Here is a 53,490-nt window from a genome sequence, read left to right on the forward strand (position 1 = left end):
CCTCGGCGTCGGCATCGTCGGCGCCGGCCGGGTCGGGCCCGTGCTCGGTGCCGCGCTCGCCGCCGCCGGTCACGCGATCGTCGGCATCTCGGCCGTGTCCGAGCGCAGCCGCGACCGGGCCGAGGCGATCCTGCCGGGCGTGCCCGTGCTGACCGTGCCCGAGATCGTCGAGCGCAGCGAGCTCGTCCTGCTCGCCGTCCCCGACGACCAGCTGGCCGACCTCGTGCAGGGCCTGGCCGCGACGGGCACCTGGCAGCCCGGCCAGCTCGTCGTGCACACCTCGCCCCGGCACGGGCTCGAGGTGCTGCGACCCGCCCTCTCGTCGGGGGCGATCCCGCTGGCGATCCACCCGGCCCTCGCCTTCACCGGCACGACCATCGACCTCGTCCGGCTGCGCGACGCCTGGTGCGCCGTCACCGCGCCGACCCCCGTCCAGCCGATCGGCCAGGCGCTCGTCGTCGAGATGGGGGCCGAGCCCGTCATCGTGGCCGAGGCCGACCGGCCGCGTTACGCCGAGGCCATCGCGACGGCCACCGAGTTCTCGGCCGCGATCGTCGCGCAGTCGGTCGGACTGCTGACCGAGCTGGGCCTGCCCGAGCCGGGACGGCTGCTCGCGCCGCTGATGCGGTCGGCCATGGACGCCGCCCTCGGCGAGGCCGGGGGCGCGGCCGGCCCCGGTACCATCGACATGGCCTCGTTCGACGACGGCCCCACCGCGTTCGGTGACCCGCGCGCCTGACCAGGCCCGCGCCTCCCGCCCCCTCCACCACCCCAGGAGCACCTGACACATGACCGCCGCGCCCGACCCGACCACCACCCCCGACGACGAGGCGGCCACCGCCGCGCGCGAGGCGTCGGAGCAGAAGCAGGTGCGGCTCGACAAGCGCGCCCGCCTGCTCGAGGCCGGCGTCGAGGCGTACCCGGTCGGCGTGCCGATCACCGACACGATCGGTGCGGTCCGCACCCGGTACGCCGAGCTCGAGACCGACAGCCGCTCGGGTGACGTCGTCGGGCTGGCCGGTCGCGTCGTGCACGCCCGCAACACGGGCAAGCTCTGCTTCGCCGCGCTCCAGGCGGGCGACGGCAGCCGAATCCAGGCCATGGTCTCGCTCGCCGAGGTCGGCGAGCAGCGCCTCGCCGACTGGAAAGAGCTCGTCGACCTGGGCGACCACGTCTTCGTCAAGGGCGAGGTCATCTCGTCCCGTCGCGGCGAGCTGTCGATCATGGTCACCGAGTGGTCCATCGCGGCCAAGGCGATCCTGCCGCTGCCGAACCTGCACTCCGAGCTCAGCGAGGAGACGCGCGTGCGTCAGCGCTACCTCGACCTGATCGTGCGCGACCAGGCCCGTGCCACCGTCCGCGCCCGGGCCGCCGCGGTCTCGTCGCTGCGCCGCACCTTCGACTCGTACGAGTACCTCGAGGTCGAGACGCCCATGCTGCAGACCATGCACGGCGGCGCCGCGGCCCGACCGTTCCAGACGCACAGCAACGCCTTCGACACCGAGCTGTACCTGCGCATCGCGCCCGAGCTGTTCCTCAAGAGGGCCGTCGTCGGTGGCATCGACCGCGTCTTCGAGATCAACCGCAACTTCCGCAACGAGGGCGCCGACTCGACGCACTCGCCCGAGTTCGCGATGGTCGAGGCGTACCAGGCCTACGGCGACTACGACCAGATGGCCCGCCTGACCCAAGAGCTCGTGCAGAACGCCGCCATGGCCGTCTCCGGCTCGCACCTCGTCACCCTCGCCGACGGCACCGAGTACGACCTCGGCGGCGAGTGGGCCCGCGTGCCGATGTACGAGTCGCTCAGCGAGGCCGCCGGAGTCGAGATCACCCCGTCGACCACCGTCGCCGACCTGCAGGCGCTCGCCGCCACCGTCGACCTGGTCGTGCCGCACGAGACCCACGGCAAGCTCGTCGAAGAGCTCTGGGAGCACTTCGTCAAGCCGTCGCTCGACCGCCCGACCTTCGTGGTCGACTTCCCGGTCGACACGAGCCCGCTCGTCCGCCAGCACCGCTCGAAGCCCGGCGTCGTCGAGAAGTGGGACCTCTACGTCCGCGGCTTCGAGCTCGCCACCGCGTACTCCGAGCTGGTCGACCCCGTGATCCAGCGCGAGCGCTTCGTCGAGCAGGCCGCCCTCTCGGCCCGCGGCGACGCCGAGGCCATGCGCCTCGACGACGACTTCCTCACCGCGCTCGAGCACGGCATGCCGCCGAGCGGCGGCATGGGCATGGGCATCGACCGCCTCCTGATGGCGATCACGGGCCTCGGCATCCGCGAGACGATCCTCTTCCCGCTGGTCAAGTAGCGCCCGCATTCGCGCCCGCGTTCGCGTTCGCGCGGGGGTACGGGCGCTCGCGCGTCGGGTGCAGGAGGCGCGGTGCCGGTCGGGCACCGCGCCTCCGTCGTCTCGGCGTCGAGAGGTGCACGTGGTTTTCCCCGGGAGGGCGACGTACCCTGGTCGGGTGCCTGAGTCCCTTGCCGGAGCCATCGTCTTCTCCGTGACGCCCACCATCCTCGTGGGCCTCATCTTCTGGTTCATCGTCCGGGCACTGCTGCGCTCCGACCGCACCGAGCGGGCCGCCTACGCCAAGGTCGAGGCCGAAGAGCGCGCCCGGGCCGAGGCGGAGGAGCGCGCCGAGTCGCGTGAGCTGTCCGGCCGCGCCGGCGTTACCGGCACCTCGGGCCTGTCCGACCGGTCGGACCTGTCCGACCGCTCGGGCCGCCGCACGGTCTAGTCCGGCCTCTCCCGCCACCGGGTGGGTCGCCGAGGGGTGCGCCCGTGACGGGCGCGCCGGTGACGCGGGCGTCCTCAGGTCACGGCACCGCGCCTCCTGGGCTCGCGGTGCCGTTCGTCGTACCCCGACAGATCGGCCGCCGAGTTTCCGGTGAGCGACCTGGGAATGTGTACCCCCGGCGTGATAGCGACCGCCTATACCCGTTCCGGGCTGCTGTCAAACGTCGTTCGCCTTCGTACCCCGTCGGCGTCGAAACTCTGGACGTGCGCTCGGAGTAGTCCCGTCAGGGCCTGCACCAGCTTTTTTCCGCACGCCCCCGCACGCCAGACTCGAAGTACGCCGACGAGCTTCACGAACTAATCGACGCGACACCAGGTCAGTACTCGAGCAGGGAGAGAACGATGACGACCACTTCCGTCACCACGCGCAACACCACCACAGCCACCGACGACACCGAGGTCGAGGTCCTGTCGCAGGTCCGAGGGGCCTCCACCGACCAGGTCGGCGACTACCTCCGCCACATCGGCCGCATGCCGCTGCTCGACGCAGCGGAAGAGACCGAGATCGCCCGCCGCATCGAGGTCGGCCTGTTCGCCGGCGAGAAGCTCAAAGAGCTGCAGGCGGCCGACGCGGTCAAGAAGAACCGCACCAAGGCCCACGCCGAGATGCTCCGCGACCTCCGCTGGCTGCAGCACGACGGCGAGCGTGCGAAGGACCGCATGATCACCGCGAACCTCCGCCTCGTCGTCAGCATCGCCAAGCGCTACACGCAGCGTGGCCTGCCCTTCATGGACGTCATCCAGGAGGGCAACCTCGGCCTCGTCCGTGCCGTCGAGAAGTTCGACTACACGCAGGGCTACAAGTTCTCGACCTACGCCACGTGGTGGATCCGTCAGGCCATCGCCCGCGGCCTCGCCGACAAGGCGCGCGCCATCCGCATCCCGGTGCACACGGTCGAGCGCATCAACCGCATCTCGCGGGCCGAGCGTGACCTGACCGTCGACCTGGGCCGTGCGCCCACCGTCGACGAGGTGGCCGAAGAGGTCGCCATGGACGTCGCCGACCTCATCGAGCTGAAGTCCCGTTCGCACGAGCCGGTGTCGATCCACACCGTCGTCGGCGATGCAGAAGACAGCGAACTGGGCGACTTCATCGAGGACGAAGAGACCCCGTCGCCCACGCAGGCCACCGAGAGCTCGCTGCTCAACCGCGACATGCACGCCCTCGTGGCGACGTTGCCCGAAGACGAGGCGCGCGTGATCCGCATGCGCTTCGGCCTCGACGACGACCAGCCGATGACCCTCGACGAGATCTCCAAGCGCGTCCACTCGTCGCGCCAGGCCGTCTCGCGCGTCGAGAGCCGTGCCCGCCTCCGCATGTTCGCGAAGGCCGTGAGCCAGGACCTCCAGCTCTACCTGCAGTAGGTCGCAGGCCGCACACGTCAGGGCCGTCGCCCGGGTCACCCCGGGCGGCGGCCCTTCGTCGTGTCCGGGGGTCGCGTCGTGTCTCGTGCCGTGCCGTGGCGCCCGCACCGAGCCTCCTCGGAGCCGCGAGTGGGCAGAACATGCTCTTCGGGGTTCGCCGAGCAGCATCTTCTGCCCACTCGTAGCCGATCGGTCTCGTCAGCCGGAGGCCACGTCCGCCGAGTGGGCAGATCTTGCCCTTCGCGGGGTCGGGAGCAGCATCTTCTGCCCGTTCGGGCCGTGCGGCGTCTGGTCCCCAGAGGCGACGCGTTCGCACGGATCCCGAAGCGACGACATCAGGAGGCGCGGGCCGCGTCCCGGCGGTCAGTTTCGACGGGTGCCGCGCATCGTCGTCCCCCTTCCGCTTGCCGATCGCCCTTTCGCCGTCGACGAGGCCCACCGTGCCGGTCTCGGCATCGGGCGACTCCGAGGGCCGGATCTCGCGGCTCCGCACCGCGGTGTGCGGTACGTCGTCGACGGGCACCCCGATCCCGACGACGTCCCGCGCGACCTCGCGGTCAGGGCCCGCGACGTGCTGCCCGTCATGCTCGACGACTGGCGGTTCTCCCGCGTGACGGCTCTGGGCCTGTGGGGTCTCCCCGTGCCGTGGTGGGTCCGCGACGGCAGAGAACCACTCCACGTCACCTCGATCGAGGGGCGCGGCCCGCGACGGCCTGGTGTCGCCACGCATCGGGCAGGGGCGGCCGCCTCGCGGGCCGACCCGACGGACCGTCGTGCAGGACTCGGTCCGTCCGACCGGCCCCCGATGTCGCGGGTCGACGGTCTGCCGGTCGACGAGCCGGGGACGGCGTGGGTGGAGTGCGGGTCGCTGCTGTCGCTCACCGACCTCGTCCGGGCCGGAGATGCGTTGGCCGGCTGCTGGTCCCCCCACGTGGCGGCTCGGGGACGACCGGTCGCGCAACTCGAGCGTGCGCTCCACGACGCCCGGGGTCGGCGTGGCGTCGCCCGTGTCCGAGAGGCCTTCGAACTGGTCCGACCCGGGGTCGAGTCGCCGAAGGAGACCGAGCTCCGCCTGCTCCTGACCCGGGCCGGGCTCCCGGAGCCCGAAATCAACGTGCGCACGTACGACGACCGTGGGCGCTACCTCGGCAAGCCCGACCTCCGGTACGCGCGGTGCGGGGTGGCCGTCGAGTACGAGGGTGACGAGCACCGCCGCGACCCCGGGCGATTCCGACAGGACATCCTGCGCCGCGAGAGGTTCGCCGACGCCGGTTGGCGCACCGTCCGGTGCACGGACGACGATCTCCACGGGCGACGGACCGACGAACTCGTCGCCCGCGTGCGTCGCCTGCTGTCGTGACTCGGCCGAGTGGGCAGAAGTTGCGCTTCGTTTCCGTCCGAAGAGCATGTTCTGCCCACTCGACCGGCGGGGGATCGAGAGAAACGACCGTCGACAGGGGAGGCGCGGGGCGGTACCGTGGGCGGACCAGGGCCACGAGGTGGCCGGGCCACGAGACACTCCACGAGAGGGGTGATGAGCATGACTGCCGTCAACGCATGCCACGCGTACCCCACTCACCCCGAGACCCTTCGCCCGTAGCGACAGCCGCGCGACGCTCGTCGCGCCCGCCGGGCCGGTCTCACGCCTCCCCTGGAGCACCGCTTGTCCTTCTCCGACGATTTCGTCGTCCCCACCTTCTCCACCGTCGACCCCGACTCCGACGCCGACCAGCGCTGGTCCACCTGGCCGGCCGCCACCCCCACCGAACGCGGGCCCCGGCCCTGGCCCGCCTGGGTCGTGACCTCCGCGGCCGCGATCGACACCGAGCTCGGCGTCGTCAAGACCGGCAAGGAGGCCGACGTCCACCTGATCGACCGAGCCGTGCCGACGGACGTCGTGCTGCGCGCCGGTGACGGAGCCCGCGCCTCCTTGCTGGCCGCGAAGCGGTACCGCGGGCCCGAGCAGAGCGACTTCCACCGTTCGTCGGAGTACCGGGAGGGCCGACGGGTCCGCAACACCCGCGACGGCCGGGCGATGGCTCGCGGCTCGGCGCACGGCCGCCGCGTGCAGGCCGGGCTCTGGGCCGCGGCCGAGTTCGACGCGCTCTGCCGCATGCACTCCCTCGGCGTCGCCGTGCCGTACCCGGTGCAGATCAGCGGCACCGAGATCCTGATGGAGTTCGTCGGGCACGGCGCCGAGGCCGCCCCACGCCTCGCCCAGGTCAAGGACGACGGCGCCATGCTGTGGCCGCTGTTCGAGCAGGTGCACGAGATCGTGATCGGCTTCGCCCGGGCCGGCTTCGCACACGGGGACCTCTCGCCGTACAACCTGCTCGTGCACGACGGGCGCGTGGTCGCCATCGATGTGCCCCAGCTGGTCGACGTCGCGAGCAACCCGACCGGCGTCGAGCTGCTCGAACGCGACTGCCGCAACGTCTGCGCCTGGTTCGCCCGGCGCGGGTTCGTCCGCGACCCCGAGCAGGTCTTCGCCGAGGCGCTGGGCGAGGTGTACTAGGCCGGGGCCGGGCCGGGCCGGGCCGGGCTGGACGGCCGAGCCGGGGCCGGGTCCGGGCGGGGCAGCGTGGGCGTGTTCGTGGGACTCGGGCGCCCATGACCGCCCGCCGAGGCCGAACCCTCCCACGTTCGTGATGACTGCCCGGGCCGCACGACGGCGGCAGAGCGCAGGAGGCGCGGCGCGCGATCACCGCGCACCGCGCCTCCTGAAGGCGAGCGCGTCGGCGCCCGGGGCTGATCCCCCTGGGAGGCGGCCGCGTCAGTGCAGGGGGCTGATGCCGGTGACGGCGGTGTCGTCGTCGTGGGCGACGCCGGCGAGGCCGCCGGCGCGTTCGGCTCGCTCGCGGAAGCGGGCCCGGACGTCGGTGGGGACGAGCTCGAGCAGTTGGTCTTCTCGCAACGGCAGGTCGAGCAGGCTGAGCTTCAGGCGGCCCTTGCGACCGTGTCGGTCGGCGTCGAGTCGGATGACCTGGCCGGCGTCGCGCCGCAGCACGAGCCTGATGACGCAGCCCTCGCTGACGTCGGCGACCACGCGCCCGTCGACCTCGAGCGCGGCCGAGTGCGTGCCGTCGCCGATCTCGAAGCGCAACTTCTCTCGCGGGCCGAGGACGACCGAGCGGTCGATGCCCGACATCGGCGCCACCGGGGTGACCACGACGGCCGCGATCGCGGGGGACAGGATCGGCCCGCCCGCGGCGTAGTTGTAGGCGGTCGACCCGGCGGGGGTGGCCGCGACGATCGCGTCGGCCTTGTAGTAGCCGTAGGGCGTCTCGTCGAGGACGAGGTCGGCCGAGACGACGCCCTCGCCCGGACGGCGGGCCACCGAGACGTCGTTGAAGGCCAGGTAGGTGTTCTCGAAGCCTGATGCCGAGTGCGTGACCTCGAGGGCGTGGTGCGCCTCGAGCGAGAACTGCTTCTGGCCTACGCGGTCGAGCGCCTCGGGCAGTTCGTGCGGCTCGACCTCGACCAGGAAGCCCACGTTGCCGTAGTTGACGCCCAGCACGGGCACGGGACGTTCGGCGACGAGCCGCATGGCGCCGAGCATCGTGCCGTCGCCGCCGAGGGCCACCACGACGGTGACGCGCTCGCGGAAGGTGCGCTCGTCGACCAGCTCGACGCCGTCGCCGACCCGTGCCGCGTCGGAGGTCATGGCGACGAGGTGCGCCTGTGAGCGGGTCGTCCAGCCGCGGATGATCTCGACGCTGTCGAGCACCGACTTCGTGGGGTGCGGAACGAGGCCGACCGTGAACTTGCCCATGGACGCGAGGCTAGCCGCCACCCCTGTCAGCGCGCCCCGTCAGCCCGCCTGCGCACTGCTCTATGCCCCCAGCGAACAGGGGCAGATTAAGCCGCGGGGCCTGGTTACTCTCTCTGTAAACCGGTGCCGAACCCTGCGGGCGCCAGATGCACATTCGGTGGCGACAACCACCCCGCCACCTAGGGAGCAAAGAAGATGTTCGAGAGATTCACCGACCGTGCCCGTCGCGTCGTCGTCCTCGCCCAAGAAGAGGCGAAGATGCTGAACCACAACTACATCGGCACCGAGCACATCCTGCTCGGTCTGATCCACGAGGGCGAAGGCGTCGCCGCCAAGGCCCTCGAGTCGCTGGGCATCTCGCTCGACGCCGTACGCGAGCAGGTGCAAGACATCATCGGCCAGGGCCAGCAGCAGCCGACCGGCCACATCCCCTTCACGCCTCGTGCCAAGAAGGTCCTCGAGCTGAGCCTGCGCGAGGCGCTGCAGCTCGGCCACAACTACATCGGCACCGAGCACATCCTGCTCGGCCTCATCCGCGAGGGTGAAGGAGTCGCCGCCCAGGTGCTCGTGAAGCTCGGCGCCGACCTCAACCGGGTCCGCCAGCAGGTCATCCAGCTCCTCTCCGGCTACCAGGGAAAAGAGGCGGTGGCCGTGGGCGGCGAACAGACCCAGGGCGCGCAGGGCGGCAGCCAGGTGCTCGACCAGTTCGGTCGCAACCTGACGCAGGCCGCGCGCGACAACAAGCTCGACCCGGTCATCGGGCGCGAGAAAGAGATGGAGCGGGTCATGCAGATCCTCTCCCGTCGCTCGAAGAACAACCCCGTCCTGATCGGTGAGCCCGGCGTCGGCAAGACCGCCGTCGTCGAGGGCCTGGCCCAGGCGATCGTCAAGGGCGAGGTCCCCGAGACCCTGAAGGACAAGCAGCTCTACTCGCTCGACCTCGGCTCGCTCATCGCCGGCAGCCGTTACCGCGGTGACTTCGAGGAGCGCCTGAAGAAGGTCACCAAAGAGATCCGCACGCGCGGCGACATCATCGTCTTCATCGACGAGATCCACACCCTCGTGGGTGCGGGTGCCGCCGAGGGTGCCATCGACGCCGCGTCGATCCTCAAGCCGCTGCTCGCCCGTGGCGAGCTGCAGACGATCGGTGCGACCACGCTCGACGAGTACCGCAAGCACTTCGAGAAGGACGCCGCCCTCGAGCGCCGCTTCCAGCCCGTGCAGGTCAACGAGCCCTCGCTGCCCCACGCGATCAACATCCTCAAGGGGCTGCGCGACAAGTACGAGGCCTTCCACAAGGTGTCCATCACCGACGGCGCCATCGTCGCGGCGGCGAACCTCGCCGACCGTTACGTCAGCGACCGGTTCCTGCCCGACAAGGCCATCGACCTGATCGACGAGGCCGGCGCCCGCCTGCGTCTGTCGATCCTGTCCGCACCGCCCGAGCTGCGCGAGTTCGACGAGCGCATCGCCGGCGTCCGCGGCCAGAAAGAGGGCGCGATCGAGGACCAGGACTTCGAGAAGGCCGCCTCGTTGCGCGACGAAGAGAAGAAGCTGCTCGGTGAGCGCCTCCGCCTCGAGAAGACGTGGCGTTCGGGCGAGGCCGGAGCCGGCGGAACCGTCGACGAGGGCATCATCGCCGAGGTCCTGGCCCAGGCCACGGGCATCCCGGTCTTCAAGCTCACCGAAGAAGAGACCTCGCGTCTCGTCTTCATGGAGAAGGCCCTGCACCAGCGCGTCATCGGACAAGAGCAGGCCATCGCGGCCCTCTCGAAGACCATCCGCCGCACGCGTGCCGGCCTGAAGGACCCCAAGCGTCCCTCCGGGTCGTTCATCTTCGCCGGGCCCACGGGCGTCGGCAAGACCGAGCTGGCCAAGGCGCTCGCCGAGTTCCTGTTCGACGACGAGGGCGCGCTGATCTCGCTCGACATGTCCGAGTACGGCGAGAAGCACACCGTCTCGCGTCTGTTCGGTGCCCCTCCCGGGTTCGTCGGCTTCGAAGAGGGCGGGCAGCTGACCGAGAAGGTCCGCCGCAAGCCGTTCTCCGTGGTGCTGTTCGACGAGATCGAGAAGGCCCACCCCGACATCTTCAACTCGCTGTTGCAGGTGCTCGAAGAGGGTCGTCTCACCGACGGTCAGGGTCGCGTCGTCGACTTCAAGAACACGGTCATCATCATGACGACCAACCTCGGCACGAAGGACATCACCGGCGGCCCCGTCGGCTTCCAGATCGAGGGCGACACGGCGACCTCCTACGAGCGCATGCGTTCGAAGGTCACCGAAGAGCTCAAGAAGCACTTCAAGCCCGAGTTCCTGAACCGCGTCGACGAGACGATCGTGTTCCCGCAGCTCAACCAAGAAGAACTGCTGCAGATCGTCGACCTGTTCGTCAAGCGCCTGTCCGACCGTCTGCTCGACCGCGACATGACGGCCGTGCTCTCGCAGTCCGCGAAGGAGCGTCTCATCGAGATCGGGTTCGACCCGTCGCTCGGTGCCCGGCCGCTGCGTCGTGCCATCCAGCACGAGGTCGAGGACCGTCTGTCCGAGCGCATCCTGCAGGGTGAGCTCAACGCGGGCGACCACGTCCAGGTCGACTTCGTCGACGGAGAGTTCACCTTCGCCACCTCGCGTCAGCCGGGTCGCGAAGAGGTCCTCGTGGGCGACGCCCCCGAGCTCGAGAGCTAGGCGCGACACCAGCACGACGGCAACACCTGCACGACAGCAACACCGAAGGAGGCGCGGGTCGCCTTCGACGCCCGGGGCGGTCTTCCACTGTGGAGGCCGCCCTTCGGCGTACCCGGGGCCGGGTCGCGAACGCGTCGCTAGGCTGGGCGGCGGCCCGCGCCTCCTCGGGTCGTGGTGTTCGAGGGAGTCCCATGTCAGACGCGGCAGACGCGCCCACCGGTGCCGACGGACTCGGCAGTGCCGACCGGCTCGGCGGTGCCGACGCGCTCGGGGGTGCCGACCGGCACGGCATCACGGTGCGGAACGCGGTCGTCAGTGACGTGCCGCACATCCAACGGCTGTGCGAGCCGTTCGTGCAGAAGCGCATCCTGCTCGGCAAGGACCTCGTGACGCTGTACGGCGACGTCCAGGAATTCCAGATCGCGGTCGGGCCCGACGGGGTGCCGATCGGCTGCGGCGCGCTGCACGTCATGTGGGACGACCTGGCCGAGGTGCGCACGCTCGCCCTCGACGCCGCATGGATCCGCAAGGGGGTCGGCCACCGCCTCCTCGAGTCGCTCGAAGGGGCGGCCCGTCGGCTCGAGATCGGCCGACTGTTCTGCCTGACGTTCGAGGTGGACTTCTTCGAGAAGCACGGCTACCTCAACGTGGGCGACGAGGGTCTCGTGCCGCCGGACGTCTACGGCGAGCTCGTGCGCTCGACCGACGAGGGTGTGGCGGAGTTCCTCGACCTGGCCCGGGTCAAGCCGAACACGCTCGGCAACTCGCGGATGCTGAAGGCGCTGCCCGCGTTGTAGTCGTCCGCGCGCGAACTCGCGTTCGCTGCGGCCGGTCGAGTGGTCCCGAATCGTCCCTCGTCGCGCTGGGGAGGACGATTCGGGACCACTCGACCCGCGCCTCCTGGGCTCGGGGGCTTCTCGCTAGCCGAGGGCCTTGAGGAGGTCTTCCGGGTTGGCGGCCATGGTGTGCGGGCCGGCGATGTCGAAGAAGACCTGCTCGATGACGTCGAGGTGGGCCTCGAGGAAGGCGCGCAGCGAGAGCGCGTCGTAGAGCATGACCTGGCGGTTCGGGTCGTCGGGGACCATCGCGGCGTAGGTGTCGTCCGACGAGAAGAGCAGCAGGATGCGCTTGTCGGTGTTCTCGCGACCGAAGACGCGGACCTGGTCGCCTTCGTCGGGGAGGGCTCCGTCGTCGGGGCCGCCGGTCGAGGGTGCGGCGTCGGCGGTGTCGTTCGTGGCGCTCGCGTCGCTCGGCAGGACGAGCTTCGGGACGACGACCACGTCGTGACGCAGGGCGAAGGCGACGGCGGCGGCGTCCTGGGCGGCGAGGGCCAGCTCGAGCGACTCGGAGCGGAAGGTGCCGTTGCGGTCGTCCGGGTCGACGGGCTCGCGGGGGTCGGTGGGCTCGGAGGAGGGGGTGGCTGCGTTCACGGGTGGGTCACTGTCAGTTCAGGATCATCTGGGCGGTGTCGGCGGAGGTGATGTCGCCGACCGAGACGGCGAGGCGGTAGGTCGCGCCGCCGGCGGTGACGGGTTCGCGCGAGGTCGACTCGCAGGTGTCGGCGGACGAGCGCGTGCGGTCCCAGGCGATGGGGGGAGTGCTGAGCGTCTGGCCGGCGGTGAGCGTGACGACCTGGTTGGTGCCGTTGACCTGGCAGTCCTTCGAGGACCAGTACTGCTCTTCGCCGCTCGAGATGACGAGGGTCTGCTGGGCCGAGCCGAGGTCGATCGAGCAGTCGGAGCGGCCCGAGTTGGTGATCGACATCGAGATCTGCGGCAGCTCGGTGGCGGCGTAGCTCGTCTTGTCGGTGACCGGCTTCAGCTCGATGCTGCGGGTCGAGCAGGCCGGGGCGTCGGAGGCGCCCTCGGTCGAGGTGTCGGCCGGGTCGGCGGTGGCGTCGGCCGCGGGGGCGGTCTCGGTGGGGGCCGGTTCGCTGGGGGCGGTGTCGGCCGGGGGCGCGGAGGTCGTCGCGGCGGCACCGGGTTCTGCCGAGCCGGACCCGGGGCGGACGACGATCAACACGATGATGACCACGACCGCGATCAGACCGAGCGCGAGCACCGCGCGACGACGCCAGTAGACCGAGGGCGGTTGCGGCCCGACCGGGTTCTTGAACGTCGACATGGGCACAGGTTAAGGGCCGGTCAGGGGGTTGGCCGGGACCAGCGCGGCGTGTGGGCTGAGAATCCGCGTGGAGCGGGGTGCAGGTGCCTGGTGAGGCGGTCGACCCGGGTGTACCCCGGTGCGGGGGATGTCGGGTGAGGGCGGGTGCTGTTGGGTGGGGGCGGTGCTCGGGTGGTCGGGACGTGGAGGCCGAGTGGGCAGGAGATGCTGCTCAAGCGCGGGGGAGGAGCATCTTCTGCCCACTCGGGCCCTCGTCTCGTGCGGGCCGGGCCGGTGGGTGGGGCGCTGGTTCCGGAGGCGCGGGTCGAGTGGTCGCGGATCGTCCGTCGGGTGCGTCGGAAGGACGGTTCGGGACCACTCGACGGGCTGGTGCTCGTGTGCGGGCGTGCAGGTGCGCAGGCATCGCGGCCGTCGAGTGGGCAGAAGGTGCTCGTCAGGTTGGTGTGAGCAGCACCTTCTGCCCACTCGCACCCGGTGTCGGACGTGCGGACCGTACGTCCGCCGGCCGGGCCGGGCCCGGCCCGGCCCGGGGCCCGGGTCAGGAATTGCGGGACGCGTCAGGACACCCGAGTCGGCCTCGGGTCACGAGCCGCGGGTCGGGCCGAGAGACGTGGGTGTCTCGGGTAAGGAGGCGCGGGTCGGATGGGCTCAGAAGGCCCGGTCGAGCTCGCGGTCGCGTTCGGAGCCCGCGGCGCTGAACGCCCGGCGGAGCGCTTCGCGCAGGTTGCCCGATTCGGCGTCGACGAGCTGGGTGAAGCCGAGGCGTCGCGCTTCGGAGGCGCGTTGTTTGGGGGAGGACACGGGGCGGATCTCGCCGGCGAGGCTGATCTCGCCGACGGCGGCCATGGTCTGGGGGAAGGGTTTCTCGCGGCTGGCGCTGGCGAGGGCGAGAGCGATGGCGAGGTCGGCGCCGGGTTCGGTGATCTTGATGCCGCCGACGGTGCTGACGTAGACGTCGGCGTCGCCGAGGCGGATGCCGGCGCGGCGTTCGAGCACGGCGAGCAGCATGGCGACGCGCGACGAGTCGACGCCGTTGACGACGCGGCGGGGTTGCGGTGTCGAGCTGGCGACGATGAGCGCCTGGACTTCGACGGGCAGGGCGCGGCGGCCTTCCATGGCGACGGTGATGCAGGTGCCGCTGACGGGGGTGCCGTTGCGCGACATGAAGAGGCCACTGGGGTCGGCGACCTCGGCGATGCCGTCGCCGGTCATCTCGAAGCAGCCGACCTCGTCGGTGGGGCCGAAGCGGTTCTTGTGGGCGCGGATGAAGCGGAGCGCGGTCTGCCGGTCGCCTTCGAACTGGCAGACGACGTCGACGAGGTGTTCGAGCAGGCGGGGGCCGGCGATGGTGCCGTCCTTGGTGACGTGGCCGACGAGCAGGACGGGCAGGTTGCGGTCTTTGCTGACGCGGATGAGGGTGGAGGCGACCTCGCGCACCTGGGAGGTGCCACCCGCGATGCCGTCGATGGTCGAGGACGAGACGGTCTGCACCGAGTCGACGATGACGAGCTGGGGGTCGACCTGGTCGATCTGGCCGAGGATGACCGAGAGGTCGACCTCGGCGGCGAGAAAGAGGTTGTCGTGCATGGCGCCGGTGCGTTGGGCGCGGAGGCGGACCTGCGAGGCGCTCTCTTCGGCGGTGACGTAGAGGACGCGGGCGCCGGTGGCGGCGGCGCGGGAGGCGACCTCGAGCAGCAGGGTCGACTTGCCGACGCCGGGTTCGCCGCTGAGCAGGATGGCGGCGCCGGGGACGATGCCTCCGCCGAGGACGCGGTCGAACTCCGCGATGCCGCTGGGCCAGTAGGCGACGCCGTTGGCTTCGACCTGGGTGATGGGTCGTGCGACGCGGTCGCCTTCGACGCGGACCGAGGCGGTGCCGCGGGCGCTGACGAGGGCCGAGGTGACGTCGACGACGGTGCCCCACTTCTGGCACTCGCCGCAGCGCCCGGCCCACTTGAGCGACGTCCACCCGCACTCGGTGCAGCGGAACGGGGGAGTGGTGGTGCGAGCCATGCCGTCAGCCTAGGAGGCGCCCCCGACATCGGCGGAGGCGTCCGTCGGGGACGTGGTGGCGCCTCCTGCGGGGTCCGTCGTCGGGGTGTCGCTGCTGGTGCTGGCAGTCGGGGCGCTGGCTGCCGCGGCCGTGTGGGCCGCGACGGCTTCGGCCTCGCGGGCCTCGTGGGTGGTGGCGGCGTCGTCGGCGGCGATGCGGGCGAGGCGGGCGGCGATGGCGGGTTCGAAGGCGGAGGCCCAGACGCGGTAGCCGCGGTCGTTGGGGTGGAAGAGGTCTCCGGCCGAGTTGCGGTAGGTACGGAAGAAGCCCTGGCGGCGGGTGGTCTCGTAGAGCGGGGCGACGGTGAGGCCGAACTCGCCGGCGACGCGGCGGACGATGGCGTTGGCCTCGACGAGCTTCTTCTCGCGGTCGGGAATCCACATGGCGGGCAGGTCGCCGACGATCGCGTGTGAGGGCAGGGCGCCGTAGATGACGCGGAGGTTCTTCTCGAACGACTCGGGGTTGAACTGGATGATGTCGTTGGCGCCGATGGCCACGGTGACGACGTCGGGTTCGTACTTCTCGAACTTCGGCAGCTGGTCTTTGCGGCAGAGCCAGGTGGTCGAGCCGCTGACGCTGAGGTTGACGACGCGCAGCGAGGTGTGGCTCTGGCGGCGCATGTATGCCGAGAGGCGGCCGACGTAGCTGCGGGCCGGGCTCGAGGCTCCGATGCCCTGGGCAGCTGAGTCGCCCATCGCGACGTAGAGCAGTTTGCCCTTGCGGTCGAAACGGTCGCGCCACCAGGCGGAGTGGACGGGCAGCAAGGCGTTCAGGTCGGCGGCGGCCGCGTTGCGGCGCTGCATGAAGCGGCTGACGCCGGCGCCGGCGGCGGCCGTGGTGGCGAGGGTGACGCCGACGCCCGAGAGGAAGGCGGTGACGGTGTGGCGTGAGGGCATGGGCCGAGGCTACGCCGGGCTCCGATGCCCGTGCCGGGCGTCTGTGCACCCTGTGCACGACCCCGAGGAGGCGCGGTGCGGTGGACGAGCAATCCCCCGGTTTCGTCCCTGCCGCCGGATGTACTAAACTCCATCTCGGTACCGTGTCCGAGCGGCCGAAGGATCATGTCTCGAAAACATGTGTGGGGGTTAACTCCACCGTGGGTTCAAATCCCACCGGTACCGCCAAAGGGCTGATTACGGAACTGGCGAAATCCGTTTGCGTAACTAGCCTCTAAGAGAAAACCCCCGGATTTCCGGGGGCTTTTCTCGTCTCTGGGGCCTGATCTCACCACTTCGACCCCTGCGACCCTGGTCCCTTGAGCTGTGACCGTTCGCTCCCGAGCCCGACATGACGAAAGCCGCGCCTTTCGGGCGCGGCAGATTGTCCGGTCTTGCTAGGTGAAGTGTCAGAAGGGAGTGGGCTCGCTAAGTCCGAAGCTCGGGAGCGGGTTCCTCCGGGGGTAGGTCTTCTTCGAAGACGCCGTCGACCCGGTCGTACCAGCGTCTGTAGTTCGTGAGGTTGTTCCGGTCGTGGCTTCGCTGGATGGGCGGCGTCTTGGGCTGCGCTTTCCGGCGGGTGTTCATGAACTTGGCGATGCGTCGCAGGTTGGTAGTGACCATCATGATCGTGAAGATGTAGGACTGGGCGGCGAGACCGCGAACGCGTCGGCCGGCGGACTCGTCCATGCGCTCGGGTCCGGTCTTGAGGTAAGCGTTGTGGGATTCGGTTGATGCGATGGGGCATATGGAGGGGCCCTGGCGAACGGTCACGGTCATGGGCTCCTCGGGTCTGGCTGCCGTGATTGTTCCTGCGACTGCGGGGCGGACAAGGTGCGCTGGGCGCTGCTTGAGATGAAGACATGCGACACGTCTAGGGCATGTCTGACAATTGCCTCGTCCACGCGATGACCGCGTTGAGGACGACGGCGGCGCGGAAGACGAGCGCGAGCTTGTCCTAGCGAGTGCGTCATCGAACGCCGCTACGCCCACATCAAGCAGTGGCGAGGCCTGGCGTCTCTGTGAGCCGTTCTTGATCGGCTAATGAGCGCTTCCCTCGAGCGCTCGAGTCAGTGCATGCGCGATCGCGACGTCGGTGCTGAGGGGTGAACCAAATCGATTCATGGCGTTCGCAAAGCCAGGGGGTCGGCCCTAAAGAGGCTGTTCGCGTCGTCACCACGCCTTAAATGGACTCGGAAATGTTCTCCCTTGGAAGGGCCCCAGGGGCACAACGCTGCCCTGCCCGCCGCGATTGTTGGTAGTTTCGATGAGCAAAAGAGGGTGTGCTGCACATGGATGAAGATGAGCGGGTTGACGGCCAGCATCTGGTCGAGAATCTTGCTTTGTCGAGGTCGTCCCTCGTGGTGTGGGGTGCCCCCGAAGAGCGTCATGCGCGGGGCTGGGCACTCACAGAAGCCGACGTTGTTCTGGACTCGGGTCGCCCCTTCGGCAGCCTTCTCTACCGCGAAGTCCACGGTGGTCGAACGGAGCGCGTGGCTGTGCGGTGGAACAACGTCGAAGAGCAGCTGCACTGCTTCGTCGTCAACCGCAAAGCCCCCGAGGAAGACCGCCGGCGCCTCGAGCTCGACGCACGATCCCGAGCCGCAGCGTTCATGGCGATCCACGCCGAGCTGGGGGTGGCCGTTAGTGGCCACCGTGTCGCCTCGAGCGGCGTACGGGCCGCCGCGCATCTGCTCCCGGCCGCCGACATCTGACCGTTTTCCTCAGCGCAATGACGGCTACGGCTTCGTGGCGCAACTCGCTAAAGGTCGCTCCGCAGGTCCTGCTGACCACATCCGCCGCACAGGCAATCTCTTCTCAAGTCCTCCACGACTCGCTACAACCTCGGTGGGCAGACTGAACTGCCTCACTCGACGCCTGCGTTCTTACGCAACTCAGGCGTCGAGGACAACGGTGGCCGATTCAGAAACAGTTCCTCTGGATTGAGATCTCTCTCACGACAGGGCTCGTCGGCGTGAGATTCAGTGCCCGTAACTGAGATTGAGATGCCCTCCTCCAACCACGTCGACGACCGCAACATCCAGGAGGNCCGTCGAGAGTGTCATGTGGATAGCTGCCGCTGTTCTCGTAATTCTTGGACTCCTTCTCCCCCTTGCCACCCACTCTCCATGAGGGAGGCAGCGCCGGGGTGCGTGGCCCTCGAAGTTTCCTCAGTGCGTCGGCAGCCCCAGACGGGCTGGCTCAACTAGGCGCTCGGAACGAACTCAGGCTCGCAAGCAATAAACATCGCAGGTCTTGCGCCTTACCTGCAGGCCTCGCCGCCAAGTTCTAGGGTCACCCGTTGGCTGTACGTTGCGGCCATGACGAGCTCCCCGAAAGTAAACGACGTCGAACCGCAGGATCACCAAGAATTCAAGATGCCTGGGGCCAGGTCTCGCTTAGGCCGTGCTGTCGACGTCATGACGGATGTCCTACTTGCGGGGTTCGGGGTGGCTGCGCTCGTCTCCCTGGCTCTTCTGCCGGCGACCGATACGTCGACTGGGGCCCGAACAGCTCTCGGCATCTGGACTGGGCTGTTGGGTCTTGTCGTCATGCCAGGGGTGTGGATTCTTGCCTGCGTACCACCGCGAAAGAGACTCCGAGAGGCTAGTGCGCTGGTGGACCGGGCGGTGGTTTTCGGGCGGAGCCTGTGGAGTGCAGTGGTCTTCATTGGCTCCCTCGCCATCGCGACTGCTGTCGGGATCGAGGCCTCTGCAACAGCCGATGCGCAAGGCCCTAACGCGGCCCTAGACGCTTTGTTCGGTGGAGAAATGCAAGTGCTGGTGCTCCGAATTCTTGGCGTCGTCACCTTGCTCGCTGCAAGCCACATGATCGTCATGTGGCTGATCGACTTGGGAGCGGTCATGCGCACGGGAGAGGCCGATACCCTCATTCTCAGGCTCGAGCAACGTTGGACAGGACGAGTAAACCCGAATGAAGGTGCGGCTGTCCTTCGACGCGGCATTAGGGAGGTCGCCGAAGCGGGAACCAGGATTGGTCTGCCGGTCCTGGCTGCAACCATCATTGTGGCCTACTGGGTAGGGCTCACATAGGGCTCACATAGGGCCGCGAGGCTTCAGCGTCTGCATCAGGCGCTGAGTTGCGACGATGTCATTGGTGACTGGGATGCTCACGCCATGATGTTTGAAACTGACCGTTCGAACGTGCCCCGGGCCTACCTGCCACTAAGTGGTGACAACGAGGCCGACCTGTCGATCGCACTGAGATGGCTCATTGAGGCGGGGCTTGCCGCCGGGCAGCGAATTGGCGTACAGATTCCCTCCCGCGACGCCATCCGCGAGAACCCGGCACTTCAAGGCTTGGACCGCCGCGGACTCGCCTCCTTCGCTACGTGGCGGCACAGCAGCGCGAACAAGACCGTGACGGGACCGCAACTGTCGTTCTTCCCCAACCTCGAAATGCTTTTGACCCTTGAGGACCGCAGGACGGCGGCGCTCGTTGTCCTTAGCGTCCACGACTCGCACCGTGCATGGGTCAGCGCATACGACGTGCCCTCCTTGGGCGTCAGTTCTGTCGATGCGCTCCCGGCGCCGGACCCGGTTCTCAAGGCGGCTCTGGCGACTTTCACGAACTCCGTGAACTCGAGTACCGGTATCACTGACCCCCGAGACAAGTCTCGGGTAGTGGACGGGCTGCAGAAGCTTAAACGCGCCGGCTTCTCCTTCACCCGGGATCAGCTTGTGGCTGAGGCGCTTCGCCACAACTGGCGTGGGTCCGCAGCTTTCGCCCTCGGAAACGTCGGAGCCGAGGTCCTCGCGGGCAAGCAAAAACGCGTCCGCGAGACGTATCGCGACAACATCGTCGACCTGTGGCGAGACGACGCTCGCGACTGAGGTAAAACCCGTCTATACCGGTAGTCCACGCCTCCGGACGAGACCGTCCTACGTTGGAGAATGTGCCCATCAGTCTCGACAAGATGCGTCGAAGGTCTCCTTTCGCTGCTGACGCGCAGTCAGAACCCGGCGAGACTTGCCGAGCCGCGACAGTGGCCACCGCTAAAGCTTTAGTGGGGCTAGAAGTTCCAACCGTTTGGTCCTCGCGCTAAGCCGTTGAGGCATTGTCAGTGGCTAGCCCCACGATAGGTAGCGAGTGAAACTCACTCATTGGAGACGGCCACCTGCGTCGGTCCAAAGAAGAAGAGAAAGGGCGCAGCCATGGCTGATTCCGAAATCAAGAACGTGACGAAGGACAAAGACGGCGACATCACACATGTAGGGGTTAAGGGCCGTTGGGCTTGGCCTGTCTCCGACGCGGTGTCCTCTATCGAGTCGAGGACTAACACCTTCTACGTCCTGTGCCCTCAGCGCGCGGAAGTGTTCGTCGCCCAGGCAGGTGGGCGCAAGTTCCTCAAAACGACTGCCGACACTTCGCTGAAGAACAACCTCGACAACTTGCCGCCACTCTGACCCGCCGGGTTGCGGGCGGGAGGTCAGAGACCTTCTGCCCGCAGTCATGCTGCGCGGCTCTAGGGTCTTCCGGTTGCAGGAATTGGCGCGGGAGAGCGGCACGGTCGCCGTCCCGAATGGCGCGCAGGGTCAAGTAGCAGCTGTCGGAGGGAGGGGCCGCTTAGGTTTGCGTGGGGTGGAGAGCGGGGCGGTAGGCGGTTCGAGGACCGAGCCGGCCTTCGACAACCTCCTCCAGCAACCCCGAGGGGCGCGGCGAACGAGAGTGGGCCTTGTCGTCAATTGGGGCCAAGACAGAGGCCGATTGAGGAGCGAGGTCGCCTAAGTGCAAGGGCGGCCCGACCGCCCGGTGCCCCGAGCCCCGAGCCCCGCAGAGCTTCCGCTTTGAACGCCTTGACTCTTGTATGTTTCTCTCATGTCAACGGGGGAAGAAGTGCAAGAACAAGACAGCCGCGAACACGACGACGCGAGCGCCACGCAAGAACCTCAGAAGCCTTCCTGGTTACCAGCCGGCCTTCTCGTCGTGGGGATACTGCTGTTTGTGGTGACGGTTGTGGCCATTGCTTGCAAGGCCGCTGTGGCGGCGCTCGTGTTCGGCGCAAGCAGCGCCGTTGTGGGCATCGCCCTCACCTTCGTCATCGCCCACAACCAGAACAAGCAGAGCAACGAGCTCAGCAAAGTCGTTACTGACACCAGTGAGGTGGTCCAGAACGTCGAGAAGGTCCTCATTGAGCTCAGAGAGCAAGCGTCGGCGCGCGTGTACGTCGAACCTGAAGATGCGGGTGACGCTGCCGGCGCCCCTGACGCCGCTGACAGTGATGACGCCGGCATCGACGGAACCGAGGCGCCAACGGGGCCGTGGTGGGCTCCGGAAGCGCTGGAGCGTCTCCGTGCGGTCGGGGCGAGCTTGGATGAAACCGACCTTCTCTGGCGGAAGCGAACCTCGATTCCGCCGATGCGCGGCAATCAAGGCTGGTTCGTCGAATCGCCCAGCAAGCCCAAGGCTGGCCGCTGGTTCGTCCGGAAGGCGCACGGCATGGACGCGCGCAAGGCCATGCCTCGCGAGTATCTCGAAGCCCTAGAAGCCCAAGGTCCGCTCGACCCGCGGCAAATCCGGCTCGACTTCCAGCTCAAGAACCATGGCCTGGCCGCCTGGTATGCCCGGACATACGACGGCGATCTATGGAAGGTGTCCCGCTCCAATCGAAGCGCCGACGGCGAGATCCACGCGGAGAAAGTCAACGAACTCGACTCCTGACCTTCACAAGTACAGCACCGTTCGGCTACTTGCCGGGCGGTGCTGCCCCGTTAAACCCAAGCGCAAGCTCCCCGTCGTCGCGGCGGCACGGTCATCACATGGGGTCAGGGCCACGACCGCACCGGGACGAGTGGGTGCACAGCTGTGCTCGCCGACCCGGACAGCGTGACGTGGCAAGTCATCAGTGACGCCATGACGATGAGCAGCGACGAGGCTGCCCTCCGTGAGGCGATGGAGCTGCGAGCGGTCGACCGGGTCCGGGTGGCGTGGAGAGTGGTCCCAATCTCGGTCGGCAAGCCGAGGTGACGGCTAAGGGCCTTTGCGCCCTTACGCGTAGAACAGGCGGTGGATGGTGCCCCAGGCAGCAGTCCCTGCAAGGCCTACCGTGATGGCGACCAGCGCGATCCGCATGACGTAGTCCGAGTTGCGGCAGAGCTTGTAGAACACCGGATGCGCTTCGTTGAGGGCGTCGACGCGTTCCTGCTTGGTGGGGTGAGCGAAGCGGAGGTCCGCGTGATAGACGAAGAGGTCCGTGAAGATCGTCGCTTTGAGCAAGCTCGCAAGGAACCTGACCCCAGGGACCTGGTCTTCGTAGGTCGGCCGTGGGGGAGGGGCCTGGGCCGAGGCGTCCGGCTCGGAGGCTTCCATCTCCGAACCGGACTTTATGGCGGCGTTGAAATCGTCGTTGTTCTCACTCGGCGGGGGTGTCTCCGAGGGGTCGTCGCCGTTCTCGGGTTCGACGTCAGACGAGGCCAAGGTTTGACAGGCGGTTCGACATCGCGTCCAAAGAGACACGGAAGTAGCGGGCGAGCTCCGGAGCGGATTTGCCGACACGGTGAAGCCGGCGAACTTCATTCGTGGGCATGAGGAGTTCAGCTGCAAACTTGTTCGCGAAGATCTCTTCGTGGTTTGTGCCGCAGGCTGCCAGCTGGTCGCGGCGGTGCAAGAACGGCTCCTGGGCGCGCTGAGCGTCCTGCGTGACGGCGAAGTAGTGGCCGAGCTCGTGGGCGGTGGTGAACCTCTGGCGGACGGGTGCGTGCTCGCTGTTGATGACGAGATCAGTTTCGGCCCCGTGCTCTCGACGGCCAATCATGCCGGAGAGCGTGTTCGACAAGCGGGACTGGTAGACGTTGATGCCGAAGCTCCGCGCGATTTCGACCGGGTCGATCGGGTAGGAGTGGGGCTTGCCGTTGGTGTACAGGTCCAGCATCAGGTGTGCGGCTTCTTCGGGTGTGGGCATGTCGGCGTCTCCTCTCCGGGCAGGGTGCGGCTGCGGTGGTGTCCGGGTCCTGCTCTCAAGATAACAGCGCGGTGTCACGAAAGGTTCCACCCGTTCGGGTGGTCGTGAAACCTGCACCGGTGGTGACGTCGACCACCATGTCGAGGGCCGCCACCAGTGGTGGGCGTGGGTGATGGGGCCTTCTCGCGGGGAGTGTGAAGTGGTGACGTCTAGGCGCATGTGGGGTGCATGCGCGGCAACGGCGACCTAGCGGTCAGCGTCCTGTTTCTTCAACCTGACGATGAACCATTGTGGGTCCTGAGGCGCGAAGTAGTACTTGTCTGTTGTCGTCTTCCGGGTCAGGGCGCCGTAGTAAAGGAAGGAGCAGCCGGTGAGGTCCCCGGTGTCCGTAATCTTCTTCGCCGCCTTGACCGAGGCGAGCATGCCCTCGTTCAAGCGAATGCCGGGAGCTCCCCTCTTGCTCAAGTTCAGCCAGGCACCGCCTCGAACGGTGTCTTCGTGGACGTAGCTGACGTAGTCCCAGTACAGCCGCCTCGGGAGAGCCTTGGAGGCATCCACTGTGGAGGCAGGAACGCAGAATTTGCGAATCGTGGTGGAGGTGTTGTCGGGCATCACCAGGGTCGCTTTGCTCCGACGGAACTTCGGTTCCCGGACCAGGCGGCGAAGCAGTTTGTTCAGGGCGAGGCTTTTCCGGGTCGTTCTTTCGGTTTCTGGCCCTGTGTGTCGGCGACCGGATCGGTGGGAACGGCTTGACTCATCTTCGCCCTCAGTGACGTGTGTGATCGCCCTTGATCGGGATGGTTGAAGGACGAACACGGAGTCCGTGGCGACAATCGTGTCGGCTTCCTCGAGGGAGCCTGGTGCAGAGCCTTCTCCGTCGGTGCTCGCCATCTCGCAGTCGTCCCCGTGCGGGCGGGCGCCGAAGCATGCCGCGCGTCCGTTCCGGGCGGTCCGAATGAAGTACGCCGGAGCACCGCATCCTGTGCAGGTGAGGGATTCCCGGTGGTGTGACCGGAGGGCTGGGTCGAGCGCTTCGAACTGTTCCGCAGAGAACACCCGGCCGGCCGTGGTCGAGCGTGCTTCGTACATGGTTGTCAGGGTAGAAGCCGCCGGTGAGGAAGTGAAGACCGTGTCTGCGGGGCTAGTGAGCTGTCCGGTCAGTGCCGAGGCGGGCGTAGAAGCGATCCGGGTCAAGAGTAGCCACGTGTTCGGTCCATGGGGTCGCTAGTTGCTGCGACGCCACTAATTGGCTTGCTGCTCGGACGTAGAAACGCAGGTCTGCATTGAAACGGTGGGTGTCTCTGACTTCGCCTCCCATGTCCCAGACCCAGAGGGCAACTCTCATGAACGACCGGCGCGGGTCCTCGAGGCCGCCATCGGCGAAGAGTTCAGCGGATGTGACCGTCCGTTGCCACATGAAGTTCTCTTGCTCGTGGGGCCCGAGGACGTGTGAGTTCCCCGGAGCGCCTTTGACGGTGCTGCCGCCGTCGAGATCGGCGATCTCTACACGGGCCGGCTTGTCCGAGACATTTTCGAGGACGATCCGCACCCTCGTGCGGAACGTGATGATTGCGTCATCGCTACCGCCGGCATTGAAGGCCTTGTGGCTGATGGGTTCGAACTTCTGTATGGGAACGGCTTGCGCCATCAGGAGCTCCTCAACGGGCAAGGACGCTCTGGCGATGATAGTGGGTGCGCGCGTGTCCAAGCGGGACTCGGTCGCCTGACGGATGATCCGCTGCGCTTCGGCTTCAGCAGCGCCGGCTTGCTTACGTGCGAGCTTCAACTGGTCGTCCGCCGTTGTCGCCTGATCGCGTGTGGCGTTCGCAGCGTTCCAGGCGAAGAGGGCCGCACAGATGGCCGCCGTGAGTGTGAACACCCCGGTGCCTGCGACGATCCAGTTTGGAATCGTCTCAGCCCACACATCTGTCATCCCCTGACCCTACGGTCATTGAGGGGAAGGCTCACCGGTTGCTTGTGGGGTCGGACCGTCACTGCCCGAGGAGTAGCCAGAACTCGCAACAGCGTCTTGCAAACCGATTGGCGTCTTTTCTGGAACTAAAAAGATGCGCCTAGATAGCTTCTTCCGCGTTCGGCCCGACTGGACCACGGAGCGCGAATGCAGTTACATGACCGCGAAGGCTCAGCTTGGACCGCAGGCTGCATGGGTGACATCCGACAACCCGTGCCACTTTGGGGCGGCGACTTAGTCCAGAGTGCCGTCGCGCCGGGCAGAGTGGTGCGAGATCACCTGCTGGCGTCCGGAGACATAGGCGGGGCACCTACAGAAGCTTCGCAAGCCGCTCCGCAATCCGGCTCCCCTCTCGCCGCTCCGGCGGGCACACCGCCAACCACCGCTGCAGCACCTTAACTTCGTCGTCCCGGCGGCCGAGCTTGCGAAGGATGATGGCTGCCTGCTCCGTGTAGAACGGGGCAGCCTCCCGGCCCTCGCGAGCGTTCTCGGCGCCCTCAATTGCGGCAAAGCACAGCGTCAGCGCCTCCTCGAGTTTCCCCTCGCGTTTTAGCTGCTTGATCGGTTCGACCAGTTCGAGGAAGTGCACCCCGTTGACCATGCCGGCCTCGAACATCACGGCACGTGAGCCGCCGTCGGCGAGCCCTTGCCGCACCATGCTGCGTCTGCCTGCGTGCTCAGCCTGGGCCTTCGCCTGTGACGACATCGGTGGCCTTCGCGACTCTGACCACTCCCACTGTGGGGCGCGGCTTCCAAGCCATGCCCATGCCTCAGCGCGCAGCCCCTTCGGGAGCATCTCCGTGAAAATCTGAACCCGGACAGCTCGAGCGCCCACCTTCGAGATCTGCGCCACGTCGACGGCGTAGCCCGGGAGATAGCCGATTCGTTCACCCTCGACGATGACCGCTACGGCGTTGGGGTCAGCCTTGTTGTCCGGTTCGCGCTGGAGAGAGCCGGGGAGCTCGAGGTAGCCGCCGTCGGCGATGCCGTGACGGGTGGCGAGGGTGGTGATGGCTTCGCGGCCGAAGGTGGTGGTGCCGGAGAGGGAGACGAGGCCGTCGACGTCGTCCGAGTGCGTGGTGTCTTGACGCTGGTTGGCCGGTTGCCGGCCGAGAATGCGGTCGAGGATGCCCATGTGGTGAGCATGGCATGGGCCGCAGCGAGTGAGCAGCAGGCTGTGGATTGGTATGGGTCAAGCCTGCATTAAGGCAACCACCAGGTCACCCTTGTCCTTCCGGCGCAGGTTCGTCGACATCGGGGGTACCTAGAGAACCTTGGGTCTGACGACCTCAGCATGTGTTGAACCAGCGTTGAGCAAAAGGGTCGAACTCGGCAAGCTTGCATGCCCCGACCTGGGTCAAAGAGCCGCCGATCGGCCTCACTCAATCTGACGCAGCCGACTGACCGAGTTTCCCCGACTTGTCACCCGCGTGACGATGTCGTAGGCCACGACGGACCGGCCTACAAATCAGGCATGGTTTGTGGGTAGTCGGTTTGTGCTTCCCCCCGACGTTCCCGGTCAAGATTTTCCTGAATGTGAGCGACTCGTTCATGCCAGTCTCGACCATCGGAGACGCCCGCGGAGAGGATCAGGTTTCGTCGAGCTATGAGCTGGTTTGACGCCTCAATTAGAGGTGTCCCTTCGTCCCAACTTCTCTCAAGTAACCAGGAATGGAGCTTTTCGGTCGCCTCTCGGTAAGGGCGCAGAAGGGCAGACAAGTGGATGGTTTCACCCGACGATTCGATGAAGGCCCGAGAGTCTTTGTTCCAATCGAACTCAAGCAAAGCCGCCGAATCCAAGCGCACCTCTGCGGTCACCTGGTCGCCCAAAGTACCGCTGAATCGCCACGGGGCCACGACGTAGTGAAGGACATAATTTCGAAGTTTCCCGAGGAACGCGGCCTGCGGTAGGGCGAAGACATCCTTGGAAAGTCGTTCTGCAAACTCATCCTGAACGGCTTTTGGCTGGTTTCGAACCAGGGTGCGTGTGTGGTCGATGAGTGCACCGAGTGATGCCAGGTAAGCGATGAGAGCTTTGTCGAGTTCAAGCTGAAGGGCTGGCCGAGTGGACTCGCGCACGTTCTGCATCAGCTCGACGGCAATATCCTCCTGCGTCTCGAAAGCCGCGATGAGAATTTCCAAGTCGATCGCGAAGTGACGCCAGGCCGTAAAGACTCGGGCTAGTTGCTCCAGCCGGCGAACGAGCTTGGTGCCAGCGTGCTCATTCAATTCCGTCTCGGCGGCCGCGAGTCGTTCGGCACGGTCGCCATGACCGCGGGCGGCTTCTGCTGCGTCCTGCATGGGGGCAATTATGTGTGGTCGAAGGGCCTTGCCAAGACGCTTGTGAATGTAGGCGTAACAGTCACAGCGACTGTCTCGTGACTTTGTCGATCGAAAACTAGACAGGCACATTGGTGCGGACGGACGCAATCCCGCTGGAGGCTGAGTTTGCAGTCTGTGAATCCTCCCGTCGGCGGAATCGTCAAAGGCATCAAGTTCACTACCGTCGTTTGCGAGGCGTCCCGCTGGGGGACTGGGGCGCAGAGGGGGTGGCTGCATGGCCAGACTCGTGCGCTGCCTCGTTTCAAAGGAAGCATCAATGAAGTCATCGCGTATTGCTCGAGTGGCCGCCACCGTCTCCGTGACGTGTTTGCTGGTCGGGGCAGGAGCAGTTTCTGCCCAGGCGTCCGAGCCCAATACTGCTGCCGCTGCCGAGGCTGTGTTTGTTGAAGTGCTCGAAGCGCCCGACCAGGCTGCCGAGCTGAAGTCGCTCTCACCGCAGGAGCGTGAGCTCTTCGATCTGTGGACGACCCCCGTCGTCAGCGAGATCACCACGACGTTCACGCCCGACAAGGCGACTGGCAAGTCTTCTATCGCTGCTGCCGCCGCCGCATGCGGTTCGTGGCGTCAGAACGGCTCCTTCTCCAACCAGGTGGGTGCAAAACTCGGCGACTTCTGGACCACGGGGCAGGGCTGCCGTTCCGGCAGCAGCGTCACAAGCGTCTCCTACCTTGACGGCGGCGGACGCACCTCCGGCATCGGCTGGGGATACACCGGAAAGACAACCGCCAAAGGCGTCGTCCGGAACGTCGGATATGTCTACGGGCAGTACAACTTCAAGCTGAACATCGCGGGCGTCGACGTGCAGAAGCCGTCCTACTGTGCGCGGGCCATTTTCACCACCGCGGTCTCGCGAGGCGACCTGGCCTGCGGCCTCGGCTAACAAAAGAACTCTGGGGGCTGCCTACTCTTGGGAGGCAGCCCCCACGAAAGGTCCGTCATGACTCAGCCACAAACACCCGCGCGTGCTCACTCTCGAACTCCAAGCCTCGTTGCTGGCCTTGTCGCGGCGATGGCTCTCGTCCTCGCAATCGTCGTGTCGCCTCTGTGGTTGATCATCGTCGTCCTTTTCGCCATGGTGAACGTGGTCCGACTCGTGCGGGCGTTGGGCAGTTCGAGGACGAACACCGTCGTCGCAGCTTTCCTGATCACAATCAACCTGCTGATCATTGGCATCGTGGCGCTCTTCTATCTGAGTCAACAACTCGGGTCGCTGTAGGGCGGAACCAAGGTGCCCGCAAGTTTTTTAGCCCGCACAGAATGAAGAGTGAAGTGACGACGACGGCGTCCGTAGCTCTACTTGCGAGCGGTACCGCTGTGCTTCTCTGCGCTGCCGCGCTGGCTTTCCAGAGCGGCATCATTGCGGACTCAACGGGTGGCGTTGGCGGTATCAGTCCAGTTGAGAAAGTCATGTGGGTGACGGGTTTGCTGCTCCTGGGGCTCGGCATTGTCTTTGTGTTCATCCGGCCGCGCCAACGCACCTAGACGGGCACGTTCGGGGTAGCTGACCTCAACCGCACTCTGGCCCGTGGCCGTGGCCGTGGCTCTGAGTCGCCCCTTACTCGCCAGATCAGGCCATGCGTAAGGGCCAAGCGCCTCAATAGGAACGAGCCGGAGGATTTTCAGCCGGTACCAGGAGGATGTCGCGACACGAGCGGTGGCTAGATGCTGGCAGGTCCAGGCCTTCCCGGGTTTCGCAAGCAGCCCGCCAAAGAAAACCCCTGCTGAGGCAGGGGTTTTCGCTTTTATGTGGACCCATGTGGTGCATGGCTGGTGCACATTGTGGCCATTGTCCCCGAATAGTGGCCCAACAGTCTGCTGGTAAGGAGCGTCCCTCGGGCACTGTGCGGAGGGCGTCGTTCCTGATGCGCAAGCTGGGCACACTTGGATCATGATTCTCTCGACCATGAACGCAGCTGCTGCCGCCGGAGGTGCGCCCCCAGATTTGTGAATCCAGCTGAAAACCTTCTGGCCCCTGATCGCAATTCTCATTGGTGTCCTGGGGGCGCTGGTCGGCGTCGGCGGGAGTCTCATGTCGGCTGCGGTTGATTCGAAGCGCGAGCATCGTCGTTGGCTTCGCGAACGCCGGTATGAGGCCTACGTGCGAGCTTTTGCGCTTATTCAGGGGTTCAGTTTGAGCGCCGGCAAAGTTGAAAAAGTCGCCAATCGGAAATTACGCGATCAACACCGGATGAGCTTCTTGAGGTCGCAAAAACGCCGACTACAAGCAGTCACGTCCGACCCCGATATCGAGGCCCTCGATGCCCATGCGGACCGTCTCTTCGATTCGGTCGCCGACGTGCTCGCCCCGATCCAACTACTTGGACCTTTGAACGTTTCTGAGCTGGCGGTGCGGATGCAGCTTGCGTACGAGGCCGGCAACGAAGAGGAGTTTGGAGCTTCACAGCGAGCCTTTCTTGCTGCGGCCGAGAAGGTCCTGGGTATCGATGGGGGACGGTCCTGAACTTTTAGGTCAATACGGTTGAGGCCTTCTCCTGATCTGCCCACTGGCCTGGAATGGATCACCCCACCGCGTTCAGTCGAAGTACTCGTCGGCGTAGGCGCGCAGAGCATCCCGGGCTATCGGATCTATGCCGGGCTGTTCTGCGAGCATCAACGCCAGCGCCGGCGGCACTCGCCGGATGATCGTGAGGTCAGCCGCGATCTTGGCTGCCAGTGCGCGGCCCCCTGCCTCTGCCGTCTTCTCGTAGGTTCCATTGGCTGGAAATACGACGTCGAGGATCGGGCGCTCTCCTTTGACGTGTAGCTCTGCAAGGCAGGGGTATCGCTCGAGTAAGGCGACGATCAATATGGGAGAGAACGACCCCGAGGGCAAATCTTCGTGCCATTGATCGTCCTGGGGAACGTGGGGCTCAACCCACGCTTTGACTTCTCCTGGCTGATGCACTGTCCAGCCGAGTGCCTGGTACCAGGGCCCAACGGATTCCTGCATTTGCGCGTGGATGGTTGTAAATCCAAGCATCCCTAGGGTTTTGGTGGCTCGCTGAACCAGCGCAGTTCCGACTCCCTGTCCGCGGGCACTCTCCGTGACTGCAACGTGGGTTAGAACGGCCACTTGTCCACCAGGTCGCATAGTTAGGCCTTCCTGGTTTGGCTTGCAGTAGGCGTAGCCGAGGAACGTACCCGCCCCATCGCGGGCGACGATAATCGGAGCTCTTCGCTTGGTCCACGTCGCCATTTCGCGTGTCACTGCTGCCACCGAGGGCACGTCTTCGCGTCCAAATTCGCGTTGTCCAAGCTCGACAATCGCTGCCGCGTCGTCTGGGCTTCCAGCCCTGACTCGAATGTCTTCCTGCATTTTGGGTCCTCACGGCAATAGGCGGGGCGCGGATGGCTGCAATTACGGGTGAAGAGAAGCGAATCAGCCACCCGGGACTCGAGCGTCAGCTATCGGGCTCGCTCATCGTGAGAGGAAGGAAGGCATCTACAACTTTGCGGTTTGCGACGTAGCCCTCTCTGCGCCGGACGATAAGTTTCCGATCGACGAGTTCGTTCAGATCCCGCGTCAACGTCTTTGTGCCGGATCCGGCGTATTCCCCTGCAACCCGAGCGCTCACTTCCTTGAGCTTCGCGCGAGGCACGGTTTGCCCATTCGGCATGTCAAGAATCAAGTGACGCTGTCGCCGCTTCGCAGGGGTGTCCTCGTCCCGGTAGCTGTCGTGGACAATCTTCTGCCACATGACGTCCTTTTGGTGCTCATGGACGACCTTGATCTGGTCGCGAAGCTCGTCTACGAGACCCTGAAGCGCATAAAGGATGAAGCCCTCGATCGGGTATCCCCGTGCGCGGCTCGTCTTGTCCAGTTCAACAAGGTAGGCCTCGCGAGTTCGGTTGTAGTGGTTCGAGAGGAGGTGAGCCGCCGGAGTTGGCGCACCTGCTTCGATCATCAGCTGAAACTCAATCAATCGCGCCGTTCGGCCGTTGCCGTCCCCGAAGGGATGAATCCAAGCGATGTAGAGATGAGCGAGCACTGCCTTGAGCACGGCGAGCGGGAAGCGGAGTTCAGGGCTGTCAGCCGGTGCCTGGAGCTCGTTTAGCCAGACGACCATGCGCTCAAGAAGGTAGTCGCAGTCCTCAGCAGGGGCGCCCCGGTATGAGCTGATCCCCACGGTGACGCTGTGCGTTCGTGTCTGGCCGGGCACAACGTCTTCCTTTGCCGGCTGGCCTTCTAGGAGCCGCCGGTTGAAGTCATGGATGCGCTCTACAGACAGCCCAGGAGCGCGATTGTCGCGGACCTCCTCCGCGAGCTCATTGCAGATGTCCAGGACGGCATCGATTTCAGTCCCGAGGTACTCCCGAGAGCGGGGCAGGTCAAGGTCCCCATCAATGCGCTGGCGGACCTCAGCTTCCGTAAGCGTGTTTCCCTCGATACTCGTTGTCCCGTGGATGCCTTTGCTCAGGTAGATAGCGTGCATTTCTTGAGCGACGGCGGGGGTGAGGGGCGCGCCCGCGAGATGGCTGCATTTTGATTCAGCCTCGCCTAGGAGCAGCCATGTTCGGCGCCCGAGGGGCCCAAGGTCGAGCAAAAAGGTCAGCCATGGGTGCGTCTCTTCATACTTCCGCTTCGTCGTCATGGCCAAAGTATGGCACCTTTTTTGTCCCAGGAACTGTCCTGTTCGTTGTCCGCATAGTTGTCCCCTTTCCGCGCCGTTGTGGGGGGCGCATCAACGAGGGCTTGTGAGGAGCGTCGACTCTCCTTAGCGCCAATCGGACGACTCGATGAGCTCCTTGACGTCCTGGAAGTCACCTCCGTCGCGGAGCCACGCAATAGGTGTCTGACGGCCTTCGCCAATGAGGTCCCATTGCGGGGTGTGCATAAAGCCAGCCATATGGCTGTCACCCCAGCGTGACGTCATCACCTCTATCAGCGCCTGAAGGTGGGGAATCACCTTTCCGGGCTTGCTGACGTCGAACTGCCAATCGGGGAACCGCAGCTGACCAGTGACTTCATAGGCATAGAGGAACCCGTCGGTGACAGCGGCCCGAACTGCGTCTTCATCTCGACCCAGAAAGCCAGCAGCATCCCTGAGCGAAAGCGTTGCTAGAAGGGGAGACAGCCAGCTAGCAGCCATGCGCATGTGCAGGGAGCCCCTGGCCAAGCTGCGCTTGGTCTCCGCCAACTCCTCCGCGGTGAAGCTACCCGACTCGACGAGGAAAGCGTCTTCCGCGGAGTCCTCCTCGCCCGGCTCGTGAGGCCGCATGGATTCCAGAAGCTCGGAGAAGGCGTCGACGAACCATCGTGTGTCCACGGCGAGATGTTCCACTGCTGCTTCCAGTCGTTTCATGTCGGGACTCGGCGGCAGCGGCACGGGGGGCAGGGGGACGCTCGCCGAGTCCGGTCGCGGACTGTCTCCTGGTCTACGTCTGGGTGGGGTCGAGGAGGGCATGGCGACAGCGTTCCTGCACGTTTCGTTCGCTGCAAGAGGCCGGTACGCGACGCTCCCGAGCCAGATAACTAGCACCCGTTGTCGATATGCAAAATGACGTCTCGTAAACGAGTAGAATTTTGACAGGCATTTCACCTCCTGAAGCTAACCGCCGGGAGGTGGTTCAGTGCTGATTGCCAGGGATGCTTGTTTGACTCCATGACTACTTCAAAGGGGGGTCGGCGTCATAAAGGGGATCGTGAACTCCTAGGAACGCGCGTCCCCGTCTCGCTGGCCAAAGACGTTCGGAAGAGAGCGACGCACTTGGGCCTGAACGTCAACGACTACCTCGCGATGCTTATCGTGCAGGACTTGGTCCTGCGTGACGGCGATGGAGAGAGTTCGTAGTGGCCCGAGGGCAAGCCACAGCCAGCCCACGGATGGGGCTCGATGAGTGGGGACTGCTGATTGGCCACCCGTCGTCGACGATGAGACGTGCGATCCGGAGTCGTAGGCGTGGGGTCAGGGCAGCGTTCGCGCGGGACAAGAAGGCCTCCTGGGGCGGGTGCGTGAACTAACTAGCTCCACTCCACCCCAGGAGGTCTTCCTCATGCCCCAACGACTACAGCGAGTCGTCGCAGATTAACCAGCGCCCCTGGGCAGTACAGCTAGGCCCGCGCAGTGAGTACTGTCGGCCCGTGGACAACCTCACCTGGCTCGACTTCGTGCTCGCGGGCATCGCTGTGATCGCAGCCGCCGTCTCGATCGTGCAGGCCTTCCAAGCTCGTACCGCCCGGAAGGATGCGGCAGCGGCTCGGACTGAGGCGCAGGAGAGCGGGCGGGACGCGCAGGAGGCCGCCGACGCAGCGAACACCTCTCGCCGTGAAGCTACCGGTGCCCTCACGCAGATCGCGGACCTCATGAAGGAGCGGGCGGAAGCCCAGTCCGGGTGGGTTGTCGAGTCACAGGGTGGCGGTCACCTGGTGTGGGACGTCACCAACCGCACCGGACGGGCGCTGGTGGCGCACCTGGACATCCCTGAGCAGGGACCGGCCCGGCTGATGGACCCGATGGACTCGCTCTTCGAGACCCGGGTCGAGCCGGGGGAGTCGCTGCACTTCAAGTGGGAACGACGCGGCCCTGCAGCGCCGCTCGTGGCCCGCGTGAACGTCATTTGGTCGACGGCTGCGAAGAGCGTCTGGCGAGGCGATGCCGCCTGGGCCGAGAGCGACGGAACCGAGGAACGGGAACGCATCACGCCGTTGCGTGTGACGTGGCCGGACAGCTGAGCGAGGCTTCGAAGGCCCGGAACAGCTAACGGGGCTTGGCGGGGCGGAGGTGTTCGAGGACGAGGCGGCGGCGCGACGCACGTACGCGACCCTTGGCAAGAGCGCGACCGCGCGGCAAACGTCGCGCTCTTGTGGACGGAGAGCACCGTCCCTGCCGACTGGCGGCCGCGACGACATCGGGATCCGCTCCCGCCAGGATGCGCCTGCTCGACATCCCCTGCATGCGCGCACCGGCGGGTCCGAACTCGCTACCTCGCTAGCGGCTGGATAGGCCCCTTGCCGCACCGGGCCGGGCGCGCACCTGCCGGTACGGTTCAAGTGTCCCCACGAGGAGAGTAGCGACATGCAGGACCAGCGAGCTACACGTCACCCCCGGCGCACTCGCGCCCTCGCGCTGCTCGTTGGGGTCGCTGTCGTCGCCATTGTGGCCGCCTGCGTGCGGACGGACGTCAACCCGGACGGCCCGGAGCCGTCGGCAGTCGACACCCCGGCGCCCGCGACGGGCCCCGTCGTGGCCTTTGGGGGCTCATTCGCCTACGACGACGGCGTGAGCATCGCCACGAGCGCGCTCACTGCCCACGCCCCTTTCATTTACACCTCAGGGGCGGAAGAGGGACTCGACACGGCTCGGGTCACGGTCACGATCACGAACGGCTCGCCCGCGGCCATCTACCCGTTCGTGCACCCCGCCGCGTCGTCGGCGGGCCTCGCGACTGAGCCCCTGTACGGAGGCGTCGACCAGCTCGGCTTCAGTCCGTTGTCACCCATCCAGCCGGGAGCGAGCCTCGGCTTCGAGCTGCGCTACAACGTCCGGGACACCTCGGCCGTCTCAATCCCCCTCGCTCCGAACTTCACCTACCAGCCCGTAACTTTCGCCACCGACCCCGCCATGGACCTGGCGCCGGGTCCGCGGTACGTGGATGCTCGCGGAGAGGAATGGGCCGAAGACCTGTGGTGCCGGGCCTGGCAGTCCGACACCATCGGCTCTCTGGAGCTGCGGTTCCGGAGTGGGCCGAGCGACCCAGACACGAGCCAGTCGCTCGTGGCGCGTGCGCCTGCGCTGTGGCAGGTCGACGACGCGACGATCGAGCGCTTCAAGGCGAACGCCGCACTCACGGCGCCACTGCCGACCTGCTGGGCCGACTGGAGCGACCTCGACTACTGGGTCGACTTGGCGCGGCGCAGCGGCCCGCCGCCGACGGCCCCCGTGGCCCCTGCGGAGGGCGAACTGGGCGGCGGCGTGCCGGTACCAAGCGTCGACAGAGATGCGAACGGGCTCGACTGCTGGCGCGTCTGGAAGGTCCGCTGCGTGTTCTGACGCTGGAGAGGAGCTTGGTGGGCATGTGGCTGCGGAACCGCTCGGCCACTCACTTGCTGATGGCCTTGATGTCGCGGTGAGCGTGGAGGCCAAATTCGGGGACCTCGATAACGTGTCTCCCCTCCCTGGCGATGGGCTGTCGCTCGCCTCGGGGGTCAGGGCCGGCGGCGTCTCTACCACCACTTGTCACTCTCAACGATGTTGGCAATGGCGGCGGGATCTCCGCCGTCGCGCAGCCAGGATCGCGGCGTCTTGCGGCCCTCAGCTACGAGGCTGCGCTGTCTGACGGACATGAAGGCACTGATCGAGATCCAGTCCCACTACTCGGTCAGGACGGGCAGGACGGTCTCGAGGTGGGGGATGAGCTTTCCGGGTGAGCCGAGGCTGAACTGCCAGCGGGGGAATCGGAGCCTGCCCCGGACAGGAATGCCGTAGATGCGCTGCTCCTCAGCCGCGACCAGGACTTCCTTCTGCGTCCAGCCTAGAAATTGAGCAGCTGTGTTCGCGGACCACGTTTCTTGATACGTCCTGAGCCACAGCTCTCCGGCGCTCTTCTCAAGCGACCCTCTCGCGACGCTTCTTTCGGAGGCCACGAGCTCGGCCTCCGTCATAGCGCCGGACTCGATGACGAACTTCCGTTCCTCGGCAGTCATGCCGGGTCCTCCACTGCGCTTCTGGCGTCGGAGGAAGTCCGTGAGGCCCCCTACGAGCCAGCGTCCGTCGACGCCGAGGGCGTTCACGGTGTCAACGAATTCGGTCACTGCGTCGTCGGACGGGTCGAGGGTTAGGGGTAGGGCCTCGTGGCCGGCCGCATCTCGGTAGATGGGACTCGGTGGTTGGTTGTCGTTGTCACTCATAGGCCGACCGTATGACGGCTCCTGCCTGTTCAGAGGCAAGCTTTCGGGGCCACGGCGTTGGTGGACCGCCTCGCCCTCCACGGTGAAGGTTTCGAATAAGAAATGATGCAAATTGGGTTTACACATAAACGAGCGAGATCTTCACACATCAGACATTTCCCTTCGCTCGGAGGTCCCGTGCCTAGATGCAGACCCTTCTGCCGTAAGGCCGGGCGTGTCGCCCGAAGCTGAAGTGTGGGCGTTCCGCGGCCTGCCACGGGGTGTTCGAGGGGCATCTCCAGGGTATCCCGAGGCCCGCACCCGACCAGCTGTTTCCCAACGACGACTTGCCGGCCCAGGTTCCCCCCATTTGACGACCTGCATACCTGAGACAGTGAGACCCTTTTGCGCAAGCGCGGCCGGCAGTGCCGCTGGTTGAGCCGCGACGGGTGCCTCAGGCGCTCGGGCCGGCGAGGCCGAACAGGGCGACCACCTCGTCGAGGTCGCGGCCGAGGACGAGGTCGAGGGGCCCGACGTCGCGTGCGTCCCTCAGCTGCGCGACGACCGCGCCCGACGAGCCTTCGACAGCACGGGTCCTGCCCGCGACCATGAGCTGCACCGGCTCGGCCCCGGCGCGCACCGGCGCGTCGGGCAGCGGGTCGAGGCCGTCGGCGGCGCGCCGGTCGAGGGCGAGCGCCGCCAGCACCCAGCGTTCCGCAAGGCCGACCGGGCGCAGCGACGCCAGGGGTGACCGTCGCCCCCGGCCGAAGACGACCGTCATGCTGTCGCGGCACTCGACCTGCCAGGCGACGCCGTTGATCTCGAACCGGCAGATCACGTCGGAGTGGAGGTCGACCACCGCCCCGAGGTGCTCCATCGCCCGCACGCACGTCGGGCCGAGCAAGCGTGCGGTCGTCGCGGCCTCGCGCTCCCGGCGCTCGCGTTCGGGTGCCGCCTGGGCGAGCGGAGCGTGCTCGGCGCTGAGCGCTTCCCGGTCGAGCGGTGCACCCTGGGCGAGGCGCGCGTGCAGCCACGCCGGGTCGAGCTGGCCGAGGTAGCGGAAGCGCACTTGGACGACCCCTGCGGGACCCGACGCTGCGAGGGGCCTGTCGGGGACGAGCAGGGCGACGCCGTGGTCGACCGACCACACCGCGACGACGGTGCCGTCGACAATGGCCACCCACGACCAGCCCTGCGCGCGCACGTCGGGGCTGCTGTGCTCGACCACGTCGCCGACGAGCGACCCGGCCGGGACCCGCATCTCACGGCGGTGCGACCGGGCATCGTCGCCCATCGACACGCTCTCTCGGTCGGCGACGACGACGAGGTCCGCGGGTACGTCGCTCGACGCCGCGCCGACGAGCCGAGACCAGATCCCCATGAAGGTGACGCTACCGGCTGATCAGTCCGGCTGCTCTGGGGACGCCCCCTGCCCCGCGAAGGACGTGGCCTGGCGCTCGAACAAGGCCCCGTCCGCCTCGGGCAGGAGGTGGCTCGCGCCGTATTCGAGCGTCAGTGACCCCGGCTCCCGGCCGGCTTCCACGCTCGCGCAGATGCTTTCGACCTCGCGTCTCTCGGGGCGCTGCTCGACCGTGTCCGGACTTGAGTGCATGATCGAGAAGCATCGGAGATCAGTGCAGCCCTGAAGTCCTTCGGACAGCTCGCCGGCGACGTGATTCACCGCATGACGGTCCGGCGCCAGGTGCCGCCGTCGCAGCTCAGCTGCAGGTGTAGGTGACGCCGTCGACGACGTGGGTGCCCGGGCCGAGGTCCGCGCAGGTCTCGAGGAGGGTCGAGGCGCCGACGATGGCCGCGACGATGAACGCGACGGTGAGCAGCAGCACCACGATCGAGATGATGATGCCGGCCAGCGAGAGGCCGCGGGGCTGACCGGCTCGGCCGAGACGGCGGAACGAGATCGTGCTCATGATGAGGCCCGCGATCGCCAGGAAGCCGAAGAACGACAACACGAAGCCGGCGATCTCGAACCCCCGCGACGGACGCTGGGCCGCCCCTCCCTCATGCCCGGCCCCGGGCGCCTGCGGCACGCCGCCGTACTGCTGCCCCCCGCCCTGCGGCCCGCCGTACTGCTGGCCCTGCTGCCCATTCTGGTCGCGTCCGTCAGTCATCTCGGTCCCCCGTCGTCGAGTGGTGCTGGTGCCACGACCCTACCGAGGCCTTGAGCGAGCGTCACGACCGCCACCTCCCCGCGGCGTGCCAGGCCTCACCGAACCTGGCCCCGACAGGGCCTGGTTGCTCCGAACCACCGACCGTAGGGTCGGAGACATGGACAACCGAGCCGAGGTCCGCGACTTCCTCGCCACCCGCCGCGCACGCCTCTCGCCCGAACAGGCCGGCGTCGTCAGCGCCGGCGGCCAGCGCCGCGTCCCCGGGCTCCGCCGCGACGAGGTTGCCCGCCTCGCTGGCGTCAGCGTCGACTACTACACCCGTCTCGAACGCGGCAACCTCGGCGGCGTCTCCGACAGCGTCCTCGACGCCATCGCCCGCGCCCTCGGCCTGGACCAGGCCGAAACCGACCACCTCTACGACCTCGCCCGCGCCTCCGTCCCCTCCCGCCGCAAGCCCCTGGTCCCCAGCGGACAGAAGATCGCCCAGTCCCCGGTGCAACACATGCTCGACGCCATGACCGGCGCCGTCGCCATGGTCACCAACACCCGCATGGACCTCGTCGCGGCCAACGCCCTCGGCTTCGCCCTGTACTCCGACATGTACCGCAGCACCCTGCGCCCCGCCAACCACTCGCGCTACATCTTCCTCGACCCCGGCGCCCACGACTTCTACCCCGACTGGGAGCGCGCGGCCGCCGTCAACGTCGCCATCCTCCGACGCGACGCCGGCCGCAACCCCCACGACCCCGGCATCACCGCCCTCGTCGGCGAACTGTCCATCCGCAGCGACGAGTTCCGCGCCCGCTGGGCCGCCCACGACGTCCGCCGCCACTACACCGGCGCGAAAGAGTTCCGGCACCCGGTCGTCGGCCTGCTCGAGCTGGACTTCCAGGTGATGGAACTCCAGGACACCCCCGGGCACTCGCTCACCGTCTACACGGCCGTCCCGGGCTCCGCGTCCGACGAGGGGCTGCGCCTCCTCGCCTCGTGGGCGGCGACCGAGGACGTCGTCGAACGCGCCCGGTCCGCCGACCCAGTCGCCTGACCCGCACCTCCTTCTTCCTCCCGCACCACCGGGCTCACCCCCAGGAGGCGCATCCCCGCGCCCGAAAGGACCTCACCATGTCGACAGCGCCCGTCCCCACCCGCGCTCACCGCGCCTCCGTCGCCGGAGGGCCCGCCGAGCGGCTGCCGGTGTTCTCGCTCGTCGTCCTGGCGACGATGGGGTTCATCCTCGTCGCGATGGAGACGATGCCGGCCGGCCTGCTGCCCGTCATCGCGGACGGCCTCGCCACGAGCGAGGGTGCGGTGGGACTGCTCATCAGCGCCTACGCACTCGGCACCGTGGTCGCGACCGTGCCGGCCATCACGCTCACCCGGGGGATGCGTCGCAAGCCGCTCCTCCTGATCGCGATCACCGGCCTGGTCGTGGCGAACACGGTGACGGCGCTCTCGCCCGTCATCGCCCTCGCCCTCGTCTCGCGGTTCGTGGCCGGAGCGTTCTCGGGCGTGATCTGGGGCATGCTCGCGGCCTACGGACGCCGGATCAGCCCGCCCGACCGTGCCGGACTGTCGCTCGCGATCGTCTCGGCGGGTGCGCCCGTCGGGTTCGCGTTCGGGACGCCGCTGGGCTCGTGGCTCGGGACGGCCTTCGACTGGCGGTGGTCGTTCGGCGGGCTGACCCTGCTCGGGGTCGTCGTCTTCGCGCTCGTGGCGAGCATCGTCCCGGACGCGGCACCGGCACCGGCGGGGGCGCGGCTCTCGCTCGGGCGGGTGTTCCGCATCCCGGGGATCGCCGTGATCCTGGCCGTCATCGCCGCGTGGATGCTCGCCCACAACACGATCTACACCTACGTCTCGCCGTACCTGCGGGCCGGTGGGTCGGGGCTCGGCGTCGACGTCACGCTGCTGATCTACGGCATCGCCTCGATCGGCGGGATCGTCGTCACCGGGGCGCTGCTCGACCGGCACCCGCGCGCCCTGCTGCACGGCAGCGTCGCCCTGTTCGTCGTCGCGGGGGTCGTCCTGCTCGTCGGGCACGCCTCGGTGCCGGCGGTGGTCGTCGCCGCGGTGCTCTGGGGTGTGACGTTCGGCGGCGCGTCGGCCCAGCTGCAGGCGGCGCTCACCACCGTCGGCGGCGACAACGCCGACGTCGCGAACGCCTTCCTGCCGGTGGCGTTCAACGTGGCGATCTTCTTCGCGGGGATCGTCGGGGCGGCCCTGCTGACCGTGGCCGACGGGCTCGTGCTTCCCTTGGTGATGATCGGGTTCGGGGTCGTGGCGTTCGCGCTGACGGTGTACGGGCGGCGCAACGCGTTCCCGGCCGGGCTGTGATCGGCCGGTCTCGGCGTCACCGCCGACGTGTCACCCCGCGGTGCCACGCCTCACTGCTCCCGCAGCACCTTCGCCATCGGGCGGCCGCACGCGACCTCGTCCACGAGCTTGTCGAGGCGGCGGATGTTCGCGGTCAGGTCGTCGTCGAGGGCCTCGATGCGGACGCCGCAGATGACGCCCGTCACGAGCGAGGCCCGGGGGTTGAGGTCGGCGGCCGCGAAGAAGTCGCGGAACGTGGTGCCGTCGGCGACGTGCTGGTCGATCTCTCCGTGGTCGTAACCGGTCAGCCAGGTCACGACCTGGTCGACCTCGGCCTTCGTGTGGCCCTTGCGTTCGACCTTGGCCACGTACAGGGGATAGACCCTGGCGAACGGCATGTCGTCCAAGCGGCTCATGCCGGAATCGTACGCGGACCAGTCGACCGACACTGCGCCTCCTCGGCCGACCTAGGGTGAAGGCGTGCCCTACCAACCGGACGGGACCGCAGCCGCGGCCGATGACACCTCGCCCTTCGCGCATCGGCTCGCCGACCGCTTCCTCGACGACTACGTGCCCGGCCTCACGCTGGAGCACGGCTCGTACCGCGTCACGGCGGACGAGATCGTCGACTTCGGCCGCCGGTTCGATCCGCACGACATGCACGTCGACGCCGAACGGGCCGCGGTGACTCCCCTCGGCGGACTCGTGGCCAGCGGCTGGCACACCACCGCCATGATGATGCGCCTGATGGTGGAGTCCTACCTCAACCAGGGCGCCAGCGTCGCGTCGCCCGGCGTCGACGAGTTGCGCTGGTCGGCTCCCGTCCGCCCCGGGGACGTGCTCCGCGCCCGGTTCACCGTCGTCGACGCCCGACCCTCGGCCTCCCGTCCCGACCGGGGAGTGGTCCGCACCCGCATCGAACTCCTCGACCAGCACGACCAGGCCGTGATGACGCAGGTCATGACGAACCTGATCCTGGCCCGCCCCGTCGCCGGCTGACCCGGCCTGCGACCAGCTGACCACGGCCTGCGACCAGCTGACCCCGGCCTGCCCGCGACAGAGCCCGGATCACCCGGCCCGAGTCCCCGAACGCCCGACGCCGGCGTCCTCGAGGGCTCCCAAGTAGCGCGTGAGCGCGTCGCGGTTGTGGGTGAGGAACTCGATCTTCTCGGTCATCCGGTCGCGCTCGGTCTCGAGCAGCTCGACGAGCCCCGGTTCGGCGTTCTCGACGACGATCGTCTGCGGCTGGCCGAGGCAGGGCAGGATGTCCGTCACGATGCGCGTGGGGATGCCCGCGTCGATCAGGCCGCGGATCTTGCCCACCCGGTCGACGAGGCGCTCGTCGTAGTCGCGGTAGCCGTTCGCCAGGCGGGTCGGGGTGATGAGGCCCTGCTCTTCGTAGTAGCGGAGCATCCGCGACGGGACGCCCGTCCTGGTCGACAGCTCACCGATGCGCACGAGTCCTCCTCCGGCTTGACCTTCACACTAATGGCAACGTTCATGCTGGAGGCATGTCTGACGTACGAGAAGAAGAACGAGCACACCTGAGGATCGGGATCATCGGGGCCGGCTCCATCGGTTCCACCATCGCCCGCCGCCTCGCCCGCCACGGGCACGACGTCGCCATCGCCAACTCGCGCGGCCCCGAGACGATCGACGAGGCGGCCCTCCGCACCGGCGCCCGCGCCGTGGACGCCGCCGAGGTCGCCCGGGGCGTCGACGTCCTCATCGTCTCGGTGCCGATGAACCGCAACGCCGACATCGCCGAGCACGTCCGCTCGGCCCCCGAGGGCGCGGTCGTCGTCGACACGTCGAACTACTACCCCATGCGTGACGGCTCGATGCACGACTTCGAGCAGGGCGTCCCCGAGAGCGTCTGGCTGTCCGAGCTGTTCGGACGCCCGATCGCCAAGGCGTGGAACGCGATCATCTCGCAGTCGTTCGACGCGAAGGCCACCGAGCCCGGCGACCCCTCCCGCGTCGCCATCCCCGTGGCCGCCGACCGTGACGCCGACCGCGCCGTGGCCATGCGGCTCGTCGAGCAGACCGGGTTCGACGCGGTCGACGCCGGCGTCCTCGCCGAGTCCTGGCGCCAGCAGCCCGGCTCGCCCGTCTACTGCACCGACCGCACGCGCGCCGAGATGCCCGGGTGGCTCGCCGCCGCCGAGAAGGAGCGCGTCCCGCAGCGCCGCGACCTCGCGATGGAGGCCATCGGCGGCTACGTCGAGGCCGGCGGCACCGTCGACGGACCGTTCCTCGTGGCGATCAACCGCGCCTGCTACAGCTGACGCGACCGAGCGCAGGAGGCGCGGTGCCGGTCGGGCCGGCACCGCGCCTCCTCGACGTCACCGGTCAGCGCGCGGCGAGCTGCGGGTAGAGCGCCTCGAGCGGCGCCGACAGGCCCGCCTTCACCTGGCGTGAAGTCTCGTCGGCGAGGACCTCGTGCTCGCCGGCCTCGAGGGCGTCGAGCACGTCGGCGACCAGGGTCGCCGGGTCGGTCTTCGCGTCCGTGACGCCCGCGGCCATCGCGGTGTCGACGTAGCCCACGTGCACGCCGACGACCTGCACGCCCGCGGGCTGCAGCTCGAGGCGCAGCGAGTTCGTGGCCGACCACAGCGCCGCCTTCGTCGCCGAGTAGATGCCCGCGACGGCGAACCACGACAGCGCCGAGTGGATGTCGACGATGGCCGTGCCGCCGCCGTGAGCCGAGAGGAGCGGCGCGTAGGCCCGGGCGAGGAACAGCGGCCCGAGGAAGTTGGTCTCGACGTTCGCGCGGATCTCGTCGTCGGTGTGGCTGAGGATGCCGGGCGTGGGGGTGCTCGCACCGGCGTTGTTGACCAGCACGGTGACGTCGGGCGCCGCCTCGACGACAGCGGCGATCGAGGCCGGGTCGGTCACGTCGAGGGTGAGGGGCACGACGCGCTCGTCGTCCCAGGTGCGCGGGGTGCGGGCCGTGGCGTAGACCTTCGCGGCGCCTCGGGCGAGGGCGGCCTCGACGAAACGGGTGCCGATGCCCCCGTTCGCTCCGGTGACGAGGACGACGGAGCCGGTGATGTCGGTCATGGGTGTTCCTTCCGGGGTGGTGCGAGGATGAGGCGGCTCGAGACCGAGTCGCCATAGGTGACTCATGTCATAATTGAGTTCAGTCAGTTTCTATTCCGGGAGATCCGAATGACGTCGTCAGCCCCGCCGCTCGGCCGGCGCGAGCGCAACAAGCAGGAGAAGCTCGAGCGCATCACGCGGGCCGCGTCCGACCTGTTCAGCCGACACGGGGTCGACGAGGTGACGACGCAGCAGATCGCCGAGGCGGCCGACGTCGGCGCCGGCACGCTCTTCCTCTACGCCCGCACGAAGGGCGAGCTGCTGCTGCTCGCGCAGAACGCGGCCTACGCGCGCTCCCTCGACGAGGGGATCCGCGCCTCCTCGTCCGCCTCGACCGCCCTGGACGCGGTCGTCGCCGTCCTCGAGCCGATCGTGCACTGCAACCGGGCCCAGGTCGAGAACGGCCGCACCTACCTGCGCGAGATGGCGTTCGGCGACGCGACCGAGCCGCACCACGCCGAGGCGCTCGCGATCGTGGCCAGGACCGAGGAGGCGGTGGCCGGGATCGTCGCGCGCCTCACCTCGGCGACGCCCTCCGACGCGGCCGCGTTCGCGCACGTCGTGTCGGCGGTGATGATGCTCGCGATGTCGTCGGCGGTCGACGAGTCCGTCCCCGACGACGAGATCGTGGCGGGGGTGCGACGCCAGCTCGAGGTGATCCTGCCGCGCTGACGTGCCACGTCGGCCGTGGTGCCGGCCGTCACGGGAGGGTGACGACCGCCTTCCCGCGGATGCGGACCTTCCCGAGGCCGTCGAGCGCGGTCGCCGTCTCGGCGAACGGGTGCGTCGCGCCGACGACCGGTCGGATCGCGCCCGCGTCGACGAGGGCGGCGATCTCGGCCAACTGGCCGCCGTCGGCGCGCATGAAGAGGAACTCGTACGAGACACCGAGCTTCTTCGCCTGGGCACGCACCTTGCGGCTGAGGCCGGCGATCGCGAGGCGCACGACGGGGTTCAGCCCCGCGGCCTTGGCGAAGACGGGAGTGGGCGGGCCCTGGATGCCGATGGCGATGCCGCCGGGGCGGAGCACCCGGAGCGACTTCGCCAGGTTCTCGGCGCCCAGGCTGTCGAGGACGAGGTCGTAGCCGGACAGCTCCTGCTCGAAGTCCTGGGTGCGGTGGTCGATGACGACGTCGGCACCGAGCTCGCGCACGAAGTCGGCGTTCGACGAGGAGGCGGTGGTCGCGACGTGCGCGCCGAGGTGCTTCGCGAGCTGGATCGCGATCGAACCGACCCCACCGGCACCCGCGTGGACGAGGACCTTCTGACCGGGCTGCACGTCGCCGCGTTCGACGAGGGCCTGCCAGGCGGTGAGGGCCACGAGGGGGAGCGACGCGGCCTCGACGGTGCTGATCGAGGTCGGGGCGAGGGCGACGTCGGCCTCGTCGACGGCGATGCGCTCGGCGAAGGTGCCGATCCGGTGGTCGCGGGGGCGGGCGAACACCTCGTCGCCGGGCTCCAGGCTGCGGACCGAGCCGCCGACCTCGATGACCGTGCCGGCGACGTCGTGGCCGAGGACGAGGGGCGTCCGGTACGGGAGGACCAGCGTGAACTCGCCCTCGCGGATCTTCGCGTCGAGGTGGTTCAGACCGGCGGCGGCGACCGCGATCAGGACGTCGTGGTCACCGACGGTCGGCTCGGGCACGTCGACTTCGTGCAGGGGTTTCGCGTAGGCGTCGAAGGCGAAGGCTCGCATGGGGTGCTCCTGGGGGGCTGGGGCTGAGGCTGCGGGTGATGGGCTCGCCGGCGCGGCCCGTGACGTCCTCAGTCCGAGGGGTCTCGGCGTCGAGCATCCGAGTGTGCTCAATCCTGAGTGCGCTCAACAAATTTGTCAAGAACGGACCTCGACGGTGACCGACCCGTCGCCGAGCGTCGTCGCGCCTCCTCGGCTCCGCCGTCCCCAGCCCACGGGGCCGTCCCCAGGCCGAGGCGTCGGGCGCGGCCCGCGGGGTCGGGCACGTGCTCAGTCCTCGGGGTGCAGGCTCTCGTCGGCGGCGGACGTCGTCCACGAGGTGAAGTGCACGGTGAGGTCGGCGCGCGAGGGGGCGCAGCAGAAGGGGCCGGCGCTCGCCGCGGCGTCCGGGGAGAGCGGGGCGACGCGGACCAGGCGCCACGGCTCGGCGTCGACCCGGGCCCGGATGGTGAGCGCGTCTCCGGAGCGGCTGGCTCGGATCGTCACGGTGCGGCCGGTCCAGTCGACGGGGGAGAGCGACCAGTCGGACCGGCCCCGCGTGACCACGGCGCCGAGGCTCTGCTCGCCGTCGCTGAGCTCGACCCCGGCCTTGACCCAGGTCTCGGGGTCGACCGAGACGAAGATCCCGGCCTGGTCGAACTGGGCCGAGAAGTCGAGCACGAACGACACCTCCATCGCGGTGCCCTGCTCGAACGGGGCGACCAGGGCGTGCTCGGTGTCGTGGACGAACCCGTACGACGTGAGGCGCCAGGCGTCGCTGCCCTCGGCCGCCGTGACGCGCATGCCGTCGTCGGCGACGTCGACGGCGGTGGGCTCGGTGGTCCAGGTGCCGGTGGTCCAGGGGATGTCGGTCATGGGGGCCTCGTGCTCGGTGGTGGTCGGGGGGAGTGGCGGCGTTGACATCGGTGGTGCCGTCGGCGGTGGCGTCAGCGCCGGCGTCAGCGCTCGTGCGTCGGGGCGTCGCCGGCCTCGAGGGCGGCGTGCTGCCTCTCGACACGGCGGGTCAGGGCCATGGCCCGCAGCCCGACCACGATCGAGGCCGACCCGCTGAGGATCATCAGCACGCCGAGGACGTCGGCATCGCCCGGGGTCATCAGCGCGCCGCACACGACCACTCCGGCGGAGAGGAGGAGCTGCAGGGTCGTCCACGTCGTCGTCGTCATCCCTCGACCCTACGAGCGTTCGGCCGCGAACGGCTCGGCCGCGCGACGGAGCGACCCGAGGAGGCGCGGTGCCGGATCGAATCGCACCGCGCCTCCTCGGCGACTTCCTGGGGTCTCGGCGCCTCAGTCGGCGTCCCGGCCGGCGTAGTCCTCGTCGGTGATGCGCTCGAGCCAGGTCGTGGTGGTGGCCGGGTCGTCGGCCGCCTCGAGGACGGCGACGTGCTCCATGAAGCTGCCCTCGGCGGCGGCGTGGAAGTGATCCTCGCCGGGCGCGAGGTAGATCGTCTGCCCGGGGTGGACGTCGACGACCTTCCCGTCGCGGGTGCCGAAGCGGGCGACGCCCTCGGTGACGTACAGGAACTGGCCCCGCGCGTGATGGTGCCAGGCGGTCCGCGCGCCGGGCGCGAAGCGGACCTTCGCGACCGTCGCGCGCTGGTCGTCGGTCTGCGGGGTGACGATGGGGTCGACCCACACCTGGCCCGGGAACTGCTCGTCGGGGTTCAGGGTCGTGGGCTGCGGGGGCAGGATCTTCACGGGTTCCTCACTTCTCGTCGGTGTCGTCGTCTGCGTCGTCGGTGAAGAGCTCCTTGGCGACGCCCATGGCGGCCATCCCGCGGGGCCAGCCCGCGTAGAGCGTCACGTGGGTGATCGCCTCGACGAGCTCGTCCCGGGTGACGCCGTTCTCGACGGCGCGGCCGAGGTGGAACCGCAGCTGCTCGGTGTTGCCGCCGGCGGCGAGCACCGCGACGGTGACGAGGCTGCGGTCCCGCGCGGACAGTTCGGGGCGGTTCCAGACGTCGGCGAAGAGGACGTCGTCGGTGAGTTCGGCGAGCTTCGGGGCGAAGTCGCCGAAGAGGGTGCGCCCTCCGCCGACCTGGACGGGCTGATCTGACATGGGTCTGCTCCTGGGGTGGGTGTCGGGCCGGGACGTCCGGTGCCGGACGCCGGCTCGGGGCGGCGGGGTGCCTGCCCGGCCGGGTCGCTCTCGACGCTAGGCCGGCGCGGGCGGGGCAGGGAGGCCCCGCCAGGGTCCCTCAGCCCCGCCACGCCCCGCCCCGGCGGGAGCCGGGCGCCGACGTCGCACCGCCGACTGGACGTCGCACCGCGCACGTGGGCGGTGCGACGTTCAGTGGGCGGTGCGACGCGGGGCAGCGACGCGGGGCAGCGACGCGAGGGGGGTACTGCTGGGACAGGGGGCGGCGGGACCCGACGGGCACCGCGCCTCCTTGGTTGTCTGGGGTGCGGCGCGTCAGCGACCGCGACGCACGAGAGAGAAGAGACCACATGTCGACCTGGTTGATCACCGGCTGCTCCACGGGGTTGGGGCGAGCCTTCGCCGAGGAGGCGCTGGCCCGCGGACACGACGTCGTCGTCACTGCGCGCGACGCCTCGGCCGTGCAGGACATCGCCGACGCCCACCCCGACCACGCCGTCGCCACAGCCCTGGACGTCACCGACCCCGACCAGGTGACCGCGGCCGTCCGCCTCGCCACCGAGCGGTTCGGCGGCGTCGACGTCCTCGTCAACAACGCCGGCTACGGCTACCGCTCCGCCGTCGAGGAGGGTGACGACGCCGACGTGGCGCGCCTGTTCGACACGCACTTCCACGGCAGCGTCCGCACCGTCAAGGCCGTCCTGCCCGGCATGCGCGCCCGCCGCAGCGGCACGATCGTCAACCTGTCGTCGATCGGTGCCCGCCGCACGGGCCCCGGCTCGGGCTACTACGGCGCCGTCAAGGCCGCGATCGAGCAGATGACCATGGCCCTGCGCACCGAACTCGCCCCGCTCGGCATCACGGCGACGGTCGTCGAACCGGGCTCGTTCCGCACCGACTTCTCGGGGCGCTCGCTCACGCAGTCCGCCACGCCCATCGCCGACTACGCCGAGACCGCCGGACGTCGCCGCATCGAGGCCGACACCTCGGACGGCACCCAACCCGGCGACCCCGCCGCCGGTGCCCGCCTGCTCGTCGACGCGGTCGACTCGGGCGAGGCCCCGTACCTGCTGCTGCTCGGCTCGGACGCCGTCGAGATCGTCACGGGCGCACTCGACGACCTCCGCCGCGACGTCGACGCATGGGCGGAGCGCAGTCGCGCCACCGACTTCGACGCCTGAGCCGGTCGCCTCACCTGCAGGAGGTGCGGTGTCGGTTCAGACGACCCCGCTCCTCCTGCAGGCCGTCACCTCCGGAGTGCCCGCGACCCCCCGCGGCCACCCCGGCCCGACCGGTGACGCCCCTGCCACGACGACCCGACGGCGCCTCGTCGCCCGGGCCGGCCCACGCCGGTGACGTCGGCTGCCGGCGACGAGGTGACGCGATCGGCTGACGCGTGGCTTCGAGGTCACGCTAGTCCAGTTGGTACTAGTCATCAATGGACGGACGAAAAAAGGTGCCCCGTTCTACGGGGCCCTGGGGGCACCGATCTCGCCGTCGCGCGAGTAGTCCTCGACCCAGGCCCGCTCGCTGTGCAGCTGGTCGAGCAGGTGCCGGAACATGGCGACCGACTGGACGGGGAAGCGCGTCGCGTCGTCGTGGCTGGCGTCGAGGTAGGCCTGGGCCGTCGCCATGCGCTCGTCGAGGGCCTGGAGGCGCGTGGCGAAGATCGTCGCCCGCGTCGCCTCGTCGACCAGGTCCAGCAGCGCGAACCGGACGTAGAACTCCTCGTCGTCGCCGGCGCGGGAGAGGGGGAAGTCGGCGACCCGCCCGATCAGCAGGTCGCGGCCCGCGTCGGTCAGCGAGAACACCTGGCGGTTCGGCCGACCCGTGGTCTCCACGGTGCGACGGTCGAGCGCGCCCCGGTCGTGCAGGCGCTTCAGCGTCGTGTAGACGGCGTTGTTGTTGACCACGCCGAGGCCCGGGCGCCGCACGTTCCGCTTGATGTCGTACCCGTGCTGCGGGCCGGCGAGCAGGTTGCTCAGGATGAGGATCTCGGTGACCATCCCCACATCATGGGGGGTCGCGGCCGGGTCGACGCGACCGCGGCGCGACCGGCCCTGCCGCGGCGCCACCACACGCGGGAGGCGCGGTGCCGGTCGGACCGGCACCGCGCCTCCTGAGGGCCCCGACGTCAGTCGGTCGGCGGCGTGTAGAACTGCAGGTCGTTGCCCTCGGAGTCCTTGAAGGGCAGGATGCGGCCCCACGGGTGCTCGCTGATCGTGCCCGTCACGTCGGCGCCGCGCGACTGCAGGTCGGCCAGCGCGTCCTCGAGGCTGCCGTCGGGCTGGAACGTGATGACCGCCCCGCCCTCGCTCGACGCCGCGGCCTCTTCTCGACCGTTGAGGCCGATCATCAGGCCGTTCGCGTCGATCTCGGTCCAGTCGTCGCTCTCGTCCTTCACCGTGAGGCCGAGCGCGTCACGGTAGAACGCCGTCGCCCGCCCCATGTCCGTCACGGGCACCCATACCGTTGCCACTCCGCTTGCCATGTCGACTCCTTCGTCCGGCACCGGACCACCCGGTGCTGCGTCTGGCTCCTTGCTACGCCGCGCACCGCGCGAGCCGAGCCGCGAGTCAGGGCACTTTCCCACCCGGAAGCGTGTCTCACGGTGACCGGTGCCCGAGCGGACCACCCGCAGGAGGCGCGGTGCCGGACGGTCGCGCACCGCGCCTCCTGCGGGCCGTCGCGTCGGGGGCCCTGCCAGGGCCTCCCACGATCGGCGCGGGGGCGTAGCGTCGATGACGAGGAGCCCGTCGTCGAGCACCGCGTTCCGACCCGCCCCTCGTCCCCGTACCGAATCCACCCCAGGAGACCCATGCGCACCGTCAACGCCTACGCGGCACCGTCCGCCACCGAGCCCCTCGTCAAGACGACCATCGAGCGCCGCGACGTCGGCCCGAAGGACGTCATGATCGACATCGCCTACGCCGGCATCTGCCACAGCGACATCCACACCGTCCGCGGCGAGTGGGGCGAGATCCAGTACCCGCAGGTCGTCGGTCACGAGATCGTCGGCACCGTCTCGGAGGTCGGCTCCGAGGTCACCAAGCACGAGGTCGGCGACCGCGTCGGCGTCGGCTGCATGGTCAACTCGTGCGGCGAGTGCGAGTACTGCAAGCGCGGCGACGAGCAGTACTGCGCCAAGGGCAACACCGGCACCTACACGAGCGTCGACCCGGCCGACGGCACCGTCACCCAGGGCGGCTACTCGCAGGCCGTCGTCGTCACCGAGGACTTCGTGCTGCGCGTGCCCGAGTCGCTCGACTACGACAAGGTCGCACCGCTGCTCTGCGCCGGCATCACGCTGTACTCGCCGCTGCACCACTGGGGCGTCACCGAGGGCACCAAGGTCGCCATCGTCGGCATGGGCGGCCTCGGCCACATGGGCGTCAAGATCGCCGCCGCACTCGGCGCCGACGTCACCGTCCTGTCGCAGACCACCTCGAAGAAGGAGGACTCGCTGCGTTTCGGCGCCAAGGCGCACTACGCGACCAGCGACGAGCAGACCTTCACCGACCTGGCGAACTCGTTCGACCTGATCATCAACACCGTCTCGGCGAAGGTCGACATGGGCGCGTACCTCGGCCTGCTGGCCGTCGACGGCACCCTCGTCAACGTCGGCGCCCCGTCCGAGCCACTCGAGGTGCCCGCGTTCGCGCTGATCCCGGCGCGTCGCAGCTGGGCCGGTTCGGCCATCGGCGGCATCCGCGAGACCCAGGAGATGCTCGACTTCTGCGCCGAGCACGGCATCGTGCCCGAGACCGAGCTGATCGACGCCGACCAGATCAACGAGGCCTACGACCGCGTCCTGAAGTCCGACGTGCGCTACCGCTTCGTGATCGACGCGGCGACCTTCGCCTGATCCGAGCCGTTCCGCCGGACGCCCCCGTACCGAGTGTGCGGGGGCGTTCGTCGTCCCCGCGGTGGGCCGTGGGCGCACCGCACCGCACCGCACCGCGTTTCGTGCACTGCACCCGGACTAGACGCGGTGCAGTGCACGAAACGCGGTGCAGTGCGTGAGCCGGGTTGCGTCGAGCCGAGGCACGGGACGCGAGGGATCAGCGGCCCCGCAGGGCGCGCATCGTGGGTGCGGCGATGGCCCCGGCGACAAGGGCTGAGGGCCACGGGACGACCCTGACGGCAGCCAGGACGACGGCGGCGAGACAGGCGCCGACGACGGCGACCAGTCCGATCGTCCGCGACCGGCGCGCCACGGGACGGTCGATCCGAGGAGCATCGTCGGTGGAACGCGGGCGATCGTCGGGCGACGAGCCGTCGGGGATCGTGACGCCGGCGGGCGGCCGGCCGACCCCCAGGGCGACCCCGACTGCGACCAAGAGGCCGACCACACCGAGTGCGACGAGGGACGCGATGCCCGGGTCCGGTGCCGACCAGGGATCGCTCGTGGCGAGTGAGGGCGCGACGAGCAGCGGTAGTGCACCGGCCAGGACGAGAGTCAGCCCGGCCAGGGCGCCGACCGTCGATCGGTGTCCGAGCTTGACCGAGTCGCTGGTGACGCGGGCCAAGGCCAAGAGCAACCAGGTGGCGACGGCGGGGACCGCGACGGAGGCGACCGTGACGGCCAGGGGGCGGACGGTGGTGACGTCTCCTGCAGACCACTGGTTGGCTACCTCGGCGGGAAGGCGTGGGGCCCACGAGACCACCGTGGCCACTCCGGCGACGATGGCGCCCGCGAGGGGCAACTGCACGAAGGCCCAGAGTCGACCGCGCCGGATCTCGACGTCGTCGAGGTGTCTGTTCTCGGTGAGAGCCGTCATGGTGATCCTCCGGCCTGGTCGCTGTCCTTCCGCATCTGCTGACACGCTGTCAGGACTGCGAGGAGGCTGTCAACCGTGTCTTTCGCATTTCCTCCGCGAGGAGGAGGAGCAGCGTACGTGGCTGCGCGCGTCATGACGAGGCAGCGGGGTCGAGGAGGAAGAGCCCGGCCAGACGACCGTCGGGGTGGCACGAGACGCGACCGACCATGTCGCCGGCCTCGAAGTGGAGGGGGACGTCCACGACGGTGAAGTCGCCGGAACGACGCGCCGTGGGCGTGCCGCTCGACTCGAACGCCCCGACGGAACCGAGGACGTGGCTCCACACGTCGCCGAGCTGCGTCGGGCCCATGGCCTTCTTCATCTCGTCGTCGAAGAGGGTGTGGACCTCGTCGGGGCGACCCGTGCTGAGCAGGTCGAAGACGGTCGTCGCCCGCTCGACGGAACCCGACGTGACGTCCTTCTCGAGCGGGCGTCCCGTCCTCGGGTCGATCACCTGGCCGAACCTCTGGTAAGCGGCTTGACGTGAGATGGACATGACGTCTCCTACTTCCTGCCAGGTCGCCCCGGCGTCGCGGGCATCGGTCACGAGGGCTGCGAGGACGGCCTCGAGGTCGGCTTTCATCCCCGCCGCGCGCTGCACGGCGACGAGGGTCGAGGACCGGTCGTGTCGACCGTGCACCGACGCCGCGAGACCCTGGACCCGGGCGAGGAGGCTCGCGAGCAGGGACGGGGTGCGGGAGGGGGTCGACATGTGTAAAGACTAGATTGACACGTGTCGTGGCGTCAAGATCGGCTTTCGTCCCGCTGGTCCATGTGTTCTCCTGGCTCACCCGCTCCCGCCCTCGCACCCAGTTCCGAACCATGCACCCCGAAGCTTCCGGGTGCATCGTTCGAAACCGGGTGCAGCGCGGCACGGTTCACCTCCCGGACACCCGCCGCCCCTACGCTGACCGCGACAGCGCCTAGGGTTCCGGGGTCCCACGATCCGACTGGTCCGAGCGGCGCCACGGTCGGGCGCCATCGCCGGGCCGTCATCTGAACGGACAAAAGCCTGGAGGACCCGTTCGGCGCGCCCCGCGCCGAGCCGATGGGTCCTCGCATGTCCACCACCGCCCTCCTGCTCGTCCTCGCCGCCGCCGTCTGCCACGCCGGCTGGAACGTCGTCGCCCACGGGGTGAGCCGCCTCGGCACCCCCTTCCTCTGGTGGGGAGCCGTCGCCAGCACCGTGCTCTGGCTGCCGGTCGTCCCCTTCACGGGCGGCCTCGGGGCGAGCGTCGGCGGCCTCGCGGTCGGGGCGGGCGTCTCGGCCGTGCTGCATGTCGTCTACATGACGGTGCTGCAGCGCGGCTACGCGGTCGGCACCCTGTCGACCGTCTACGCGACGGCTCGCGGCAGCGGCCCGGCCGTCAGTGCGGGCCTCGCCGTCCTGCTGCTCGGCGAGCGGCTCTCGGCGACGGCCGTGGTGGGCATCGCCGTGGTGGTCGCGGGGGTGGTGGCGACCGGACTGATCGACCGGCGGTCGACCGGCTCTCCGGCGCCGCGCCTCCTGCACGGGCCGTCGACCGCGTCGACGCCGGCC

General features: G+C 68.3%; 57 protein-coding genes, 1 tRNA gene and 1 pseudogene. 28 read left to right on the plus strand and 31 right to left on the minus strand.

Annotation, left to right across the window (positions count from 1 at the left end):
* The 6 genes from IFT36_RS04710 to IFT36_RS04735 form a co-directional block, all read left to right on the plus strand.
* On the plus strand, positions 1-739 hold a 739-nt coding region (locus IFT36_RS04710; RefSeq protein ID WP_200412534.1), incomplete at its 5' end, for a Rossmann-like and DUF2520 domain-containing protein.
* 49 nt (positions 740-788) lie between these two features.
* A complete protein-coding gene (gene lysS, locus IFT36_RS04715; protein ID WP_200412535.1) occupies positions 789-2,309 on the plus strand; it encodes a lysine--tRNA ligase in 1,521 nt (506 codons plus the stop codon).
* A gap of 157 nt (positions 2,310-2,466) precedes the next feature.
* A complete protein-coding gene (locus IFT36_RS04720; RefSeq protein ID WP_200412577.1) occupies positions 2,467-2,739 on the plus strand; it encodes a hypothetical protein in 273 nt (90 codons plus the stop codon).
* A gap of 401 nt (positions 2,740-3,140) precedes the next feature.
* Complete coding sequence (locus tag IFT36_RS04725) at positions 3,141-4,163, plus strand: sigma-70 family RNA polymerase sigma factor (RefSeq protein ID WP_056044073.1); 1,023 nt, start codon at positions 3,141-3,143, stop codon at positions 4,161-4,163.
* 499 nt (positions 4,164-4,662) lie between these two features.
* Positions 4,663-5,523: a hypothetical protein gene (locus IFT36_RS04730; protein ID WP_200412536.1), complete on the plus strand. Its 861-nt coding sequence runs from the start codon at positions 4,663-4,665 to the stop codon at positions 5,521-5,523.
* Between the two features lie 303 nt (positions 5,524-5,826).
* A complete protein-coding gene (locus IFT36_RS04735) occupies positions 5,827-6,678 on the plus strand; it encodes a serine protein kinase RIO (protein WP_200412537.1) in 852 nt (283 codons plus the stop codon).
* A 258-nt stretch (positions 6,679-6,936) separates the two neighbouring features.
* Here IFT36_RS04735 and IFT36_RS04740 read toward each other — a convergent pair whose 3' ends face one another.
* On the minus strand, positions 6,937-7,935 hold the full coding sequence (locus IFT36_RS04740) for an NAD(+)/NADH kinase (protein ID WP_082460093.1): 999 nt from the start codon (positions 7,933-7,935) through the stop codon (positions 6,937-6,939).
* Positions 7,936-8,130: 195 nt separating this feature from the next.
* On the opposite strand from IFT36_RS04740, the gene IFT36_RS04745 reads away from it, so the two are divergent.
* Complete coding sequence (locus IFT36_RS04745; protein ID WP_159828242.1) at positions 8,131-10,620, plus strand: ATP-dependent Clp protease ATP-binding subunit; 2,490 nt, start codon at positions 8,131-8,133, stop codon at positions 10,618-10,620.
* A gap of 191 nt (positions 10,621-10,811) precedes the next feature.
* Positions 10,812-11,417, plus strand: a complete 606-nt coding sequence (locus IFT36_RS04750; RefSeq protein ID WP_200412538.1) for an amino-acid N-acetyltransferase — start codon at positions 10,812-10,814, stop codon at positions 11,415-11,417.
* A gap of 123 nt (positions 11,418-11,540) precedes the next feature.
* Here the strand turns inward: IFT36_RS04750 and IFT36_RS04755 are convergent, their stop codons facing one another.
* The 4 genes from IFT36_RS04755 to IFT36_RS04770 form a co-directional block, all read right to left on the minus strand.
* A complete protein-coding gene (locus IFT36_RS04755; RefSeq protein ID WP_307785027.1) occupies positions 11,541-12,050 on the minus strand; it encodes a dehydrogenase in 510 nt (169 codons plus the stop codon).
* 13 nt (positions 12,051-12,063) lie between these two features.
* Complete coding sequence (locus tag IFT36_RS04760; protein ID WP_192125149.1) at positions 12,064-12,744, minus strand: hypothetical protein; 681 nt, start codon at positions 12,742-12,744, stop codon at positions 12,064-12,066.
* A gap of 648 nt (positions 12,745-13,392) precedes the next feature.
* Positions 13,393-14,757 carry a DNA repair protein RadA gene (gene radA / locus IFT36_RS04765; protein WP_200412539.1) on the minus strand — a complete coding sequence of 455 codons (1,365 nt, stop codon included), beginning with the start codon at positions 14,755-14,757 and terminating at the stop codon, positions 13,393-13,395.
* Between the two features lie 9 nt (positions 14,758-14,766).
* A complete protein-coding gene (locus tag IFT36_RS04770) occupies positions 14,767-15,693 on the minus strand; it encodes an SGNH/GDSL hydrolase family protein (RefSeq protein ID WP_200412540.1) in 927 nt (308 codons plus the stop codon).
* Between the two features lie 137 nt (positions 15,694-15,830).
* Here IFT36_RS04770 and IFT36_RS04775 point away from each other — a divergent pair.
* A tRNA-Ser gene (locus tag IFT36_RS04775) sits at positions 15,831-15,921 on the plus strand.
* Positions 15,922-16,161: 240 nt separating this feature from the next.
* On the opposite strand, the gene IFT36_RS04780 is transcribed toward IFT36_RS04775, so the two are convergent.
* Positions 16,162-16,512, minus strand: coding sequence for a hypothetical protein (locus tag IFT36_RS04780; protein ID WP_200412541.1), 351 nt, complete (start codon positions 16,510-16,512; stop codon positions 16,162-16,164).
* 512 nt (positions 16,513-17,024) lie between these two features.
* On the opposite strand from IFT36_RS04780, the gene IFT36_RS04790 reads away from it, so the two are divergent.
* From IFT36_RS04790 to IFT36_RS04810, 5 genes are all read left to right on the plus strand, one after another.
* Complete coding sequence (locus IFT36_RS04790; protein ID WP_200412542.1) at positions 17,025-17,447, plus strand: hypothetical protein; 423 nt, start codon at positions 17,025-17,027, stop codon at positions 17,445-17,447.
* Positions 17,448-18,053: 606 nt separating this feature from the next.
* Entirely contained in the window at positions 18,054-18,785 is a 732-nt protein-coding gene (locus IFT36_RS04795; protein ID WP_200412543.1) for a hypothetical protein, read from the plus strand.
* A 111-nt stretch (positions 18,786-18,896) separates the two neighbouring features.
* The gene (locus IFT36_RS04800; RefSeq protein ID WP_200412544.1) at positions 18,897-19,586 is read left to right on the plus strand and encodes a hypothetical protein; all 690 of its coding nucleotides are present in this window, start codon (positions 18,897-18,899) and stop codon (positions 19,584-19,586) included.
* Between the two features lie 321 nt (positions 19,587-19,907).
* Entirely contained in the window at positions 19,908-20,159 is a 252-nt protein-coding gene (locus IFT36_RS04805) for a DUF3892 domain-containing protein (RefSeq protein WP_200412545.1), read from the plus strand.
* Between the two features lie 412 nt (positions 20,160-20,571).
* A complete protein-coding gene (locus IFT36_RS04810; RefSeq protein WP_200412546.1) occupies positions 20,572-21,414 on the plus strand; it encodes a hypothetical protein in 843 nt (280 codons plus the stop codon).
* Between the two features lie 327 nt (positions 21,415-21,741).
* Here IFT36_RS04810 and IFT36_RS04815 read toward each other — a convergent pair whose 3' ends face one another.
* The 6 genes from IFT36_RS04815 to IFT36_RS04840 all read right to left on the minus strand — a co-directional run bounded on the left by IFT36_RS04815 (position 21,742) and on the right by IFT36_RS04840 (position 26,927).
* Complete coding sequence (locus IFT36_RS04815; RefSeq protein ID WP_200412547.1) at positions 21,742-22,170, minus strand: hypothetical protein; 429 nt, start codon at positions 22,168-22,170, stop codon at positions 21,742-21,744.
* Complete coding sequence (locus IFT36_RS04820) at positions 22,157-22,654, minus strand: ImmA/IrrE family metallo-endopeptidase (protein ID WP_200412548.1); 498 nt, start codon at positions 22,652-22,654, stop codon at positions 22,157-22,159. Before IFT36_RS04820 ends, IFT36_RS04815 begins: the two co-directional genes overlap by 14 nt.
* Positions 22,655-22,900: 246 nt before the next feature.
* Positions 22,901-23,743 carry a hypothetical protein gene (locus IFT36_RS04825; protein WP_200412549.1) on the minus strand — a complete coding sequence of 281 codons (843 nt, stop codon included), beginning with the start codon at positions 23,741-23,743 and terminating at the stop codon, positions 22,901-22,903.
* Positions 23,744-23,795: 52 nt separating this feature from the next.
* Positions 23,796-24,587 (minus strand): hypothetical protein, encoded by a 792-nt coding sequence (locus IFT36_RS04830; protein ID WP_200412550.1) that lies wholly within the window; start codon positions 24,585-24,587, stop codon positions 23,796-23,798.
* A gap of 349 nt (positions 24,588-24,936) precedes the next feature.
* On the minus strand, positions 24,937-25,761 hold the full coding sequence (locus IFT36_RS04835; protein ID WP_200412551.1) for an HIRAN domain-containing protein: 825 nt from the start codon (positions 25,759-25,761) through the stop codon (positions 24,937-24,939).
* Positions 25,762-26,087: 326 nt separating this feature from the next.
* Positions 26,088-26,927 carry a hypothetical protein gene (locus IFT36_RS04840; protein ID WP_200412552.1) on the minus strand — a complete coding sequence of 280 codons (840 nt, stop codon included), beginning with the start codon at positions 26,925-26,927 and terminating at the stop codon, positions 26,088-26,090.
* A 298-nt stretch (positions 26,928-27,225) separates the two neighbouring features.
* Between IFT36_RS04840 and IFT36_RS04845 the strand changes: the two genes are divergently transcribed.
* The 4 genes from IFT36_RS04845 (at position 27,226) to IFT36_RS04860 (ending at position 29,430) form a co-directional block, all read left to right on the plus strand.
* Positions 27,226-27,849 (plus strand): hypothetical protein, encoded by a 624-nt coding sequence (locus IFT36_RS04845; RefSeq protein ID WP_200412553.1) that lies wholly within the window; start codon positions 27,226-27,228, stop codon positions 27,847-27,849.
* Between the two features lie 57 nt (positions 27,850-27,906).
* Entirely contained in the window at positions 27,907-28,185 is a 279-nt protein-coding gene (locus IFT36_RS04850; RefSeq protein WP_200412554.1) for a hypothetical protein, read from the plus strand.
* 41 nt (positions 28,186-28,226) lie between these two features.
* On the plus strand, positions 28,227-28,451 hold the full coding sequence (locus IFT36_RS04855) for a hypothetical protein (protein WP_200412555.1): 225 nt from the start codon (positions 28,227-28,229) through the stop codon (positions 28,449-28,451).
* Positions 28,452-29,067: 616 nt separating this feature from the next.
* The gene (locus IFT36_RS04860) at positions 29,068-29,430 is read left to right on the plus strand and encodes a hypothetical protein (protein ID WP_200412556.1); all 363 of its coding nucleotides are present in this window, start codon (positions 29,068-29,070) and stop codon (positions 29,428-29,430) included.
* A 72-nt stretch (positions 29,431-29,502) separates the two neighbouring features.
* Here the strand turns inward: IFT36_RS04860 and IFT36_RS04865 are convergent, their stop codons facing one another.
* The 3 genes from IFT36_RS04865 to IFT36_RS04875 all read right to left on the minus strand — a co-directional run bounded on the left by IFT36_RS04865 (position 29,503) and on the right by IFT36_RS04875 (position 32,272).
* Entirely contained in the window at positions 29,503-30,285 is a 783-nt protein-coding gene (locus IFT36_RS04865; RefSeq protein WP_200412557.1) for a GNAT family N-acetyltransferase, read from the minus strand.
* 85 nt (positions 30,286-30,370) lie between these two features.
* Entirely contained in the window at positions 30,371-31,561 is a 1,191-nt protein-coding gene (locus IFT36_RS04870) for a Fic family protein (protein WP_200412558.1), read from the minus strand.
* A 123-nt stretch (positions 31,562-31,684) separates the two neighbouring features.
* Entirely contained in the window at positions 31,685-32,272 is a 588-nt protein-coding gene (locus tag IFT36_RS04875; protein ID WP_200412559.1) for a hypothetical protein, read from the minus strand.
* Between the two features lie 779 nt (positions 32,273-33,051).
* On the opposite strand from IFT36_RS04875, the gene IFT36_RS04880 reads away from it, so the two are divergent.
* Entirely contained in the window at positions 33,052-33,642 is a 591-nt protein-coding gene (locus IFT36_RS04880; RefSeq protein ID WP_200412560.1) for a hypothetical protein, read from the plus strand.
* A gap of 547 nt (positions 33,643-34,189) precedes the next feature.
* Positions 34,190-34,960 carry a hypothetical protein gene (locus IFT36_RS04885; RefSeq protein ID WP_200412561.1) on the plus strand — a complete coding sequence of 257 codons (771 nt, stop codon included), beginning with the start codon at positions 34,190-34,192 and terminating at the stop codon, positions 34,958-34,960.
* A gap of 320 nt (positions 34,961-35,280) precedes the next feature.
* Here IFT36_RS04885 and IFT36_RS04890 read toward each other — a convergent pair whose 3' ends face one another.
* The 4 genes from IFT36_RS04890 to IFT36_RS04905 all read right to left on the minus strand — a co-directional run bounded on the left by IFT36_RS04890 (position 35,281) and on the right by IFT36_RS04905 (position 37,925).
* Positions 35,281-35,817 (minus strand): hypothetical protein, encoded by a 537-nt coding sequence (locus IFT36_RS04890; protein WP_200412562.1) that lies wholly within the window; start codon positions 35,815-35,817, stop codon positions 35,281-35,283.
* Between the two features lie 433 nt (positions 35,818-36,250).
* A complete protein-coding gene (locus IFT36_RS04895) occupies positions 36,251-37,177 on the minus strand; it encodes a hypothetical protein (protein ID WP_200412563.1) in 927 nt (308 codons plus the stop codon).
* Between the two features lie 21 nt (positions 37,178-37,198).
* A complete protein-coding gene (locus IFT36_RS04900; protein WP_200412564.1) occupies positions 37,199-37,477 on the minus strand; it encodes a hypothetical protein in 279 nt (92 codons plus the stop codon).
* 37 nt (positions 37,478-37,514) lie between these two features.
* Entirely contained in the window at positions 37,515-37,925 is a 411-nt protein-coding gene (locus tag IFT36_RS04905) for a hypothetical protein (RefSeq protein ID WP_200412565.1), read from the minus strand.
* Between the two features lie 157 nt (positions 37,926-38,082).
* Between IFT36_RS04905 and IFT36_RS04910 the strand changes: the two genes are divergently transcribed.
* Together IFT36_RS04910 and IFT36_RS04915 are read left to right on the plus strand one after the other, a co-directional pair.
* On the plus strand, positions 38,083-38,970 hold the full coding sequence (locus IFT36_RS04910; RefSeq protein ID WP_200412566.1) for a helix-turn-helix transcriptional regulator: 888 nt from the start codon (positions 38,083-38,085) through the stop codon (positions 38,968-38,970).
* Positions 38,971-39,047: 77 nt separating this feature from the next.
* Positions 39,048-40,259: an MFS transporter gene (locus IFT36_RS04915; RefSeq protein WP_200412567.1), complete on the plus strand. Its 1,212-nt coding sequence runs from the start codon at positions 39,048-39,050 to the stop codon at positions 40,257-40,259.
* Between the two features lie 50 nt (positions 40,260-40,309).
* Here the strand turns inward: IFT36_RS04915 and IFT36_RS04920 are convergent, their stop codons facing one another.
* Positions 40,310-40,654 (minus strand): DUF2200 domain-containing protein, encoded by a 345-nt coding sequence (locus IFT36_RS04920; RefSeq protein ID WP_200412568.1) that lies wholly within the window; start codon positions 40,652-40,654, stop codon positions 40,310-40,312.
* Between the two features lie 64 nt (positions 40,655-40,718).
* Between IFT36_RS04920 and IFT36_RS04925 the strand changes: the two genes are divergently transcribed.
* A complete protein-coding gene (locus IFT36_RS04925; protein ID WP_200412569.1) occupies positions 40,719-41,237 on the plus strand; it encodes a MaoC family dehydratase in 519 nt (172 codons plus the stop codon).
* Between the two features lie 69 nt (positions 41,238-41,306).
* On the opposite strand, the gene IFT36_RS04930 is transcribed toward IFT36_RS04925, so the two are convergent.
* The gene (locus IFT36_RS04930) at positions 41,307-41,696 is read right to left on the minus strand and encodes a MerR family transcriptional regulator (RefSeq protein ID WP_200412570.1); all 390 of its coding nucleotides are present in this window, start codon (positions 41,694-41,696) and stop codon (positions 41,307-41,309) included.
* A gap of 47 nt (positions 41,697-41,743) precedes the next feature.
* On the opposite strand from IFT36_RS04930, the pseudogene IFT36_RS04935 reads away from it, so the two are divergent.
* Positions 41,744-42,526: pseudogene (locus IFT36_RS04935) on the plus strand (NADPH-dependent F420 reductase); the annotation flags it as partial.
* Positions 42,527-42,590: 64 nt separating this feature from the next.
* Here the strand turns inward: IFT36_RS04935 and IFT36_RS04940 are convergent.
* Entirely contained in the window at positions 42,591-43,301 is a 711-nt protein-coding gene (locus IFT36_RS04940; RefSeq protein WP_173153806.1) for an SDR family oxidoreductase, read from the minus strand.
* 108 nt (positions 43,302-43,409) lie between these two features.
* Here IFT36_RS04940 and IFT36_RS04945 point away from each other — a divergent pair, with 108 nt between their 5' ends.
* Positions 43,410-44,012 carry a TetR/AcrR family transcriptional regulator gene (locus IFT36_RS04945; protein ID WP_192123071.1) on the plus strand — a complete coding sequence of 201 codons (603 nt, stop codon included), beginning with the start codon at positions 43,410-43,412 and terminating at the stop codon, positions 44,010-44,012.
* A gap of 28 nt (positions 44,013-44,040) precedes the next feature.
* On the opposite strand, the gene IFT36_RS04950 is transcribed toward IFT36_RS04945, so the two are convergent.
* The 5 genes from IFT36_RS04950 to IFT36_RS04970 all read right to left on the minus strand — a co-directional run bounded on the left by IFT36_RS04950 (position 44,041) and on the right by IFT36_RS04970 (position 47,091).
* Positions 44,041-45,036, minus strand: a complete 996-nt coding sequence (locus IFT36_RS04950) for an NADP-dependent oxidoreductase (RefSeq protein WP_200412571.1) — start codon at positions 45,034-45,036, stop codon at positions 44,041-44,043.
* Between the two features lie 267 nt (positions 45,037-45,303).
* The gene (locus IFT36_RS04955; protein ID WP_200412572.1) at positions 45,304-45,888 is read right to left on the minus strand and encodes a DUF1349 domain-containing protein; all 585 of its coding nucleotides are present in this window, start codon (positions 45,886-45,888) and stop codon (positions 45,304-45,306) included.
* Between the two features lie 83 nt (positions 45,889-45,971).
* Positions 45,972-46,196 carry a hypothetical protein gene (locus IFT36_RS04960; protein WP_200412573.1) on the minus strand — a complete coding sequence of 75 codons (225 nt, stop codon included), beginning with the start codon at positions 46,194-46,196 and terminating at the stop codon, positions 45,972-45,974.
* 123 nt (positions 46,197-46,319) lie between these two features.
* Complete coding sequence (locus IFT36_RS04965) at positions 46,320-46,730, minus strand: (R)-mandelonitrile lyase (protein WP_200412574.1); 411 nt, start codon at positions 46,728-46,730, stop codon at positions 46,320-46,322.
* Between the two features lie 7 nt (positions 46,731-46,737).
* A complete protein-coding gene (locus IFT36_RS04970; RefSeq protein ID WP_200412575.1) occupies positions 46,738-47,091 on the minus strand; it encodes a carboxymuconolactone decarboxylase family protein in 354 nt (117 codons plus the stop codon).
* Positions 47,092-47,480: 389 nt separating this feature from the next.
* Between IFT36_RS04970 and IFT36_RS04975 the strand changes: the two genes are divergently transcribed.
* A complete protein-coding gene (locus tag IFT36_RS04975) occupies positions 47,481-48,311 on the plus strand; it encodes an oxidoreductase (RefSeq protein ID WP_200412576.1) in 831 nt (276 codons plus the stop codon).
* 285 nt (positions 48,312-48,596) lie between these two features.
* Here IFT36_RS04975 and IFT36_RS04980 read toward each other — a convergent pair whose 3' ends face one another.
* On the minus strand, positions 48,597-49,136 hold the full coding sequence (locus IFT36_RS04980; RefSeq protein ID WP_192123059.1) for a PadR family transcriptional regulator: 540 nt from the start codon (positions 49,134-49,136) through the stop codon (positions 48,597-48,599).
* A gap of 128 nt (positions 49,137-49,264) precedes the next feature.
* The gene (locus tag IFT36_RS04985) at positions 49,265-49,621 is read right to left on the minus strand and encodes a VOC family protein (protein WP_159828062.1); all 357 of its coding nucleotides are present in this window, start codon (positions 49,619-49,621) and stop codon (positions 49,265-49,267) included.
* A 327-nt stretch (positions 49,622-49,948) separates the two neighbouring features.
* On the opposite strand from IFT36_RS04985, the gene IFT36_RS04990 reads away from it, so the two are divergent.
* Positions 49,949-50,995 carry an NAD(P)-dependent alcohol dehydrogenase gene (locus tag IFT36_RS04990; RefSeq protein ID WP_192123058.1) on the plus strand — a complete coding sequence of 349 codons (1,047 nt, stop codon included), beginning with the start codon at positions 49,949-49,951 and terminating at the stop codon, positions 50,993-50,995.
* 196 nt (positions 50,996-51,191) lie between these two features.
* Here the strand turns inward: IFT36_RS04990 and IFT36_RS04995 are convergent, their stop codons facing one another.
* Entirely contained in the window at positions 51,192-51,911 is a 720-nt protein-coding gene (locus IFT36_RS04995) for a hypothetical protein (RefSeq protein ID WP_192123057.1), read from the minus strand.
* 130 nt (positions 51,912-52,041) lie between these two features.
* The gene (locus tag IFT36_RS05000) at positions 52,042-52,662 is read right to left on the minus strand and encodes a DUF3887 domain-containing protein (RefSeq protein ID WP_056043963.1); all 621 of its coding nucleotides are present in this window, start codon (positions 52,660-52,662) and stop codon (positions 52,042-52,044) included.
* Positions 52,663-53,010: 348 nt separating this feature from the next.
* Between IFT36_RS05000 and IFT36_RS05005 the strand changes: the two genes are divergently transcribed.
* Positions 53,011-53,490, plus strand: a 480-nt coding sequence (locus IFT36_RS05005; RefSeq protein ID WP_463671331.1) for an EamA family transporter, incomplete at its 3' end; no start/stop codon positions are given.

Origin of the sequence: Frigoribacterium sp. CFBP 13605, assembly GCF_014839405.1 — a bacterium.
In the GTDB taxonomy this organism is placed as follows: Bacteria; Actinomycetota; Actinomycetes; order Actinomycetales; family Microbacteriaceae; genus Frigoribacterium.

Excerpts from the sequence above, each read along its gene's own strand:
- lysS (WP_200412535.1), top strand. The coding sequence starts at position 789 with ATGACCGCCGCGCCCGACCCGACCACCACCCCCGACGACGAGGCGGCC.
- IFT36_RS04725 (WP_056044073.1), top strand. The coding sequence starts at position 3,141 with ATGACGACCACTTCCGTCACCACGCGCAACACCACCACAGCCACCGAC.
- IFT36_RS04740 (WP_082460093.1), bottom strand. The coding sequence starts at position 7,935 with ATGGGCAAGTTCACGGTCGGCCTCGTTCCGCACCCCACGAAGTCGGTG.
- IFT36_RS04745 (WP_159828242.1), top strand. The coding sequence starts at position 8,131 with ATGTTCGAGAGATTCACCGACCGTGCCCGTCGCGTCGTCGTCCTCGCC.
- IFT36_RS04750 (WP_200412538.1), top strand. The coding sequence starts at position 10,812 with ATGTCAGACGCGGCAGACGCGCCCACCGGTGCCGACGGACTCGGCAGT.
- IFT36_RS04760 (WP_192125149.1), bottom strand. The coding sequence starts at position 12,744 with ATGTCGACGTTCAAGAACCCGGTCGGGCCGCAACCGCCCTCGGTCTAC.
- radA (WP_200412539.1), bottom strand. The coding sequence starts at position 14,757 with ATGGCTCGCACCACCACTCCCCCGTTCCGCTGCACCGAGTGCGGGTGG.
- IFT36_RS04770 (WP_200412540.1), bottom strand. The coding sequence starts at position 15,693 with ATGCCCTCACGCCACACCGTCACCGCCTTCCTCTCGGGCGTCGGCGTC.
- IFT36_RS04780 (WP_200412541.1), bottom strand. The coding sequence starts at position 16,512 with ATGACCGTGACCGTTCGCCAGGGCCCCTCCATATGCCCCATCGCATCA.
- IFT36_RS04790 (WP_200412542.1), top strand. The coding sequence starts at position 17,025 with ATGGATGAAGATGAGCGGGTTGACGGCCAGCATCTGGTCGAGAATCTT.
- IFT36_RS04795 (WP_200412543.1), top strand. The coding sequence starts at position 18,054 with ATGACGAGCTCCCCGAAAGTAAACGACGTCGAACCGCAGGATCACCAA.
- IFT36_RS04805 (WP_200412545.1), top strand. The coding sequence starts at position 19,908 with ATGGCTGATTCCGAAATCAAGAACGTGACGAAGGACAAAGACGGCGAC.
- IFT36_RS04810 (WP_200412546.1), top strand. The coding sequence starts at position 20,572 with ATGTCAACGGGGGAAGAAGTGCAAGAACAAGACAGCCGCGAACACGAC.
- IFT36_RS04820 (WP_200412548.1), bottom strand. The coding sequence starts at position 22,654 with ATGCCCACACCCGAAGAAGCCGCACACCTGATGCTGGACCTGTACACC.
- IFT36_RS04825 (WP_200412549.1), bottom strand. The coding sequence starts at position 23,743 with ATGTACGAAGCACGCTCGACCACGGCCGGCCGGGTGTTCTCTGCGGAA.
- IFT36_RS04830 (WP_200412550.1), bottom strand. The coding sequence starts at position 24,587 with ATGACAGATGTGTGGGCTGAGACGATTCCAAACTGGATCGTCGCAGGC.
- IFT36_RS04835 (WP_200412551.1), bottom strand. The coding sequence starts at position 25,761 with ATGGGCATCCTCGACCGCATTCTCGGCCGGCAACCGGCCAACCAGCGT.
- IFT36_RS04840 (WP_200412552.1), bottom strand. The coding sequence starts at position 26,927 with ATGCAGGACGCAGCAGAAGCCGCCCGCGGTCATGGCGACCGTGCCGAA.
- IFT36_RS04845 (WP_200412553.1), top strand. The coding sequence starts at position 27,226 with ATGAAGTCATCGCGTATTGCTCGAGTGGCCGCCACCGTCTCCGTGACG.
- IFT36_RS04850 (WP_200412554.1), top strand. The coding sequence starts at position 27,907 with ATGACTCAGCCACAAACACCCGCGCGTGCTCACTCTCGAACTCCAAGC.
- IFT36_RS04855 (WP_200412555.1), top strand. The coding sequence starts at position 28,227 with ATGAAGAGTGAAGTGACGACGACGGCGTCCGTAGCTCTACTTGCGAGC.
- IFT36_RS04865 (WP_200412557.1), bottom strand. The coding sequence starts at position 30,285 with ATGCAGGAAGACATTCGAGTCAGGGCTGGAAGCCCAGACGACGCGGCA.
- IFT36_RS04870 (WP_200412558.1), bottom strand. The coding sequence starts at position 31,561 with ATGACGACGAAGCGGAAGTATGAAGAGACGCACCCATGGCTGACCTTT.
- IFT36_RS04875 (WP_200412559.1), bottom strand. The coding sequence starts at position 32,272 with ATGAAACGACTGGAAGCAGCAGTGGAACATCTCGCCGTGGACACACGA.
- IFT36_RS04890 (WP_200412562.1), bottom strand. The coding sequence starts at position 35,817 with ATGAGTGACAACGACAACCAACCACCGAGTCCCATCTACCGAGATGCG.
- IFT36_RS04895 (WP_200412563.1), bottom strand. The coding sequence starts at position 37,177 with ATGGGGATCTGGTCTCGGCTCGTCGGCGCGGCGTCGAGCGACGTACCC.
- IFT36_RS04905 (WP_200412565.1), bottom strand. The coding sequence starts at position 37,925 with ATGACTGACGGACGCGACCAGAATGGGCAGCAGGGCCAGCAGTACGGC.
- IFT36_RS04910 (WP_200412566.1), top strand. The coding sequence starts at position 38,083 with ATGGACAACCGAGCCGAGGTCCGCGACTTCCTCGCCACCCGCCGCGCA.
- IFT36_RS04915 (WP_200412567.1), top strand. The coding sequence starts at position 39,048 with ATGTCGACAGCGCCCGTCCCCACCCGCGCTCACCGCGCCTCCGTCGCC.
- IFT36_RS04920 (WP_200412568.1), bottom strand. The coding sequence starts at position 40,654 with ATGAGCCGCTTGGACGACATGCCGTTCGCCAGGGTCTATCCCCTGTAC.
- IFT36_RS04940 (WP_173153806.1), bottom strand. The coding sequence starts at position 43,301 with ATGACCGACATCACCGGCTCCGTCGTCCTCGTCACCGGAGCGAACGGG.
- IFT36_RS04945 (WP_192123071.1), top strand. The coding sequence starts at position 43,410 with ATGACGTCGTCAGCCCCGCCGCTCGGCCGGCGCGAGCGCAACAAGCAG.
- IFT36_RS04950 (WP_200412571.1), bottom strand. The coding sequence starts at position 45,036 with ATGCGAGCCTTCGCCTTCGACGCCTACGCGAAACCCCTGCACGAAGTC.
- IFT36_RS04955 (WP_200412572.1), bottom strand. The coding sequence starts at position 45,888 with ATGACCGACATCCCCTGGACCACCGGCACCTGGACCACCGAGCCCACC.
- IFT36_RS04960 (WP_200412573.1), bottom strand. The coding sequence starts at position 46,196 with ATGACGACGACGACGTGGACGACCCTGCAGCTCCTCCTCTCCGCCGGA.
- IFT36_RS04970 (WP_200412575.1), bottom strand. The coding sequence starts at position 47,091 with ATGTCAGATCAGCCCGTCCAGGTCGGCGGAGGGCGCACCCTCTTCGGC.
- IFT36_RS04975 (WP_200412576.1), top strand. The coding sequence starts at position 47,481 with ATGTCGACCTGGTTGATCACCGGCTGCTCCACGGGGTTGGGGCGAGCC.
- IFT36_RS04980 (WP_192123059.1), bottom strand. The coding sequence starts at position 49,136 with ATGGTCACCGAGATCCTCATCCTGAGCAACCTGCTCGCCGGCCCGCAG.
- IFT36_RS04985 (WP_159828062.1), bottom strand. The coding sequence starts at position 49,621 with ATGGCAAGCGGAGTGGCAACGGTATGGGTGCCCGTGACGGACATGGGG.
- IFT36_RS04990 (WP_192123058.1), top strand. The coding sequence starts at position 49,949 with ATGCGCACCGTCAACGCCTACGCGGCACCGTCCGCCACCGAGCCCCTC.
- IFT36_RS04995 (WP_192123057.1), bottom strand. The coding sequence starts at position 51,911 with ATGACGGCTCTCACCGAGAACAGACACCTCGACGACGTCGAGATCCGG.
- IFT36_RS05000 (WP_056043963.1), bottom strand. The coding sequence starts at position 52,662 with ATGTCGACCCCCTCCCGCACCCCGTCCCTGCTCGCGAGCCTCCTCGCC.